Here is a 57,671-nt window from a genome sequence, read left to right as displayed (position 1 = left end):
ATAACGTCTTTTTCATAACCTATTTAAAGTCACTATAACAATCCTAAAGTATTTGTAAAAATTTTCAAATATAGTTCAAAATATTTAAGTTTGATAATTGCTATAAGAGACCGCATTATTGATCTCTATTTGTGTTGTGGCAAAATTACAATTACAGAATACATAATATAAACCAGATAATATAGCGGGAATTTGTTGACTATTTTCACTTTTTGTATTTAGGTTTAAGCCCTCATTTATCACCAATTAGCTGATGACTAAATGAAGTCGGAATCAAGATTGAGTGACTAATAAATAATTAAAAGTATGGATAAAACCGCATCAAACCAGATTTTATCTACCTGGCAACTTCTACATTTTTTGAGGAAAATTTGTCTGGACTAACTTTTCTAATTAGTATAGCGTTTTGATAGCTGACTACTAATAACTGAGAGCTAAATGCTTACTCCTAGATAGATTATTTTTTGTCTATAATTTAAAGTAGATAAGTAAATTAGGTCAGAGGTAATGTTATGACTCCAAATCCTGCGATAATAACAGCCGTGGAGAATTTGGACTACCGTGTTACAGTGGGAGATGTGGTGGCTAAAGCTGGATTAGATGTTAAAGTGGCAGAACAAGGATTATTAGCTTTAGCTACAGATGCTGGTGGTCATTTACAAGTATCAGAAACAGGGGAAATTGCTTATTTATTTCCTAAGAATTTTAGAGGTATTTTAAGGAATAAATTCTGGCGGTTAAGATGGCGAGAATGGTGGGAGAAAGTCTGGCGAGTATTGTTTTATTTGATCCGAATTTCTTTTGGTATTTTGTTGATACTTTCTTTTGTAATTATACTAGCCGCTATTACTATTATTGTGATTTCTCTTAATTCTAGTGGCGATCGAAATGATTCAGGTAGTAGGGGTAACAATTTTGGTGGCGGGATGATGTTTCTCCCTCGGTTTTGGTTTAATTATAATTGGTTTTTGTGGTTTAATTGGGGTTATTACGATCGCCCCTACAGATATCAACGTCAAAGACAAAAATATCATTCTCAAGGTCAAAAAAATGGGATGAATTTTTTTGAAGCTGTGTTTTCTTTTTTGTTTGGAGATGGTAACCCAAATTACAATTTAGATGAGCGACGTTGGCAAGCGATCGCTACTGTGATTAAAAATAATCAAGGGGCGGTAGTTGCTGAACAAATTGCTCCTTATTTAGATGATTTGGGTAAAGGTTATGCTTTGGAATATGAAGAGTATATTTTACCAGTATTAATTCGTTTTAATGGTCGTCCGGAGGTTAGTTCTGAGGGTCAAATTGTTTATCATTTTCCTGAGTTACAAGCAACGGCAAAAGGGTGGAATTCTCAACCTATTTCTGCATTTTTAAAGGAAAAATTTTGGCGGTTTAGTGAGGCAACTTCTGGTCAAATAATGTTAGCAACTGGGTTGGGTGCTGTGAATTTTGTTGGTGCTTTAGTTTTGGGTTCTTTGTTAGAAGATGGTACGGTTGCAGCTCAGTTAGGAGGATTTATTTCTTTTGTTGAAGTTATTTATCCTCTTCTACTGGTTTATGGTGTTGGTTTTTTAGTTTTACCTTTAATTCGTTATTTTTGGGTACAATGGCGTAATGGTAAAGTTGAGGCACGGAATCAACAAAGACAAAAAAGAGTTATTACTTTGAATCATAGCGATCGTCAGTTAAAACAGAAAATTGAATATGCTAAAAAATTTGCTAGTGAAACTATTATTGGTTGCGAAAGTTTAGCATATACAACTGAAAAGAGTATCCTAGAACAGGAAGCTGAACAAGCAGATAAAATTGATGCTGAATGGCAAAAAAGATTAAATCAATCAGATGCTAAGGAATAATTTATGTACTTTATTAAACTGAAAATACCTGTGAATATAGAATTATCATATAAATCTAAGCTGAAAAAAGATTGTTTGAGAATAAGCTAATCAATAAAATCATAGATATACCTACATCAGGAGTATTTTTGTATTTCAACAGCTTTAATTAAACCAATCTAACTCTTTTATTTTTAGTAAAATCTAGGTTTTTGAGATTTATTTACTTAACAGTAGAAGTAGAATTTATTGACTTAAGTAGGTAGGCACGAAAAAAACTAACTATGTAACAAAAAGTAAAGTGGCTCTAAAAGTTCTTCCCTTATGCCTTTTGGCCTTTGTCTCCTGCCTTCATCTAACAATAAATTTTAACGTCTACCTACTTAGATTTAGAAAATAATGTCTAAACTTTAATTTTAACGTACATCAATTCTTGCTAAATTTGCACCCTGGTAATAGTACAACAAAATCTGCTGGTAATTATATCCGTTCCGAGCTAAATTATAAGCTCCCCATTGACTCATTCCTACAGCATGACCAAAACCTTTTCCAGTAATTTTGAAACTGCTGGGAATTTGTTGGCCTTCATCCTTATTAGGACTAACTATAAATCTGGTACTTTTTAATCCCAGAGCTGCTGTAATATCTGTACCTTGAAGAGTCTTAACTCCTGCATCCCCTAAAACTTTTATCGTAATCACACTATTGTGAGGAGTAGTAGTCTGAGGTGTCATAGATATAATATTTCCTACACCTGATATTCGCTGTTTCAATTCTGCTTGAGTAAATGACTCTGTCCATTCATAAACTGGGGCATCTTGATCGAAGTCAGGAACTGCACGGAGGTAAGGAAGTGGATTTGACCACACATCTTCTACATTTTCTGTGTGGCCTCCAGAGGATGAATGGAATAAAGCTAAAATAATTTGACCATTGTAGGTAAGCACTTGACCTTTAGTGGCATCAACAGCAGCATAAGTACCTGGAGACTCTGTTTTAATTCCTTGATATACTTGCCATAGTTGGTCATTGCCTAAGTCGTAGAAATTATTACTATTTTCTTGACGCTTATTCAAAGCATAGGAGCGGGCCGCAACTGCTTGGGCTTTTAAAGCTGCTTGAGGCCAGTTGCCATTCATTTCTGCTCCAATAACACTATATAGATATTGTTCTATATCAATGTAATTGATCGCTGTAACTCCTGATTTGCTAGGGATAATGTGAGTACGTCCACGATACCACTGATCGCCTATCCATACATAACCTTCTCCTTTGGGTTCGATCCACATTTGACCAGATACCCAGTTTGCCAAAGCAACTTTTCCTGATTTTAATTCGGCGACAAAACCTTTAGTTGGCTGTAGTTCCCCAATAGCTCTACCAGCACCATCTCTAATGGTAGCATTTGTGGAACTTCCTACTTTAACTTCTTTTGCCCCTTCTTGAATGGCAATTCGCAAGACTAAGGAAGCTTGGGCAGGGGCGATCGCTAGTAACCAGAATAGAATAGATGTCCAAAAGTAGTGTTTTAGTGGTTTAATGGAACGATTAATAACTGAAATAAATAGCAATCCAGAACTCATCAGATTTTAGATTTTATATTTAACTTTAAGGTTAACTAATGTAGGCAAAAGCCAGAATAAATCTCACAGGGTAAAATTAGAAAATAATTATCACTGTGGATATACTTATCATATTTTTTTAGTTTATTGAGGAAGTTTGAAGTTTTGCAGGTAACTTTTCTAGGAACTAGCTCTGGTGTCCCGACGCGGTCGCGTAATGTTTCGAGTGTTGCTTTACGCTTGCCTCAACGGGGTGAATTATGGTTGTTTGACTGTGGGGAAGGAACTCAACATCAGTTTCTCCGCAGTGAACTTAAGGTCAGTCAACTGACTCGTATTTTTATTACTCATATGCACGGCGACCATATTTTCGGTCTGATGGGGTTATTAGCTAGTTGTGGTTTGGGGGGCAATGTGAAAAGTATTGATTTATATGGCCCCCCTGCTCTGGAGGATTACTTGCAAGGTTGTATTCGATATTCTCAAACTCGTTTGGCTTATCCTATGAAGGTTTACCAATCTAGACCTGGTGTAATTTATGAGGATGATGAATATATTGTTAGCTGTGGTTATTTAAAACATCGGGTTCCTGCTGTTGGTTATCGGGTAACAGAAAAGGACCGACCGGGACATTTTGATGTGGAAAAGGCTAAGGCTTTGGGTATTCCTCCTGGTCCTATATATGGCAAGTTAAAACGGGGTGAGTGGATTACTTTGTCTGATGGACGGAGAATTAGTGGGGCTGATTTATGTGGATCCCCTCAGATTGGCCGGAAGTTTGTTTATTGTACTGATACTGTTTTTTGTGATGGGGCGGTGGAACTGGCACAGGATGCAGATTTACTTGTTCACGAGGCTACTTTTTCTCATCGGGATGCTGATATGGCTTTTCAAAGATTACATTCTACTTCGACTATGGCTGCACAGGTAGCTTTGGCCGCAGGTGCTAAACGTTTGATGATGACTCATTTTAGTCCTAGATATGCTCCTGGGAATCCGATTTTGTTGGATGATTTGCTACAGGAGGCCCGTGCTATTTTTCCTAATACTGATATGGCTTATGATTTTTTGAGTTATGAAATTCCTAGATTTGATGAGGTTTCTTAGTTATAGCAGAAGGAAGAAGAAAGAAAAAAGAAGGCTTTAGTTATCTAGGAGAGAAGGGTTCGTGCGACCTGAAAAGGCCACTTGAATTGGGACTCCTAGTTCCCTGGAGATTTCCACCTCCGGTCCTCACGGAAAAGACTCCCTTAGAGTCCGGTCACTTTTAAAGTAAGTAATGAAATAGAAGGAATGCAGGCCCCGAAAGTAGCCGAAGCTGCTAGGAATTAAGCGGTTAGGAGCAAAAGAGGGAAAGAGAAGGAAGGATGAACATAGACTAAGTTGTTGATTAAACTGCGTCATCTCTAAATCAGCCAAATTATTCCTGACAGGCTGAAGCCAAAAGGCATAGAGGAAGGTCTGAACGCTCAACGCTCGCTCAGGCGTGGAAACATAAATCCTCTCGCAGAATAGACAACCATCCTAACCAACTCAGAAACTTTAAGTGACACAACAGGGTAAGCCCTACAGGGTCTTAGGAAAGGTCGATAATCCTAAGTAGGTCGGAGGTAACGAAGACGGAACTCCCTGGAGGGTAAAAGATGAGAGAAAAAGCAAAGGCTGACTTGTAATGAGCTAGATAGGGGTTCAAAATTTGCCCCTGACCGAAAGGAAAGCAGACTTCTCTTGGGTCTTACACGAAAGAGACAATGAACAAAGAAACCCAACGGAGATAAAAGTTAAGATGTCAAGCGCAAGCCTGATAAATGGAGTCAACGGACAGTTTACGGATTGGAGCCAGATTAACTGGAAGAAAACCCGTAAAATTGTTAGGAATTTAAGACAAAGAATCTTTCGTGCCCGAAAGCTTGGTCAGTGGAAGCAATTGAGAAGATTGCAGAAACTGTTAATAAGGAGCAGGTCAAACTTATTGCTAAGTGTCAGACAAATTACTCAGGTTAACACCGGAAAGCAAACAGCAGGAATAGATAAGGAGGTCATCAATACTCCTGCACAGCGAGTAAAACTTGTTAATGAATGGGAAATGCCAAAGGCAATGCCCACCAAACGAGTTTATATTCCCAAAACCAATGGCAAGAAACGTCCTTTAGGAATCCCAACCATAAGGGATAGAGTCGCACAAGCAATAGTTAAGAACTCACTAGAACCTGAATGGGAAGCCGTGTTTGAGGCCAACTCGTATGGATTCAGACCCGGAAGAAGCTGTCATGATGCCATCGAACAATGTTTTATTAAACTAAGACATGGGGACAGATGCGTCAATCACAAATGGGTTCTAGATACTGATATCAAAGGATTCTTCGACAACATTGCTCATGAGGCCATCAACAATCTGATAGGTTCAGCACCATGTAGTGAACTCACCAGAGGATGGCTAAAAGCTGGATTCATCTATCAGGATCAATTCACCCCGGCCGAAACAGGTACGCCTCAAGGTGGTGTGATAAGTCCGTTATTAGCAAATATCGGATTGCACGGGTTAGAAACATACATCAAAGAGATTAACCCAAAGCTAGGCATCATCAGGTACGCCGACGATTTTGTTGTCACCTCCAAAGACAAGGAATCACTTGAGACCGTACTTATCCAGATACAGCAATGGTTAATACAAAGAGGATTGGAAATCAACGCCGAGAAGACCAGGATAGTAGATATTGAAGACGGATTCAACTTTCTGGGGTTCAATCTACGTCAGTATAACGGTAAATTGTTAATTAAACCTCAGAAAGACAAAGTGTTGGCATTTTGCCAAAAGATAGGTCAAATCCTATCTAGCATGAAAACCAGCACCCAAGAAGAAGTCATCAAGAAGTTAAACCCCCTTCTCAGAGGTTTTGCCAACTATTATAGAGGAACAGTTAGTAAAGAAACCTTTAGCTACATCAAGAACAGGGTGTGGAAATACCTCTGGCGTTGGGCTACAAGAAGGCATCCCAACAAAGGTAAAAGATGGGTTAAAGACCGTTATTTCCAATGGTGTCAAGGGAACAATTGGACATTTAAGTGCCAAGGAGCTGGGCGGAAAGGAAAGGAAAAATCTTACATCCTTTACGACATCAGTAAAACTCCAATCATTAGGCATATTAAAGTTAAAGGCACAGCCAGCCCAGATGACTCCACCCTCCGAGATTATTGGGATAATCGAAACACCAAAAACGGTAAATTAACATGGGCAAAAGGTTCCAAATACGAACAAGTAGCCAAATTCCAAAACTGGAAATGCCCCGTTTGTGGAGATAACCTATTTAACGGAGAAGAAATCGAAACCCATCATATCAAACCTGTGAAGGAAGGTGGCTCTAATGACAAAGAGAATCTAATCCACTTGCACAAAGCGTGCCATAAACAGGTTCACTCAAAAATCCAAGTTAAAGGCTTGAAGTAAGGCTTGAGCCGTGTGATGGGAAACTGTCACGCACGGTTCTTAGGGGAGGAGAGGAAGGTGACTTCCGAACCTTACCCGCTATTAATGGATAATGGATAATTACAAGAAGGTTAAAACCGTTACGGAATTGAATATAAGGAAGTATTATTTCTTTTTTCCCCTTAAAATGGGGAGGCTTTAAACCAGAATTATTTAATTATTAATTATTAATTATTAATTATTAATTATTAATTATTAATTATTCGGTAAATATTGAAAAAAAGGGAAAAATGATAGATATAGTTATCTAAAATGAATTAGAGCAGCTATTTTTCAGCCTTAGTTATTGCGATGTTCGACAAGAAATTCTGTTGTTTTTCCGTTTTGTCGGATAGGCTTCTTAATGGTGTCCCATCGACCTTCCCAAGCAGGTACTGCTGTGCGATTTAAGAACGCAGGTTTTTTTTCTTTGGCATGATCCTCATCTTGGATATTTTCCTGATCTTGGATATTTTCATTTTTCCTTTTTTCCTGGATTTTTTCATATGTGAAATTGCTATTAATATTATCCCATTCTTCAACGAGTTGGTCCTTACCTTTGTTAAATTGCCTAACAAAACCACTAACACTCGGAAGTAGAGTTTCTCTAAACTCTTCCCAATCATAGGAATTGCCATAATTGAAATATTCATTGAACATATAAATACGCCCTAAAAATTTTAGGTTATTATTCAAAATATATTCAACGTCATCACTTTTAAGTTTCTCTAAGCTTTTTTTTAGCTCCAGTTTTATATTAGTATCGTTTATACTGAATATCACATCTCCAAGAGATCCCTTAAACCATAGCGGAGTCAAATCTTTCAATGCATAGTGAAAGTGCAGAAACTCTGGATTTGCTACACATGATTTCAGCACATCCGCATCTATCTCACCTTGCATAGCCATTATCATTTCTTGAAGTTCTCCTTGTTTTTCCTCGCTTAAAACTCCCAGCGCTCCTGAAATTAACTTATGTATAGTTACATACATGGCACTTTTAAGTTGCGAAGGATCATTACTAATTTCTTTTGTGTCTTGGACTGTATTACTTTTCATTCCTGAGTCTTCAAATAAGATATTTTCTATCCATTCAGGGGTCTTCGATTTGTTCCAGAACAATTGTGCCTCTGATATCGGCTCCTTTATTTTTGTCGTCAACAGCTTGGCTTTGAATTTATCTAATTCTTCGATCTTTTCTCCCTCGCTTCTATAATTCAAAGCTTTCTCAAGTATTTCTCGAATACTGACCAACCAAAACCAATATCTATGCCATATTGGGATATTGTTATCTTGTCGTTGCTCTAGATAATCATCATTTAGATATCGTTGCTTCCAGTTGTCATCGAGATGTTTATATTGTGTTTTAATAGATTCTATCTTCTTATTTCTCCATCTGTTTAGAAAATCATCTTTGGATGAAGCGATCACCCTAAACCAGGCTTTTGGTTCTTTTATATACATTGAATACCATACGTAGGTGTTCAAGCTCATTGGATGATTGAGTTGGGAACTGGGCAATCCACCATGCTTCTTGCTTGGACTCAACATTACGCCCTGTAAATGTTCTTGTACTTTTTCATTATCGAGAGTGTTGATTTTTTTCCTCTGAGCAATAACACGTTCCAGATTAGTGTCTTCATCCCAATTATGAAAATTTAATTCCTTCAAAAGGCCTGTTTGTAATATGTATTTAATTCTTGTTTCCTTTATTTCTTCTTTTATTTCTATGAAATATTTGATGTTTGTTTGTGTCTCTAAAAATCCCTTTATACTTTCAACACATTTTCCCAGCGTGGGTTCCTCTCTGACAAGTTGATCCAGTGTAGCCATGAGAGTAGCTTTAAATTGGTTAGCCTCCTTAGCATTGTCAAACGTTAAAATAGGTGAGACGAGTTCGAGCGTGTAATCTGCATCTGTTTCTATTTTCCAATCATTTCCTTTGTGTTTGATTGTGCAGACCTCAATATGAGTGAAGCTTAGAATTTCACTATCATGAGTGCAAAATTCAACTTCGATGCCAAATGTTTCGTTAATTTGTTCAATTCGTTCTCCAACTTTACCCATTGTCTTACTCCTTTCTTGATTGAATAATACCATTTTGAAAAAAGAATGTTACGAATAATAAGCACCATAAAAAGACTTTCAGATAAAGTCTGTTTCACGAAAAAGGTAATTTATATTATGTCCGGATGATTAAGTATAATAAAAATGTTCTACTCTAAATGTTGAAGAAATATCTCACATTTTTACTCTGTTTCCAGTGTTCCCTGTTGAATTTACACCTACCATCTAATACCTACCACCTACCACCTACCACCTACCACCTACCACCTAAAAATTTTATTATCACTAATTAAGCGGACATGATATTACAACATCAAAAATGGTATTAAATCTATCCATTCTGCATTCTAAATTCTAAATTCTAAATTAGAATAAATACCCTAAATATTTGTAGCAAACATTTATCAATTTGGTATAACTTTAGCAGTTTCAATGTTTACTAGAACCAAGCGTCTACAGGTATCAGAACTTCATTGTCTTTTAAGGATGAAGCCGTTTTCCCAGTTGTCGGCGATTTCGGTGTTGCCAATACCTGGGGCATCAAATCACGATCGCCTTGTGGTTCTGATGCCTCCAACTCCAATGGCACACTTATTTCTTTAGCTTCCAAGGTTTCTTCCTGTACTTTTTCAACGTTATGCTCATTTGGGGTAGGCTCTGGGACTGTCATTTGCTGCACCTTCCGATCCAACAACCGATCGAACTCATCAAACCTCATCTCCAATGCCAAATCCACAGTCCCCTGATCAAAATCAGTCGTATGAGCCATATTTTTGCCCATTTGGTCAAAAACAGCATGGGAACGGGACATTGGCACAGGTTCTGGCTCCGCTTGTTGCTGAGGTGGGGTAGGAGTAGCCGCTTGTCCTTGATCAAAAATATCGTGGGGATGGGATGTAGGTGCTGGTGCTGCTTCTAGTTTTGCTGGTGGTGAAGTGGGAACTACCTGCTTTTGTTCAGCATCGTAGGTTTTCTCCCCATTCAGAATCGCTTGTAAATCCTCAGCAAAGGCTTGTGCATCAGATAATTCTTCCTTAGAAAGGTTTTCCTCAACCCTGGTAGATTGTTTTACGGGACGAGTAGATTTTAACGGCATTTCTGAAGGAGAAACAACAGTTGCTTTAACTGGCTGTACTTCCGTTAGGTTCGAGGTAACTTCTTCATTGACCTGAACTGACTGTACCTCTATTGGTTTCGGAGTAACTTCTTGTTCAACTACAGGTTGTACAGGAGTTTCTGATTGGGGAGTTATTGACTTACTAACAGGCGTAACTTCTTTATCTACCTCAAAAGCTTCTACTTCAAAAGGCAAACTTTCATCTTCTAACTCTGAAGCAAAAGATTTAGAATTAGAAAATGACCTCACCTCTGGGGTGGCTGTGGGAAGATCATCAGTATCGTGCTGTAGTTGAATCGCTTCCCCAAAATCGAAGGCTCGTACTTCCACTTCAAAAGGCAAACTTTCATCTTCTAACTCTGAAGCAAAGGATTTAGAATTAGAAAATGACCTCACCTCTGGGGTGGCTGATGGGAAAGCATCACCATCGTACTGTAGTTGAATCACCTTACCAAAATCAAACGCTCGTGCTTCTTCCCGTGTGCGTTTCCGTTTCTTGGGCGAGGGTTGGTGAGATTTTTGTTCAGAGGTTTTATTGACCAGAATTCCTTGTCCTAGAGCAAATAGACGATTATTTGGTTGTTTGTTATTGTTTTTCATTGTTAATTACCTAATTTTTAAATGATTCAGTGATTAAATGGGCGTTGTTGTTCATTAGAATCAGGAATATCAGATAAGCTCAATTTTTGACTATTTTCTGGTCTAAAATGAATCTCGATACGACGAAGAAAGTTAACCAGGCAACTAATTAAGGAAATGAAATTTATGCCAGTGCGGAATAATAAAGCATTCAATCTAAAGTAAAATTCTGCTAAGGTATTGGAATCCAATTTGTTCTCTAATAATTTAGAAGTTGGAGAAATAGTAGGAGTTGCAACTTTTATATCAGTTGCTGGAGTTGCAGCATTGGCAGTGTTTGAAATTAAATTATATTCTACTAACTCCTGAACTTCTGAAACTTCTGAGTTCCTGAGTTCCTGGTCAAACTCCTGAACTTCTGAAACTTCTGAGTTCCTGAGTTCCTGGTCAAACTCCTGAACTTCTGAAACTTCTGAGTTCCTGAGTTCCTGGTCAAACTCCTGAACTTCTGAAACTTCTGAACTCCTGAACTCCTGGTCAAATTCCTGAACTTCTGAAACTTCTGAACTCCTGAACTCCTGGTCAAATTCCTGAACTTCTGAAACTTCTGAACTCCTGAACTCCTCTTCCAAAGCACAGTCAAATTCATCGAAGAGTTGTTGTAATTCTAAATCGTCTTGTTTTTGGGAAACAGAATTATACTGATTAACTTGTTCCTCTTGGTCTAAAGTCTGGTCAAATTCATCAAAAAGTTTTTCTAGTTCAATTGTACCGAAATCAAAGGTAGTAGCATACGCCATATTTTTGCCCATCTGATCGAAAATAGCATGGGGGTTATGGCGATCGCTTTTCAATTCTACTTGAGGAGATATTGATGTAGGATTTGTTTCTACTTGATTGTTATTAAGTTCGGCCAGAAGAGCAGGAATATCTTCTTTTTCCAGAGGCTCGAATTTTGTCTCACTTTCAGGTCTTAAAGTAGCAGCTTCAGATAAGGAATTTTCACTTTCTTGAGTTATATCTGCTGAAATTTCCGAGTGAGAAACCACCTTTTCTGCTACAGGAGATAACTCTGGTTCAGAAACTTCAACCTCCAATTTATCAACTTCCCACTTTTCTTCTGGGATAGAAACTGCTGTTTTTGGGGGTGTAGAAATTGGGAAAACTTCATTATTATATTGCAGTTCAATAGGTTCACCTGTGTCAAAAATTTGAGATTTAACCCAACTACGTTTTGATTTTGGTTTTTGTTTTTTGGGTTGAGGCTTTTGTCCTAAGAGTTCTTGTTCCAGTGCTAATAGTCGATTATTACTGGGAGAAAGTAAGCGATCGCCTATTTTATTATTCTGTTTGGCCTTGAAATTTTGCCCCCTAGATGTTGTTTTTTGGGCCTTTTTCCTGCTATATCGTCTTAAAAGTTCTTGTTCTAATTCTAGTAGTCGATTATTGGTGTGCCGTTTTTTACGGGAATTAGGCAATTCAGTTAATTTTGCCCTCCTATCCCCATTACTAGCTATAACAGTTTCGTCTTTCTTCAGATTGGCCATATCCCGCCTACATTGACCCATCTTAGCCAATCGCTTCTTTTCCAGCAACTCTTGTTCGAGTGCTAGTAAGCGATTGTTACTGGGTGGTCGGTAATTAGGCATTTTTTTTGTTAGGATTTCTGGGAAGTTCTAGGGAGTTCAGGAGTTCAGGAGTTAGAATTGAGAATAGATTTTGAATTAGGCATTTTTTTTGTTAGGAGTTATGGGAAGTTCTAGGGAGTTTAGGAGTTCAGGAGTTAGAATTGAGAATAGATTTTGAATAACGAATTAGCAATCTACTGACTTCTTCAAGCTGGGACATTAAGGAAGTGCTATCTCCATAGTTAAGGTCTTTGACAAGAATTAGATAATAACGACACTCTTCTAAAGAACCTTGTGCAATATTGAAAAACCTTAACTTATCGGGGCTTGTCCTTTTTTTAAATCCTTCTGCTATATTAGCAGGAACAGAAACTGCTGCACGTCTCAATTGGGAAGTTAATCCATACATTTCTGATTTAGGAAAATTACTTCTAAAATGATAAATATTTAAAACAAGCTGTTCAGCAATTAACAATGAACAATTAATAATTAATAGTTACCCCTTCTTAAAACGGATAGGATTGACTAAAAGGAATTTTTTTGATTTATCCCCTATCCAAGGGGAGGCTTCAGACCTGAATTATTGAATGAATAATTAATTGACCATCAACTCTTAATTATTAATTATTAACTATTAATTATTAATTATTCGGTGAGCTTTTTGCCAAACAATCAAATCTTGAAAACTTTTCGCCGGTTCTCTATTCATATTTCCATTCCTTAAAGTTCTAAACTCCTAAATTTCCCTGAATTTCCTTGAACTCCCCTCAACTCCTGAACTTCTGAACTTCTGAACTCCTGAACTCCTGAACTTCCCTGAACTCCTGAACTCCTGAACTCCTGAACTCCTGAACTTCCTTGAACTCCTGAACTTCCCTGAACTCCTCTAATTCTTCAAATTCATTGTAACAATGGCATAAGGATCGAGAGCTACTTTTAGTTGGTTTGATACTCCTTGAATTTGGTCTTCATCTACTTGAATTTGCAATTCATTTTGATTTGCCGATACTATCTCTACAGGTTGGTCATTGATGACAGCTACAGGAAAATCATCTAGGGAAGAGGCGATCGCTAAATTATCGCCTTCAAGGGTTAAAATGGCTTTACCGGGAACAGATTTTGCAAAACTCACCTTAGAAACTCTGGGAGCCTGCTTTCTCCGGCGAGACTGATTAATTAGGTCAGCTAGGTTCTTATAGTCTATTTTTTGGTCGGTTACTTGTTCTAAATCGACTTTATGGTCTTCTACAGTTCGTCGTAAGTCTTCTGCTGATGTAATACCTAGTTTTTTGAGTTCTTTCCATGCTGGTTCTGGTAAATTAGTTTCTTCGATAGAAATATCATCATGAGTAAGGGGTTCTTTGGTGACTTCTCGAATTTGGTGGTCTCGAATAGAACCGAGTTGTAGTGACACTTTAGATGCTCCTGTTTCTCCAGGTTTTGCGGTGGTAAAGCGTACTTTATCCCCGTCGTATTCTGGAAAGATTTGCAAGTCCAGGGCGACATCTTTAACAGTGTAGGTCAATTTTCGATTCAATCTCTTGACAGAAAGGGTGTCCTGTGCTTTATCCAACTCAAAGATTAGGGAGTTGAGGAAAGATTCTAAATTCCAGGGACGGTTGCTTTTGGTAACCATTGTTTTAAGGTGTTTGGAGGAGTTTAGTGATTTAGCCCCCTAAATCCCCCAAGTTTGGGGGACTTTGAAATCTTGTTCCCTCCACAATTGGAGGGCTAGGGGGGCAAGGACTTTCAATTCTTGTTCCCTCCACAATTGGAGGGCTAAGGGGGCAAGGACTTTGAAATCTTGTTCCCCCCAGCATTGGGGGGCTAGGGGGGCTGAGAGCGAATTGCCTAATCTCTGCTAAAACTTTCGGCAAATCATTCATCACCTGTTCATTTTTGAATCTCAGCACTTTACAGCCATATTCTGCTAATTTAGAAGTCCTTGCATCATCGTATTCAGTCTGGCTAGCGTGAATTTCTCCATCAACTTCCACAGCCAATTTACAAGAAGGACAATAGAAATCTAGAATAAAATTGCCTATAGGATGCTGACAGCGAAAGCGTAATCCTTCAAGTTGCTTATTGCGTAGTGCTGACCACAAACGAGCTTCTGCTGGTGTCAGATTGTTTCTGAGTTTCCGTGCAGCTTGTTCTATTTCTGGAGTTGTGCCACGAATTCTGTAGTTATTCTTCACTTTCTGCAATGCTCTCTTTCAATTCTTGACCAAATCTTGATGTTCTGGACTATTTAATCCCTCCTGTAAAGTTGATAAGACTTGAGCCAAATCTCCTGTGATTAAAGCTGCTTGAGCTAACCATAATCCGGGGAAATATTCACTACAAATAATACCTTGTTCATTGGTTTGAAGTTTAATATATTTACCTTCTCTTAAGCGAAACCAATCAACTTCTTTGTCATAAACACGCCAGACTAAATATTCTTGAACTTGATTACGTCGGTAGGCTTTTAATTTATCATGTAAATCAATAGAAGCAGTGCTAGCTGCAATTTCTACGATTAATTCTGGCGCACCTTCTACATAGCCATCTTCGCTAATGGTTGATTGTCCATTTTCAGTAATTCTGAGTAAAGCATCAGGTTGAAGTTCATTTTCGGCATCAAGTCTAACCGTGCAATTATCCCCTACTTCAACTCCTGGTGTGGCTGACCAATATGTGCCTAACTAAGTCATAATAAGAGCATGGGGTTCTGCGTATTGAGTAAATCTTAAGGGTGATGCCATATAAACAATTCCTTCGATTAATTCGGCTTTTTTGACATGAGGCATCTGTTCATAACGTTGTTCAAATTCAATGCGCGTTAGTTGATCCCCATTTTCAAGAGGTGGAATTGTTTTTGTTGGTGTTAGAGTGGTTTGAGACATGGTAATTACCTTATGTAGTTTTTGTAGGTTGGGTTGAGGGACAAAACCCAACAAAACTCAATCAATATAATAGTTAGTGTTGGGTTTCACTTTGTTCTACCCAACCTACTTTTTACACCAATGCCCCCTAAATCCCCCAATCCTGGGGGACTTTCAAATCCATCTCCCCCCAAAGTTGGGGGGCTGGGGGGCAAAAAACAGTAGAAATTTGGCAAATATAACTTTTCAGACATCCTCTTACTCCCCATCGAGTTCCACCGTTAGTCTCATGCGATGAAATACTGGCATAATTGTAGTCTCGGTACTTTGGGTAGGTGCATTACTCTTAAGAGTTGTTGTTCCATCGTCTTCCACTAAAACCTTAATTTCCACTGGCATATCAACCTTTACTTTCTCAATAATCATGGCTTGATTGGAAAAGGGATCTTCAAGGGGTTCGCCGTAGTCAACGAGTTGTTGTACCATGTCGGCGAACGGGATGAGAATTTCGTTATCTTCTGATTCTCTAGTTTCTATGGGGTTAGGTTCGTTGTCCATTATTCACTACTTATCTTTGGGTTGGAGGTTGACGGGATAAACAGGAGTTGGTTGATCAAAAATGACTTTCATGCCGTTCAGGAGGACAGGTTCGCTGGATAAGGCAGTGGTAAAGCTAGATTGACTAGGAGGGAAAAGACTTTTTGATGATGAAAGCGTTGATGATGCTGTTGGAAGTGCTTGGGGGGTATAAATGTGGAGTTGCCCGGCTCCTTGTGCATATATCTGGCTAACAACATTTACTCCGGTTATGTCATGTTTTGTAACTTTGTCGTCTTTCAGAGAATTAAAATTGCTATTTGTCTTAATAAGCAAAGCACTATGCGAGTCATAAGCCTTGCTTCCGTCGTTGAAATGTATTTCTCTTCCTGTATTTTCAGTTGTTTTCTTATTAAGGCTTGTGAGGCCATCACAGTTAAAAACATAACCACCGTTGCGAACAACAATTGCATCTAAATCAATAGACATTCCGCAGGATGGTATCAACTGAATATCAACAATGCCATCGCTTGTACCCTTTTGATACTCTCTTGATTTTTTCAGACGTTTTTGATCATGATCGAGGCAAAGTTCTAGCCCAAATCTAATCCCTTTCATATCAAATATGGAAGTTCCAGCAAAGTAAGAATCAGATAATTCATTTCTCTCCTGATTAACTGTTAACGGATAAATAACTCGTTCTAATACAAGACCCTTACCAGTTATGTTATTTGCTTGGATAAAATCTATGCCTGATTTTAATTCTTTCATAACTACACGTGCGTAATTATGTGCGTCCTCAAATTTTTCAAATCCTCCCTGTTGAACCAAGGTGAAATTGTAAATCTCCTTATCTTTACTTTCGTCAATTTCCTCCCGTTTACGTTTTTTTCCAGTAATAGTTGGAGAAGAAAATCCGACAATTGAACCAAATACAAATATCCAGTCTTGCCACTTTTTATCCTTAACTAGTTTCTGTAAATCTTCGACTACCTTGTGGACTTTGGGCATTGCATAAGCACCTCTTGAACCTCGAAAAAAGAACTCTGGAATCATGAATATTTTTAATGTTTGGTTCTGTTTCTGACTATTATTATAGGCAATATCTATAGCTGTTTTCACTAAAGCAACTCTCTGCTTAATATCCATCAAAGCATCTTGAAGTCCCAGATATTTTTGCTTCCAATTCGTCCCATTCCACTCGGCTTTTGGTGCTGTATTTATACAATAGGCAATAAACTGGACATGGTCATAATTCATTGCTTTTTCTCCTCTTTTTGATGTACTTTACTTAATTCGACGATTTAACTCTATAGTGAATTAAGAAATTTATGGTTTTGAATCTGATAGATAGATGTTCTAATTACCCACTCCAATAAAATGAACAACAGCAGGCATAGGAAAATAAACCGCCCGTTCAACTAACCCCAACACCTGCCCATTACTATTGGTTTCCCCCACCTGCTTGAGCAAAACGCGCTGTAACTTAAACTCTGGATACACCCATAACCCCACCGTATCTCCCCTACGTCCCTTAAATTCCACTGAATCACGGGCACAATGGCTAAACTGTTCCTGAAACTCGGAAGATAATAAGGCGGTTAATTGTGCCTCATCCAACAGAGGATAATCAGAAATTTGACCCAACAACTCATTTAAGCGATAGGCACTGAGAATTAAGCCCGTTTTTAACTTACCTGCTTGACGACTACCACCCGTGGGTTCAATTTGAGTCACCGTTTCCATGCGGGCGTGATTGGTGCGTCCAGGTTCCAGGGCATAGTAATATTTACAATCAAGGCTGGTATGCCGGATCTGGTTCTGAAAATCCCCTTCCCAGATTTTATGCCAGTAGGGACGGAAGCGATCGACATCATTGAGGGGAATAACTTCTCCAGTACCTTCTATGCGGTCAAAACAGTATTCCCCGACCAAAGTGATAAGCTGGGACATACTGGTTCCTAAGCGTTTTTTCCGGTTGGTGTTACGGGATTTTGCCTCCCATACCAGCACCGCACAAACCAAATATTCCTCATTGGGTTCCAGACTGCGCAACCGTTGGGGGGATAATTTAGGGACAACGGACAAAGAACCAGAGGTAATATGCTCTAGGCGATATTTCTCCTCAATCAACACCTCTAAGGTATTGGGATCTTTGACTATAATTTGTAAGATGCCCTTCGTAATCCGGCGTGGGGTTTCCACCTCTAGGGGAAAAGCGATGGTTTGGTCTTGGCTGTACAATAAACGAGAGCGACCTTGCATCATTAAGGTTTTTTGCTCGGTAAACTCTAGTTTGACCGATTCAACTCGATCATAATCAAGGGTAGGATCGGGCGCAGAAAGCCCAATACTTAAACCTGACACCAGAGCATTTACTTCTTTGTTTCCGTCTGTTTCCATTACGGAAAAAGCGTCATACCGATGTCTCCCAAAGCGACTACTGTCTCGAAAACTTCCATCACGGAAACTTCTATCCCGAGAACTTCTATCCCGAAAACTTCGATCGGGAAAATTTCTCCTTACCCCCCGAAAACCTCTGGTGACATCCATCAAGCCATTGGTAATTAGCCCCATGCGTTTACGCTCAGGGATATTGCGATCCATCAACATTCGGCGCATCTCGCGAGTCATCACCTTGTCCATTAAAGGCATCAGAGAAGGTAAACAACTGGCGAGGGAAACGGGAACCGACATTTGTTCCACATATTGAGTAGAGGTTGGGGAAACTCCTTTTGCTGTGGAAAGAGATTGTGGTAAAGTTCCGGGGATGAGTTGTTGCTCTAAACTTAGCAAAGAGTTGTTACTGTCTTGAACTCTGCCATTGCCCACCACCGCAAAAGCACTGGCAGCCTGGGCAGTTTGGGGTGTCGCTGCACTTGCAGTTAGTTGTTGCAGTAAACTACCAAATAGTTGAGCAGCCTGGGGGTTAGATGAAAGCTTTTGAGCCACCAGGGGATTATTGAAGATTGTTTGTAACTTGGAGGGGTCAGAGAGAATTGCGGCGGGAGAACCATCAGTCCCCGCGAAGATATCTACAAGACTCGGTATCGCTGTACTGATAATTTTACCGGAGCCAGGAATAATTTTGTCAGCAACTTTTCCGATCGCAGGAGCAGCCACGTTAAGTAAAGGAGCAGCTACGGGTTTGATAACGTCCAAGACAGGAGCAGCGACAGTTTTCACAACGTCTAGTACAGGAGCAGCTATTGCTTTGACAGCATTGAATAGTCCTCCCAAAAACATGGCGGAACTAACGGGCTGGACTTCTTTATAGGCAAAGGGAACTGTATCAACGGGGTGGTTTTTCATAACGGTTTCTTGGCTAAAGGATATTACGGGTAAATCATGATTTCCATAACTAATGAAAGGGATTTTCACAATTTCAGATATAGCGGGTCCTTCTTGCTGCTGATTACGGAAGCTGATAATTTGGATATAGCGATTTTGGCGGTTAAATTGCTGATTCGGGACTTCTAAAATCGTTCTCCCTAAGCTACTTTCGCTCAGAGGACCAATTAAAGGAGAGGTGAACTTAGGATTACTCAAGACCTTAAAACCCTCGGAACGCTGCAATTCCTCTTTGCCTATGGCGTATGTATAAAACCGATTAGTCCCAATATCTACCTGAAATTGGCTCTTTGCCCCATCATTGTCTTGAAATCGCAGAATTGCTAGTGCCATTGTTCATTGCTCCCCCTGGAGATGTTACTGTCCAGCAGCAGGAGGCTGTTGTTGTGGCTGTGGCTGAGTTGTCCCACCTTGAGGAACTTGCCCTTCTCCTAAATCAAAAATTTGGGTAAAGTTATCTAGTTTGAAATAATCTGACTTGAACTGAATTTCGACAAATCCTGTCATTTTAGTTGACAAGTCTGTACTCGTTTGGCTCTGAGAAGCAGCAACACTAACCTGAGAAGTCTGCTTGATGCGTTGTTTTGTATGGGATATGCTGAAAATACCGACATCGAAGGATGTCCTTTTAGTGTCTATATCTGTAGAGTGGACCTTTTCTTTGGCTTGCTGTTTAGTTTGTGTTCTTTCAGCAGCTTTTATTTTAAATTCCACACTGGCTCGAATCGTTCCTTTTTCAACTACTAAGCGAGATATTCCCATTAATAAAGTTTCCCGTAGCAGGGTTCGACGCTCTTTGGCCATTGCCAGTTTAGTATCTAAGATCTTGGCTTTGATTACATCGTCATCTACGTCCTCTCCATCCTTATCCTTAATGGTAGGGAGAGCTTGACCTGAGGATGGGGAATCAGAATCAGGGAAACCAGAATCAGGGAATGACATTTGGAATTGGTCATTATCTTGAACCAAACGGTACATTGCTGATTCGTCATCAATCTCATTGACAAATGAAGAAGCGTCTCTTGTCGCTTCCCTTAGCAATTCTCGATAGGCTTCCATTTGCCGTTCATTGGCATCCAAATTGGCATTAAAAACTCCTGTTAAAAGGTCTCGCACAAACCCAGGAAAGTCAACATCATGCACTGCATCAGCTAGCATACCTCCAGCTTGGTCGATTCGCTCGTTTCTTATTTCCTTCAAGGCATCTGCAGCAGCAAACCCTGTGGCTAGTCCACTTGGTTGCGCTAAATTTCGGTATTCTTCATCGACCAAATTTTTATAAATCTGTAATTGCTCCCCCCGCTCCATACCTCGAAAAGACTGGGACTTGGAGAGGATAGAACGGGCTTTTGCCCTGGCTTGATTTTTTAACTCTTCATTACTCGGCATTTAATTAACTCCTTAGGTTGAATTTTCGTTAGCTTAACTGCTTAGGGAATGAGGCACTCCTGTAACTCCTCTAACTGTTTACCAGTCATCGAAATCATCATCGTTATCGAAATCATCATTGAAATCATCATCAAAATTATCCTCATCCTCGAAATCATCATTCATATCACCGAAGTCTCCTCTCCTGTTGCCATTGCGATAACTACCATTCGTCTCTTGCAAAGAAGCCTGAGCAATAATCCATGATTCTGCTGCTTGGAGAAAGGCTTTGAACTCTTGTTCTCTGACAGTTGCTTCGTGAAAATCAGCAATCCACTTATATACCTTATCCCCTTCCACTGCCAAAGTGCGCGTCACATAAGTCTGGACGGTAATACCCAAATCTTCCTTGGCTATCCTTTCAATCACGTCCCAAAGATTCCTGCGCCGACCCCCAAAATGGTTAATAATTTCCTCTGTCTTCAGTATTTTGATCGCTTCTTGCAAATGGGCATAGTCTTCAGTCACTTGTAAGTGAGACATTCCTGTCATGTAGTCGGTCAAATTGTACTGAAGATTTCTCACAGCTTGGTAAAGTTGCGATCGCGAAGGTTGATTGTCTCCCCTTCTCATTCCTTCTGACCTTCTGATATATTCGGTCACTTCCGACATTAGAGTATGCCAATAGCGAGAGAAAGCTTCATTGGGCATCATGCTAGAAAGGAGTTGACCATTACCTCGATTCAGTATCCGTTTGTAGAGCATTGCCCGTTCTTCTGGTGTCGAGCGCTCATGTCGCAGTTTGTGGAAGCGATATAGTCCTGCTGCTGCCTCGCCTTCGGGAATATCGAGCGAACCATTTGCCCAACGTAACACTAGGGCATTAGTGACATCAAAGACATGCATCCTTTCACCGATGTAGTAAACGTAATCCAGTACACCAGCAGCCTTAATATTAGCGGGTATTATCCCTTGCTCCTCATTAGAATCAAAGGCATGAACGGAAAAATCCCAGTCAGAATGATCATCCTTTGTCCGAGCAACATCTATGGGATCGTCCGTCACAGTTCTACGCTTTAGTGCCGCACTATAAGCTAAGGCAAAGTATTCGTCGTATGTACTTTTCTGGAATTCTGCTTCAGACTTAATATTCAAACCAAGATTGACCAAGTAATCAATCATCCCTTGTTTGATGTCAGAGGTAAAATTATGCTCCTCTATTTCACCTTTTTTAATATACTCATCCAAGTAATGGGGAAGGTCTCCCTGTTTGTAAATGACATCGAGAATATCTTCGACAGCATGTTCGACTTTGCCGTCTCGGATGGGAATTCCCCGCTTTAGTGCTAGTTCATCAAGGTTATGCCATTTTCTTTCCCCAGGTTGAATTTGTATATGTTTAGCATTGAGTACCTCTGTTAGCAGCCTAGCTAAAAAATATTTTCTGGGTTCCTGCTCAACAGAGCGCTGAACAGCGTGATAAAGTCCTTTCACATCTTTAGTATCAACTACTTCTTGATCTAAGATTTGTTGGATTAAAGCGGCATAAATATCTACTTTTGAAAGCAGTACGCGCGTTGTATCATCTAGAATACTGTTATTGAGATGGTCTGAAAGGGTTTCAATATATCCTGTTATACCTTTCTGACTGATTATTTGTTTAGAATCAGGATACTTTTTGTTAAAATGTTCTGAAGTTTTTGTCAATGCTTTGATCGCCAAAGGATCGAGTCTAGCTTTCAATTCGCTAATAGTGAGTATTCTGTCAATCCCGGTCATCGGTTTAATCCCTCCATTTTCAGTCGTGTGTTCCTGGTAAAATTTGCTGTGTTAAAAGTTGTTTTATTCAGGAGTTGATAATCCAAAGTGCTTACTAATTTCTGGCCAGTTATCGTACTGCTCTCCTTCTTTAGTTTTCTTAATATTTCGCAATTCATTGAGTTCCTCTTCTAGTTCGGGTGCAATGCTCAATGCCAGATCTCGCTTAATTTCTTGCTGTGATAAAGCTCGGCTATAGATACGAAAATGAGCTAATTTACCCTGATAACTTCCCTTGTCTTCTTCTTCGGCTCCCTCAGGAATTTCTGCAAAAATACCTAATTGAACAATCTCTACTTCTGGAATCGGCAACGTTTTTCCCATCTCACTATGCCAGAGTTGTCCATTGAGATAAATCTTCATTTCTCCTTTATTGGCATCTTTAGTAAATGTCCAGTAAGACCATTGGCCTTTAACATCTGAAGGTGAAGCTTGCTTGAAAATTATATTACTAGCATTTTCGGCATTATCACCACACTCAAAATAAACCATATAATCAATCCCAGGTAGATAAATGGTTAAAGTCCTCAGAAGATTATTTTCAGAGTCTTTGGTGCAAATAACTGTTGAATAATTGGGCAAACTATCTCCACCATTTGCCCAAAAACTAAGAGTAATTTCTGCCCCAACGGGAATCGCTTTATTGTGTAAGTCTATTCCATCTTCTTTTCCTTCAAGCTGTAAGCACTTTCCCATAAACTCGTCATCAACTACTTGTGGGTTGCCATGAACAGTGCTATTTCTCTCGTTACCAGAAGTATCTATTACTTTCCCATCTTTGATTTCATCAAGCTTGAGGTAAAGTTGTAAACTGCCATCATCATTACTCATACTTTTCTCCTGAAATTAAAAACCTAATAGAAACGATTCAGACAAAATTTTGTAGAGATAGACAATCTTTGTTTAACCTCCTTTACCCAAAAGCTTGTATTCCAATAATCGCAAGGCATCAATCAGGTTCAACTTGCCAAATCCTGCTTTCCGATGCTTAAATCGACTGTCAATCCGATCAGCTGTATGCTTAAGCAAATACTTAACCTGACTATCTGATAAATGCTTACCCCCCTTTTCTAAAGCATAAGATTTCAACATAGCCACAGCCCCTGCTACAAATGGTGAAGCGTGAGAAGTTCCTGTGGAAAAAGCATAATCATGATTCAAATAGGTACTGTAAATATTTGTCCCTGGTGCTACCAAGTCCACTTGTTTCCCATAGGTAGAAAAATTGGCCATGTTACCCAACTCGTCCACCGCTCCTACAGCAATTACATAGGGAAGCGCTCCTGGATAGTAGAGTTGTTCTTGTCCATCATTTCCCGACGCAGCAACAATAGTTACTCCTCGACGTTGGGCATAATCTACCACCTCTTGATGTGGTAATCCACCGCCAGTATGTTGAATTCCCAGACTCATATTAATTATATTAGCTCCCTGGTCTATCGCCCACTTGATTCCTGAATTAATATTGTCCACCAAACCAGCACCCACTCGCTTATTCCCCCGCTTCATCGCCCCCAAGACACGCACAGGCAAAATGCGACATTTAGGTACAACTCCCATAGGCATTCCCTCACCCTTGGCAGCAATAATACCAGCTACATGAGTTCCATGTCCCACCTCATCCTCTGGGTCATCATCATAGCCAAGGTAATCCCCCACAAACTTACTACCTCCGTCAATAATATTGACAAAATCGTATCCTGGCAGTAGAGTATGCTTAAATTCAGGGTGGTATAAGTCAACCCCCGTGTCCAGAATTGCCACAGTAATTTCAGGGTTGCCTTGGGTAAATAGTTCCTGTGCATCATCCAAGTGGATTGTATCGCGCGATCGCCTATCAGTAACCACACTCATTTGAGTAGGCAAGAATTCCGGTAAATCTGCTTGAGCAATAGTACCAACTTGTACTTCTTCTACAAGAGATTGACTAGATAGTTCTTGAATTAGCTCAGGAATTATCTCTTGGTTACGCTGCAAAATCAGGCGATAAATGCGATTAAGACCAGTAGCTAACTCAGCAGCATCCCAATTATCACCACTTGGAGAATATTCTTGTGTTACCCAAATAGGTATTTGGTACTTAGCAAAAATAAGATCAATTTCTGGATGCAGATTCGTTTTCGCCGTTGCCTTTTGATTTAGTATATTTGGCCAATGAGGAAATCTCACACCAGAAATTGCTTGTTTTAACTTTAGTTTAATATGTTGTTTCATCTAGAAAATGACCATTTTGACTACTTTATGGCTTTGGCAAAAATGGCATTTCACTTTTTGTTCTAGAATATCATTCTCCATTATGGAAAACCGGAAAAGTTGGCGAAATAAACCAGGGTTTGATAATTCTTGTTGTAAAGCCTGAAAAATACTAGAGATGAGGGGTTCAGAAGTTGAAATAACTGGCTATAGGGTCAAGCTAGAAGCCAGAAAAGTTAAGTTTAGCGATGTGGAGAAGATTTACACAAAATCCTGATTATTGGACATAATTTAATATCCTTAGTAGCCGTGTAAAAATAACTTGAACAATTTATAGCGGGTTTTCAAATAGATAGACTACAGTGGCCAAAGCATTCTCCTACTGTCTGCTCCCTACTCCCTACTCCCTACTCCCTACTCCCTACTCCCTACTCCCTACTCCCTACTCCCTACTCCCTACTCCCTACTCCCGCGCACCAACAGAATTTTGTAGTCTACTTAAATGAAAAGCGCTGTAATTTTGGGTCAGCAAAGTCGTGGATTCCTACTTCTACTGGTTGTCCATTCACACACCATTCACTACCAGAGTTCTGAAAATCTCCAATTCATTCTTTTTTCTTGGTATCAACGGAAATGACTGGTTGATTTTCAGATTGGAAATATTTAACTTGTTGAGCAATATCTAAAAACTGAGCATCCCGATCTGGGTGAGACTGGCGAGCGCCAGTCTTACGATTTGATTGTCGGCTCTAACCAAGAGACTCCAGTCAATTATAAACACTTTTAGGGCTGATTCTGTGTCCCTCTTGATTCAATCCTGCTGCTCATTTAGCTACACTTTTTGAGGTCCATTTCAGAGGAGATTCTGGGTCTCCTAAAGTTGCGGGTTCAATCAGTAATTCCAAATCTGTTCACAGAGTTGGGTCTTTTTCTTCTAGTAGTTTACGGCCACCACCAAATTCACGAATTCGATCACTGTAGTCCGATCTTGTTGTTCCATCTGATTTACAGAGATTATCCATACCCCCATGAATTGTTGTGCGGCATAGTCCAGTTGCTTTGGCCACCAAGGTGATACCTCCCCAACCCAGGCTTTGAGCTTCAATGGCTGCCCATATACGTCGTGTTTTTTCGTTTAAGTAAGGCCACAACAATTCATACTTGTCTTGAATAGTTTTGACTACAGAGTGATCAGACATATTACCCAACAATAAACGTGATACTTTGATTATTTAGCTTTGGGAGTAATTTGTTCAAGTTATTTTTACACGGCTCCTTAGTCTAAGAATGTTAATTTTTATTAAAGCTGAGGTTTATTGTTTCCATGTCAATTTGATAAACGTTTCATAACTTTCACTAATGCTTGTCACCAGTCTCAAAACAAAAGAAGTTTAGATAATCAAAGTCGCGCAACATACTCACATAAATCAATAGATGATTTTCAAGTGGGGCAAAAGGGGAGAGTTGATGGACTTCAAGTTACTATTATTCCAGAATTATAGATGTGAACAAAGGACTTCTAAGAGACGAAGAGGGAATTGCCTTTACAGCGCTTTTCATTTAAGTAGACTACAAAATTCTGTTGGTGCGCGGGAGTAGGGAGTAGGGAGTAGGGAGTAGGGAGTAGGGAGTAGGGAGTAGGGAGCAGACAGTAGGAGAATGCTTTGGCCACTGTAGTCTATCTATTTGAAAACCGCTATAAGTGGGAAAAGTATCAAATTGTAGACCAATATTAAAAATTATTGTCACAAAAACTGTCACAAATAGCCTTTTTTCCCTCTTGTAATAACAATTATCCCTTCAAAGCCAAGTCATGGGTAAAACTGTAAAAGCCAGACTAGGATAGGCTTTGAGTAGTGGGGGTGGTGGGACTTGAACCCACACGACTGTTAAGGTCAACGGATTTTAAGTCCGTAGCGTCTACCATTCCGCCACACCCCCGTTTTTATGTCGAGTGTTGAACTTACTGCATTTGCATAAAAAGTTCATTCCTTTATTTAATCACAATGTTCAAATTTTTGGCAAGTCTTTTGAAAAAAAATTTGAAATTTCTTGTAAACGTCACTAATATATTAAACAGAATACGATTAACTATTGCAACTTCTAAATAAATATTGTTTATGAACTTAGAACTAGACGGGAACCTGGTAATCCTAATTATTTATGCAGTCCTAGCAGGAACTTACCTTTTGGTAATGCCAGCTATAGTCTATGCTTACTTGAATATGCGTTGGTATGTTGTTAGTTCCTTTGAACGAGGCTTTATGTATTTCTTGATGTTCTTCTTCTTCCCTGGTATGTTAGTTTTGTCCCCATTTTTGAACTTTCGCCCCAGACGGCGACAAATTGAAGGTTAATGCGACGAATTGAGGCCATTGGAATAAGTGTCGGTATTTTTGCTGCTGGTGGTATCCTTTACTTGATATTTCAGGTAGTAGGAGTAAATGGTGTAGATGCTGGTATCTGGACACAAGCTGTATTGGTCGGTGGCTTGGTTGCCTGGCTACTAACTTATTTGTTTCGGGTTAGTAATAGTAATATGACCTATAACCAACAGTTAAAGGATTATGAGGAAGCAGTAATCCAAAAGCGTCTGGAAGAAATGACTCCAGAGGAGTTGGCTCAGTTGCAGGCAGAAGTGGAGCAAGAAAGAGCAGCCAAGAATAAGCAGGATTAAGGAAGTCAGAAGTCAGTAGGGGCGATTCGCGAATCGCCCCTACAGAAGTCAGAAGTTAACCCACCCCTAAACCCTCCCAGGAGGGGAAGTAGGGTACTTGAGCAAGCCTCCAAAAAAATTTGGCCTTAAAAGGGGGGTGGCGCGACCCAATTATTTTGATAAATTATTTATCCAATATTGAAAATTAAAAATGATTTCAGTTTCTCATCGCTTTGAATCTCTACGCAATTCGGAAAATGGTCGCCAGTGTGCTTTTATTCCTTTTATTACGGCAGGCGATCCAGATTTGGAAACTACGGCCAAAGCTTTGGAGGTATTGGATAATAATGGGGCCGATCTGATTGAGCTGGGTGTGCCTTATTCTGACCCTTTGGCTGACGGTCCAGTAATTCAGGCTGCTGCTACTCGCTCTTTGGGGCGGGGGACTACTTTGGAGTCGGTGTTGGAGGTGGTGCAGACGACGAGCAAGAAGTTGCGATCGCCGATTATTTTGTTTACTTACTATAATCCGATTTTGTCTCGAGGGGTGGAGAGCTTCCTGAAAAAAGTTTATGATGCTGGTGCTAGGGGTTTGGTTGTGCCGGATCTGCCGTTGGAAGAGGCGGATATTTTGTTAAAACCTGCTGGGGATATAGGGGTTGAGTTGACGTTGTTGGTGGCTCCTACTAGCCCAAAAGAGAGAATAGAGGCGATCGCTCGTCAGTCTCAAGGATTTATTTATCTGGTGAGTGTGACTGGGGTAACGGGAATGCGTAATCAGGTACAGACGGGGGTGGAAGATTTGTTGGTAGAAATGCGAGGGGTGACAGATAAACCTATTGGTGTTGGTTTTGGTATTTCTCAACCGGAACACGCTGTGCAAGTAAAAAAGTGGGGGAGTGATGCGGTTATTGTTGGTAGTGCGGTGGTGAAGCGTTTGGCAGAGGGGACGCCGGATGAGGGTTTGGAGGCGATCGGGCAGTTTTGTCGAAGTTTGAAGGGTGCTATTAGTTGAGTGGGCGATCGCTGAAGTTAGCTCTAAGGCGTGAAACCTCACGCTGTATACAATAGCATCAGCAATGGTATAGCAGTCAAATGAGAGGGCGTGGACATATCGAGAGCTGAAAACTCAGACAGCACAAGATTTTTCCTTCTTCCTTCTCTCAAAAATCTTGCTCCAGTTTCAAATAAATCGTAAAATTAAGAAATAATTATAAATTTCCGGTTGTGTTATTTGACATCCTCCCTGGCCTAAAGGCGCGGGGATTCCTACCGAGCCGTAGCTCTTCAGCGAGTTGATGTCTCACAGGCTGCTGCTGCCTTGGCGCTAGTCTTACGCTTGCCTTCACGTCCATTTATAGTCTCGGAATGCCCTCCCGCGACTTATCAAAAATTCTTATGGGTGTTTATTTGTGCTTTCAAGTTTGAACTGCTCATTGACCTGAAAGCTTCCCTTGTTCTGCTCTCAACTGAAGGAGTTTCGACCTAATCTTCTTTTCTACAGTATTTATGAGACAAGGCGGGTTTTTCAACCAATTTTACTATAACATAAAAAGTCATAATATGAAAAGTCGCCCGCTTATGGGCGAGGCTTTAAACCCAATTTTATGGTAAGCCGTTGTCCGGTAGTAGAGAAAAATAAAATTATGAATTATCGTCCAATCATTCTAGGAATTGTCGGTGATAGCGCTGCGGGTAAAACTACTTTGACTAGAGGAATTGCTCAAGTCTTAGGGCCAGAAAATGTGACTGTGATTTGTACAGATGACTACCATCGCTATGATCGAAAACAAAGGGCGGAAGTAGGTATTACAGCCCTACACCCAGATTGTAACCATCTTGATATAATGCAGCAACATTTGACTCTGCTGCGTACTGGACAAGCAATTCTTAAGCCCATTTATAATCACTCCACGGGGAATTTTGACCCGCCAGAGTATATTAAGCCTAACAAGTTTGTGATTGTTGAGGGACTATTGGGTTATTCGACTAGGGGGGCGAGAGATTGTTACGATGTGAAGGTGTACCTTGCACCACCAGAGGATTTAAGGGCGAAGTGGAAAGTAAAACGGGATACTATGAAGAGGGGATATAGTGAAGAACAGGTTCTCAAAGAGATGGAAAAACGGGAACCAGATTCGGAGGCTTTTATTCGCCCCCAGAGAAAATGGGCAGATGTGGTAGTTACTTTCTATCCTCCTTCAAATGATGAAAATAGCTCTCAACTTCATGTACGCTTGGTGCTTAGGCCAACTATTCCTCACCCAGATTTTCTAGAGATTATTGGCCAAGGTAGCCCTAGTTTTCAGCCAGCAGTGCGCTTGGGGTTAGACCGGGATATGGGTAAACCAGTGGATGTTTTGGAAATTGATAGTCATGCGACTAAGGAACAGGTAAATGAGTTAGAGATGATTTTATGTCAGGATACCCCTTACTTAAGGGATTTTTGTTCGCCGAAAGGAGATCCAGATCTTGGTAAGTTAGTTGGTACCACTGGGGAACTGCTTCAGAGTTATCCTTTGGCTTTGACTCAGTTACTTGTTGCTTATCATATGATTAAGGCTACTAATATTTATCAGTAATATTTAGTTTTTAACTGTCGTATTCTTGTCATATTTTTTATCACTAAAGTTGGGCTGGATCGGTAGATTAAGTATCAGTAAATATCGAAATAGAAACTATGCTGAACAAAATTTCCGCCGAAGATTTTTATGACAATTATGCTATCAAATATTATGATGATTTTGTGTTTAAGGGTAAGTGTAATGCACAGCATTTGAATGAAGCTTTCAAAATATTCGATTGACACAATTATCATCAAGACAGGATTTTAGATATAGGTTGTGGAACAGGGTTTCTAAGTGGATGATTGCAGGGAAATTTTGAATATATAGGGATTGATATTTCAGCTAATATGCTAGATTATGCAGCCCAAAAAGGAGGCTACAAAAATACGGAATTCTCTTTTCTCTTGCTCCATTGGATATGACTCTGAGACCTTCCCATTGCACCTTACAGGAAGCTCCGAAGAGAGAACTCCGTTCCGCTGTCGCGAACGACCGCTTTTTATCCCCTTAAAAGAGGAGGGTTTAGACCAAAATTTTTCGGTAAAAAATACAAGTCTTGTGGAGAAGTTCTATGGAAGGTTTATATTGTGGTCTAAGAATTAAAACTTTTGTCAGTCTAGTTATATTTTGAAATAGAAATTATGCTGAACAAAATTTCCGCCGAAGAATTTTATGATAAATTTGCTGATAACTATGATGATGCGATCGAAGACTCTAAGTCTAAAGTACAGTATGTAAATGAAGCGCTTAAAATGTTCCAACAACGCAATTACCATCAAGGCAGTGTTTTAGATATAGGTTGTGGCACAGGTTTTCTAAGTGAATTATTGCAGGGAGATTTTGAATATACAAGGATTGATATTTCAGCTAAGATGCTAGAATATGCAGCTAAAAGAGGTTATAAAACTATTCATAAACCGATAGAAACTGCTTTAGCTGAAATTGATTCTCAGTCGTATGATTTTGTTTTTTGTTTGGGTTCATTGTATTTTGTTGAAGATGCTGCAACAGCAATTAAGCATATTTATCGCATTGCTCGTAAAAATATTATAATCAGCTTAGATGAGGCAACTGAGGAATTTATTAAAAACGTTGTTGTGCCAGTTTACGACCATTCAAAAATAGTAATTGAAAATGCTATTGAAGATTATTTTATATTAGGTTGGACTTCTCCAACTACAGGTATTCCTATCCGAACTCGGATGATTTATATTGAGCAAAAAAACTAAGGTAATGGTTTAATTAAGGTTTGACATTTAATATAGCCTATTTATCATACTATATAGGATGGTAAATATAAATAAATTTTGAACTATAAATTATGGTAAATAAAATTTCTGCTGAAGAATTTTACGATGAACTTGCTGCTAACTATGACGATGTGTTAAAAGACCCTAAGTGTAATGTACAACACATCCATGAGGCAGCTAAAATATTCCATAAATATAATTACCATCAAGGTAGTATTTTAGATATTGGTTGTGGCACAGGTTTTCTAAGTGAGTTATTACAGGGAAATTTTGAATATACAGGTATTGATATTTCTAGTAAAATTCTAGATTATGCAGCTAAAAGAGTTTATAAAACTATCCACAAATCAATTGAAAAAGCTTTACCTGAAATTGAGACAAATTCCTACGATTTTATTTTTTGTCTGGGTTCATTATTATTTGTTGAAGATTCTCAAACAGCAATCGAGCATATTACTCGAATAGCTCGTCAAGCTATTTTGATTAGTATTGATGAGACAACGGAGGAATTTATTAAAAACGTTGTTGTGCCAGTTTACGACCATTCAAAAATTACAATTGAAAATGCTATTGAAGATTATTTTATATTAGGTTGGACTTCTCCAACTACAGGTATTCCTATCAGAACTCGGATGATTTATATTGAACAAAAAAACTAAAGTAATTTCAGTTATCAGTTAGCCTCCTAACGGAGTGCGGGATAGTAAAAATAAATCAATTTTGAACTATAAATTATGGTAAATAAAATTTCTGCTGAAGAATTTTATGATGATTTTGCTGCCAACTATGATGATGTAGTCAAAGACCCCAAATGTAATGCACAACACATGAGGCAGCTAAAATATTCCATCAATATAATTACCATCAAGGTAGTATTTTAGATATTGGTTGTGGTACAGGTTTTTTGAGTCAATTATTGCAGGGAAATTTTGAATATACAGGTATTGATATTTCGGCTAAGATGCTGGAATATGCAACTAAAAGAGGTTATCAAACTATTCATAAACCAATAGAAACGGCTTTACCTGAAATTGATACTCAATCCTATGATTTTGTTTTTTGTTGAAGTTCATTGCATTGTGTCGAAGATGCTCAAACAACAATTGAACATCTTTATCGAATTGCTCGTCAAGCTATTTTAATTAGTATTGATGAAGCGACAGAGCAATATATTAAAAATTTTGTTGTGCCAGTTTACGAGCATTCAAAAATGGTAATTGACAATGCTATGGAAGATTATTTTATATTAGGTTGGACTTCTCCAACTACAGGTATTCCTATCAGAACTCGGATGATTTTTATTGAACAAAAAAGCTAAAGTAATAGTTGAATATTTAATAATATTTAAGGTTCAACGCTCGCCTATTTATTATACTATTACTATGCTGGATGATAGAGCTAAGTCAATTTTGGATTGTAAGTTATGGTAAACAAAATTTCTGCTACAGAATTTTATGACGATTTGGCGGCAAAGTATGATGATGATTGGCTCAATAATAGTCAGTATAATGTACAACATGTAAATGAAGCAGTTAAAATATTCCAACGACACGATTATCGTCAAGGGAGTATTTTAGATATTGCTTGTGGAACAGGAGCTATTAGTGAATTATTACAGGGAAATTTTGAATATACAGGTATCGATCTTTCTACTCAGATGCTGGAATATGCAGCTAAAAGGGGCTTTGAAGAAGGAGACAGGAGACAGGAGACAGGAGACAGGAGACAGGAGGAAAATTACATGGGGATAGTCAACGAAGGGCCGCTCCGCGTCTACGCTCCCCCAAGTAATTTTGAACACCCCCGTTGACGGTGGGGTATTAAACCCACAAAGAAAATGATAAAACTATCAACAAGTGAATTGAAACAGCTTTACCGGAAATTGAGACAAATTCCTACGATTTTGTTTTTTGCCTCAGTGCATTACTGCTAATTGAAGATGCTAAAACGGCGATCAAGCAGATGGAGCGCATTGCTCGTCAAGCTATTTTAGTTAGTATTGATGAGACAACAGAGGAATTTATTAAAAATTTTGCTGTGCCAGTTTATGACCATTCAAAAATTACAATTGAAAATGCAACTGAAGATTATTTTATAGCAGGTTGGATTTCTAAAACTACAGGAATTCCTATCCGTACTCGCATGATTTATATTGAAAAAAACAATTAAATTTAATTATAGATTAAGTAGTGATTTTTTAGTTTACCTCCTGACAATTAAAAGGATGTACTGAACTAATATCACTACTTCTAAAAGACTATATTTTTTTTAAAATACAAAAGGTATGATTGAAGTGGGAGCAGGTATCATTTCACTACCTCTAAAATCTAGTAGTTGTACAATAATTAAATAGGCGATCGCCAAAGCGATAGAAATAGCTCCAGTAATAATAGCCACAATTTTTCCACGATCCATAATTTTCTACTCCTGAACTTATTTCATAATTAAAAAAATTAGCTTTTTGTTGGTTGGGTGGAGGAACGTTCTTCGTAGCTTATCTGCAGGATAAACTTAACAAACTCGTTTTGTCTGTTGGGTTGCGCTACCGCTTAACCCAACCTACAGTATTATAACTGACTCCTGAGTTCTAACTTCTAACTTCTAACTTTTGACTTTTGACTTTTGATTTCTAATCCAGAACGTCTACGCAAAACCTCAACCAAAGTGAGAAAATCTTCTGGCAAAGGAGCGATCGCCTCCACTAACTCTTCAGAAACAGGATGTTGTAACTCTAGTCGCCAAGCATGAAGCGCTTGACCAGTTAAATTCACTCCTACCGAACGACCTTTTCCATAAATAGTATCCCCCACAATAGGATACCCTATTTTAGCACTATGAACCCGAATTTGATGAGTCCTGCCAGTCTCTAACCGAAACAACATCATAGAAAAATTTCCCAAACGTTCCTTAACTTCCCAATGAGTAACGGCGACTTTTCCGCCTCTTTCCACTGGTGTCACTGCCATCTTTTTGCGGTCTACCCGATGACGACCAATAGGTAAATCTATTTTACCACTATCTGTTTTCGGACTACCATAAACTACTCCTAAATATTCCCTTCTAGCAGTTTTCGCCTGTAATTGTGCCTGCAAATGTTGATACGCTTGGTCTGTTTTTGCGACCATTATTGCTCCAGTCGTATCCTTATCTAAGCGATGCACAATACCCGGTCGTTGCACTCCACCAATACCCGCCAAAGAATCACAATGAGCTAAAAGTGCATTCACCAAAGTACCATCAGAATGTCCGGGAGCTGGATGTACGACTAAACCTGCTGGTTTGTTGATAATTAATAAAGCATCATCTTCGTAGAGAATATCCAGAGGAATATCATTAGCTTCTATTTCTAAAGGTACTGGTGGGGGAATAGTTAAAATAATCCGATCGTCATGCTGTACTATTACTTTTTTAGAGGTGCAGAGTTGGTCATTTATTTTCACATTACCTTGGGATATTAACTTTTGAATATGCGATCGCGATAGGTCAGGTATTTGCTCAGATATCCAGATATCCAAACGCTGATTTATTTGCTTGACAAATTCACCCTTACTCTTTACCTCTAAAATTATTGAACTTTCATCAGCCATAAGTTGTACAAATTGTTAGTGGGATAAAAACCCGATTAAACCTAAACTTAAGTATAAAATAACAAAATATCAAATATAGCACTACGCAAATAGGGAGCGGACATTTTTAACGAAGTCAGAAGTCAGAAGTCAGAAGTCAGAAGTTATTTTTGGAGCGGGACTTAAATTCCCGTTACAAAAATATTTCGCCTTAAAAGGCGGGGTTGAGCGACCCATATTATTTTGATAAATGATCAAAGTTAGTCAGGGATTACTTCTGACTTCTGTACGTCGCCAATCCGACGGCTCCCCTATCTGACTTACGCGTAGCGCTATAGGTTGGCCAAGATAGCTACTGAATTAGAGAATGAAACATACTCTTTCTGTTTTAGTTGAAGACGAAGCGGGAGTTTTGACCCGCATTGCTGGTTTATTTGCCCGTCGTGGTTTTAATATTGAAAGTCTGGCAGTTGGCCCAGCAGAACAATCTGGTGTTTCTCGAATTACAATGGTGGTGCCTGGGGACGACCATGTGATCGAACAGTTGACCAAACAACTATATAAGTTGATTAATGTTTTGAAAGTACAAGATATTACAGCTATTCCCTGTGTGGAACGAGAGTTAATGTTACTCAAGATTAATGCTACTACAAATATGCGATCGGAAGTGGTTGAAATTGCAAATATTTTTCGGGCGCGGGTAGTAGACTTAGGTGACGACTCATTAACTATTGAAGTAGTAGGAGACCCAGGAAAAATGGTTGCCATTGTCCAAATGCTTGCTAAATATGGTATCCGTGAAATTGCTAGGACAGGCAAAATCGCTTTAACTCGTGAGTCTGGAGTTAATACTGAGTTCCTAAAATTGAGAGCTTTGGAAGTAAAAATGTAAGTATTTTCTAGGATGTTAATAAGGAAAGGGTTAATCCTATAGGAGAGGGAATGGTAATTTAAGCTTTTCTCTCAGTTTCAAGACTATGACTTGTTTTTTAAAAACCTAATTTTTCTTGATCTTTTACTGATTTAAATTTTATCCTAATCCTAGTTGTTTTCAATTAAATATCCTACCTTAAGTAATTACTCCTTTTTTGAGTGCAACCTCATTAGAAGTAATTACTTTTTTTTATTAATATTTTTTTGTGTTAATTAAATAGAACGACTAACAATATCCTTAAGGATATCCGACGGTAATATCGCTAAAAATACGATTTTTAGCTTAAAAAAAATTAAGGAAAGTGTTTTTACTTAAGACAAAAATACTAACTTTTTGATATTGCAAAATTGCTCCCGGAACTCTACAAATTTCCATGTAGCTCTAGATAGAAAATTAAATAATTTATTGTTCTTAAGACACAAAACAAGTAGTTAAATTATTTCAATTAATGATGAATTTAAACTACATAATTTTGCTGATTTTTCGAGCAATATTTAATTACTAAAAACTTGAGTTGACAAGGGAAATAATCCCTATTTTTCAATTACTGTCCTTTAAATTTACAACAAAACAAACTATGGCTACTACACTTCCTTCCGCCCAAGACCAATATATGCTCGAATTGATCAACAGAGGTCGCCAAGACCCTGCTGCAGAAGCAGATCACTATAATATTGATCTAAATGAAGGACTCGCACAAGATACAATCTCCACTGATGCCAAACAACCTCTAGCATTTAGTCTCAACCTCAATACTGCTGCTAACGAACACAGTCAATGGATGCTAGATAACAACGAATTTAGCCACACAGGAGAAAATGGTACACAATTCTGGGAACGTATGACGAATGCGGGGTACCAATGGTTTGGTGCTGGGGAAAATATCAGTTTTGATTCACCACTAGCTTCCGGTATTTCCGACTTCACCGGTCTTGTGGAGGAAAACCACAAAGATCTATTCATAAGTCCAGGTCATCGTGAAAATCTTATGAATGCTAGCTTTGAGGCAATCGGAATTTCTTCATTACAAGCAACGACGTATACTTGGAACGGGACAACTTACACTGATGTAGTGATGACTACCCAAAAGTTTGGCCGTAATAACGATGGTCCATTGATCACAGGTGTTGCCTACACTGATGCAGTTACTGACGACGACTTCTATACAGTCGGTGAAGGAATAGGCGGCATAACAGTTACAGCAGTTGATACTGCCAATAGTGCTAATACTTTCACAACTACTACTTGGGATGCAGGTGGTTATAGTTTAGATGTAAGTCCAAATGCGACTTACGATGTTACCTTCTCTGGGGATCTCGATGGGGATGGTCAGGCAGATGATACAGCTACTTATCAAGTTACTGTTGGTTCCGAAAACGTCAAACAAGATGTGGTTAGCGACAATTTACCTCCATCTACTCCCACCAATAATCCTCCCACAGCAGTACAAATAGATAACGATACTATTGAGGAAAATAGTGGCAATAATACAGTGGTGGGTAATTTAACTACTTCTGACCCTGATGCTGGGGATACTCATACTTATCAATTGTTAGATAATGCTAATGGTCGTTTTGCTCTGGATGGAGACCAAATAGTAGTTGCTGATGGTTCAGGGTTGGACTTTGAAAGTAATCAGACTCATAATATTACTGTGCAAACTACTGATGAGGCAGGTGAAAGTTTCAACCAACAGTTAACTATTAATGTAAGTAATGTGGATGAGACTCCCACCAACAGTGCTCCCACAGCAATACAAATAGATAACAATACCATTGCTGAAAATAGTAACAATAATATAGTGGTGGGTAATTTAACTACTTCTGACCCTGATGCTGGGGATACTCACACCTATGAATTGTTAGATGATGCTAATGGTCGTTTTGGTTTAGATGGAGACCAAATAGTCGTTGCTGATGGTTCTGGGTTGGATTTTGAAAGTGATGCGAATCATAATATTACTGTGCGAACTACTGATGCTGGGGGTGAAAGTTTCGAGCAACAGTTAACTATTAATGTAAGTAATGTGGATGAGACTCCCACTGAACCAGATAACTTCAATACTATCTATGGAAGTGACAACAACGATAATCTACGTGGCACAGTAGATAATGATGCGATCTACGGTGAAGGTGGCAATGATTTAATTATTGGACGGAAAGGTGACGATCTGCTCAATGGCGACAGTGGAAATGACGAAATTAATGGTGGTTCTGGTAACGATATCCTCAATGGTGGTTCTGGTAACGATATCCTCAATGGTGGTTCTGGTATGGATACTCTTACAGGAGTAGACATAACTTCTGCTCAACCTGGTTATAATGAGATAGATATTTTGCGGGGCAATGCTGATGCCGATCTATTTATCTTAGGCGATAGTAGTCAAGTTTACTACACTGGAAATGGTATAAACGATTATGCTAGGATTGATACTTTCAATAGTGGTCAAGGCGATCGAATTCAACTATCTGGAAGTAGTGGTGACTATACATTAGAAGAAAATGTTCCTGGATTGCCAAAAGGAACTGCTATTTACAATAATGATGATTTGATTGGTATTGTCAATAATGTTGTAGATATGGATTTGAATAGCAGTGATTTTTCTTTTGTATAAATCTCTAGTTTGGTCTAAATTGATTTGGTTGGTAGTGGTGCATTTCATGATTTTGGTAAAGGTATGGTGAGCATTTTAGCCACCATCCACCACTACTATAGCAAGGAATACCAAAACGTTCTTTGCTCTAAATACCAGGTAAGTCTACCAGTTCTTCCAATTTGCCACTTCATTTGTCAGTATTCAACTGGACATGATATTAGTCTACTCGACCCTCAAGCAAATGATTTTTGTGCGAAAAGATAAAATTTTTTTCACTATTTTCCCTTCTACCTTGAAGCCAATAAGTAATCATTTCTCCTCTACCTCTAACCGCAATATTTCCCCGTGGTTCTAATAAATATTTATCTTTTAAAAGTTGATAAGTAGCTTCAGTAACTTGAATTTTTCCAGGTATTCCACTTGCTTCCATTCGAGATGCCACATTAACTGTATCACCCCACAAATCATAAATAAACTTTTTAGTACCAATTACTCCTGCTACAACAGTTCCAGTATTAACACCAATCCGAATTTGGAAAGGTTTTCCCAAGTCATTTAAAAATTTAGTAATGGCCTGCTGCATATCTATTGCCATTTCAGCGATCGCTTCTGCATGATCGTCTCTAGCTGCGGGTAGACCACCAACGACCATATAAGAATCCCCAATAGTTTTAATTTTTTCTAAATCATGTTGTTCAGTCAATTGATCGAAAGCTGAGAAAATTCGATTGAGCAGATCAACTAATTGATTAGGAGATATCCGAGCTGAAAAACCAGTAAAATCGACAATATCAGCAAACAAAATAGTTACATTTTCAAACCGTTTAGCAATTGGATGTTGATTTTGTTTTAATTTTTCAGCAATCTTCGCAGGCAAAATATTCAACAATAAACGGTCAGATTTTTCTTGTTCTAATCGTAGTGCACCCTCTACATACTTACGTTTTGTAATATCTTGAATTGTACCTTCATAATAAAGTATTTCTCCCTCAAAATTACGAACTACACGAGCATTTTCAGAAATCCAGATTATAGTACCATCAACACGATAAGCTTCTGATTCAAAGGATGATATAGAACCATCTTTGTCAAGGGCAGCAATAAACTCAGAGCGACGATTTGGATTAACATAAAGTTGTTGGGCAATGTCAGTCATTTGATTTTTCAACTCTGCTTCCGAGGAACAACCATACATCTTCGCTAAAGCTGGATTTGCACTAATGAAATATCCTTCTGGGGAAGTTTGAAATATACCTTCTGCAGTATTTTCAAAAATGCTACGATATTTTTCTTCAGCTCGCTGTAGTGCATCTAGCACCCGTTTGCGTTCTGTAATATTACGCGCTACCCAAATCACAGAGTTATCTGGTAATGGTGAAATGTTAGCAGTAAACCAAATTTCATTAGGATTAGGAAGAGGAGAATAGGGATAGGGAGGCAAATCAGAAGATTTGTAATTAGGAACTTTGCATGAAATTCCCCATAGAGAGTTAGGCTTTTGAATATTGCCGTTCTGTGGATTTACAAGCAGACTATATTCTAAATTAACAGTTTCATGTGTATTCAGCACCCGCTGAATATTAATCATAAATAGGTTTGCTTGTTGAGGAGGCAAAACTTCATAAACACTTTTACCAATCAATTCATTGATGGGACTATATAACACTTCTGAATTAGTAGATAAGATTTTGACATATCTACCTTTAGCATCGAAGACAGTAATTACATCAGTCATTGCCTCAAACAAAACCCGCAGTTCCGCTTCTGATTTTCGTAAGGCGGTTTCTACTCGTTGACGCTCTGTAACTTCCATCATTAACAAACGATTTGATTCTTTGAGAGCAGCAGTACGTTCCTCCACTTTTGTTTCTAACTCCTGATTAGCTCTTTGCAATGCTTCTTGTGCTTGTTTACGTTCTGTAATATCTTCAACAGTTCCTTCGTAACGAATTAAATTACCATCTCGGTCTCGTACAGCTCTGGCATTTTCAGAAGTCCAGATCAGACTACTATCTCGGCGATAAACTTGTGACTGAAAGTTAACTACAACATCATGCTCCCGTAGTATTTGCATAAGTTGATAGCGGCTTTCTTGATTACCGTAAAGTCGATGTTGTAAGGAAGTAAGGTTAGTCATCATCTCTTCAGGAGATTCATAGCCATAAATTCTAGCTAATGCGGGGTTAACACTTATGAAGTAGCCATCGGGAGTTGCTTGGAAAATTCCCTCGACGGCATTTTCAAAGATGGTACGATATTTCTCTTCTGCTTGTTTGAGTGCTGCTTCTGCATCTTTGCGTTCGGTAATATCAATACCTACAGCAAAAGCAGCTTTACCTTCAGCATATTTTTGGGAAACAATTAAATAATTCCGAGCAACACCATTAGCATAAGCAGATACTTCTCGACAGTCATCCCGAGCGTGACTGGCAAAAAATTGGCGCATAAATTCACTAAATTCTTCGCTGGCCTTCAGAAAGCCAATATTTTGGCCAATAAAAGCTTCTTTTGGTAAATTGTAAGTTTGTGCTAAGTGTTTATTAACTCCCAAGTAATGTAAATCTGAGCTGATCCAAGAGACAATTCCTGGAACTGCTTCTAAAATAGCTCCTAACTGTTCTTTAGTTGCTCCAAGGTCATTTTCTGCTTGTCTGCGTTCGGTAATATCAATACCTACCACAAAAGCAGCTTGATTTCGATCATATTTGCGAGCAACAATTAAGTGATTTTTGGTTTGATTTTGGTAATTTGAAATAATCTCAGAAGTTATTTCTTGCTGAGAACTTGCAAAAAATTCTTTAATTAAGGTATTAAATTCAGAGCTTTGATCTATAAAACCAATATCTTTACCGACAAAATCTGTTCTCGAACGTTTAAAGATATCAGCTAATTGTTGATTTACTTCAATATAGGTTAAGTCTGAATTAATCCATGAAACCATTCCTGGAACTGCTTCTAATACTGTTTCTAGTTTTTCTTTAGCTGCTAAAAGATTTTGTTCTGCTTGTTTGCGTTCGGTAATATCAATACCTACCACAAATGCAGCTTGATTTTGATTGTATTTTTCTGCTACAATCAAATAATTTCGAGGTTCTCCATGAATTTGTGATACTATTTCACCTGTGATTTCAGACTCAGAACTAGCAAAAAATTTATCAACAAATTTATTGAATTCAGAACTTATGCCTAAAAAACCAATGTTTTTACCCATAAATTCTTTTCTGGGCATACTAAAAATATCAGCTAACTTTTGATTAACTTCTATATAACATAAATCCGAACTAATCCAAGATACTGTACCTGGTACTGCTGCTAATACTGTTTGTAACTGTTCTTTAGCATTTATTAGGTCATTTTCTGCTTGTTTGCGTTCTGTAATATCAATACCTACCACAAAAGCAGCTTGGTTTTTGTTGTACTTTTCTGCGACAACCAAATAGTTGCGAGGTTGTCCATGAACTATTGATGTAATTTCACGACTTGTTTCTAAATTTGAACTTTCAAAAAATTCTTGTAGAAAGTCATTAAACTCAGAACTTGCGCCTAAAAAACCAATATTTTTACCCGCAAATTCTTCTCTGGGCATACCAAACATCTCAGCTAACTGCTGATTGACTTCTATGTAGTGTAAATCCGAACTCACCCAAGATACTGTACCAGGTACTGCTGCCAAAACTGTTTGTAATTGCTCTTGAGCTGCTTTCAGAGCTGTTTCTGCTTGCTGGTGTTTAACAATTTCTTGCACTAACCGATCGTTTGATTCTTTGAGTGCTGCAGTGCGGTCTTCAATGATCATATTTAACTCTTGCTCATTTAAAATGCAACTTGAATTTGCTGTTTTTAGTTCACTAACACTTTGGCGCAGAGCAATCAATTCCTGAATCAATTCCTTTTTAGTTTTATCTTGGTCATTCATAATTTTCAAAGTTTATGATGATCTGGGAGTATATTAATTTGTATTTAATCGTGCACTTATTTATACAAAGTTATCTTGATTCCTATTTAATTTGTGCGCAATAAATATAATCATTTTGCTATTCAAAATGTTATACATTATTATCAATTAATACTAACTGTTGATAACAAATATTAATTATTCTCTCTCTCCTACCATAATAGTAGTTTTAATTTTGGTCGGGTGGACTTGAAGAATTTGAGAATATTAAAAATTTTTTCCTTTAAATCCTCCTATTTTCTGCTTTCAAAGCATCTATTCTAAAAATTAATTAAATTGAGAAAGGCGACAATTTAACAATTGTTTATATTTAGATGAATCATTTTTAGATGCCAGGGGGCTATCTACCAATCTATTCATCGATCTAGTAGACATTTCCTGATATAATTTGTATCAATTATGATGTTTTTTTCCTGGTTTGATATCTCTGTATTCCTTATTTTGAGAAGGTTACAGATGGAGATGCCCTATGATAGCCAAAAAACTGATGATATTGTAACACTCTCATATCTTAATGTCAAAATTTGGCCATGGATCTGAAATAAATTGTTACTTTATCAAATAACCAATTAATTAAATTTGATATATAGTAATCTTAGATGTAGTTATATAGACAATATTCTGGCAATAAGCAAAAACTCTATAATAGATAAAAATATCAGAATTATTTTGAGGTATCTACTACTACTTAGATTAGTAGAAATCTACTTCATATTGGGATGATCGGCGAGTTAAAACCTTGTAGTCAACAACACCAATTATTGTAAAATTTTTCATAGTAGTGAGATGTAATTTTATTCAATTTCCTACTTTTTCAGCAATTTCACTTTCAAAAATATTTAACACAACCACCTTGAGGAAATATTAGGGGAGATGGGGAGTGTGGAGAGTGTGGGAACCCACCCCTAATATCAAGTCTCGTTAATTAGAGATAATAAAAATGTGTTCTCTGATAAATTTCTTCCTATTCCCTATTCCCTGTTCCCTGTTCCCTGTTCCCTATTTCCTATTCCCTATTCCCTGTTCCCTGTTCCCTGTTCCCTATTCCCTAAAATTTTTTTTTATTGTGGGTGTTTAAAGAGACATGATATAACCCCTCCCAGGAGGGGAATGTGGGAATATCAAGAAAGATTTGGCAATGGCGCTCAGATAAAACATTTTTTTATACCGAACCCGAGCGGATTTGATCTTAGCGGAGAAGTTTTGGATATATGCACTCTAGAGAAAATCTTCTTTTGATATCAAGTCTGCCTCAGTATTTAATTAGGACTTATACCATGTCCGGTTGATTACTTATAAATAAACTACGGAGGAGTCAGGAGGGAACAAAGAAGAATAAAGAGGAGTAGAAGCAGAAAGTTTTTTGTTTGCTGGCGCACAACGCACGTTAACGCGGAGCGCGGAACAGAGTTCTATCGCGCTCTTCTCCGGACATGATATCATATCTCTTTTCACCAACGCCGAACTTTTTATAGTACTGCAATACAGTCAATTTCTACAAGTACATCTTTGGGTAAGCGAGCAACTTCAACACAGGCGCGGGCAGGGGCATTTTCGGGGTTGAAGTATTTAGCGTAGATGGTGTTTACGGTGGCAAAGTCGTTCATGTCTTTGAGGAACACGGTTGTTTTGACAACATTTGACCAAGATGCACCTGATGTGGTAAGTATAGCTTCTAGGTTTGCCATAACTTGTTCTGTTTGTTTGCTTACATCGTCGGTGTAGACTATTTGGTTGGTTTTAGTGTCGATCGCTATTTGACCTGAGACGAAAATCATTTGACCTGTGGCAGCGATCGCTTGATTATATGGGCCAACTGGTTCGGGAGCTTTATCAGTTTTGATTATTTTACGGGTTGTCATATTTTGTTTTTTTGTTGGTTGATTATGGCTTGGTGTTGATGGCTAATAATTTTCAGCTTGATACATTTCACCATTTAGCATTATTGCATAAGTAAAGTCTATTTTTTCAACTTTAATGTAGTTATATCATGTCTGCTTAATTAGTGATAGAAAACTTTCTTCTTCTGTTCCTTCTTTTTTCCTCCTGACTTTTGACTCCTGAGGAGGTCATCCTCCGTCATTATTTATAAGTATTCAACCGGACATGATATTACTGCCATAATCTTGTTATTTTTCATCTATTTTTTGACCACAATGGGGACAAATTATAGATTTTTTATTTTGATTTGAAGCCCGTTTTTTTTCTATTTCTTCAGTAAAACCAGAAGCAACTATACCTGCTGGTAAAGCAAATATACCAACTCCTATTAATGCAACGATCGCCCCTAAAAATCTACCTAAAGGAGTAATAGGATAAACATCTCCATAACCTACAGTAGTTAAAGTGATAATTCCCCACCACATAGCAGCAGGAATATGAGGAAAATTATCTGGTTGAGCTTCATGTTCAGCGAAGTAAATTAAACTGGCAGAAGTTACTAATAAAACTAAAGCAATAAATAAAGTAATAACTATCTCTTCTTGTTTTGACTTGATAACTTTACCAAATAATTTTACTGTGCTTGAATATCTACTAATTTTGAATAACCTAAATATTCTAAACAAGCGAAACGAGCGAGTAAATATTAGATTTGGCCAAAATAAAGGTAAGTAAAATGGAAGAATTGCGATTAAATCAATAATTGCTAAAGGTTTAACCATAAATCGTATTCTTCCCCATACTGGATGTTTATATCTAGGAGCAACATTGGATGACCAAACCCGTAAAATATATTCTATGGTAAATATAATTACTGATATTAGTTCAAAGTTATCTAACCAGATTTGGTATGGTTGATAAATCTCTTCTACTGTGGAGATAATTACAACTAGAATACTCAGAAAAATCAATGTGATGATGCAGATTTTGAAGGTTTTGCTGTAAATATCTCCGGGATTATCTAGCTCAATAATTTGAAATATTCGACGTTTGATTTTGTCAAGCATTTTTCTAGATAAGTTTTGGAGTTATAGCAATTCCCAAAAAGCGTGAGGTACAAAATTTTAGGCTTGAGGGAACAGGGAACAGGGAACAGGGAACAGGGAATAAAAAGACAAAAAGATAACTGTACCTCATGACTTTGGGAAACGTTATCTTTTCATTTTTTGCAGAGAATTATATAGTCATCTAATCCATAGTTTGAGTTATGATTTAATCCAAGATATTGACGTTTAAGTGGGCTTATATATTTTTGAGGAGGTAATTTTTCATTAGCATACTTCAAAAAGTCTTTATGATATTCTCTGATTCCTGTTGAAGTAACATATTTATACCACTCCAGTTTTAACCCTAATTCCTCAACAAACTTTTCAACTAATTTCTTTTCTTGGACTGCATCTTCTTTGCGCTGCATATTATAAATGTTAAATATTTTATTTATTTGAACAATTAACATTACATAACCATCACTACTCAAACTTTCCTGAAAGATTTTTCGATAAACCTCGAAAGACTTCTTCTTTTCTGCTTGCTCGGCAAATAAACAATGAGAAATAACTATAAAATCAAAGAAACCTCGTGGCAAAATTTTCGATTGTTCGTTGTATGTAAAAATATCAGTTGTATCAAATCGAAAATAAAGATTAGTTGGCATTCTTTGTTGTTCTATATATTGTCGCCAAAATTGAAGACTTCGATATTGAAATTGAGCTTGTTTTTCTAGGGAATAATAAGATATGTGCATCGGAGGGTTGAGTAAAAAGCCACTACTACTTTGCAGGAATAAAGCTAACCCATAGGCTACTGTTCCCGGACCAGCAGCAATATCTAATATATTCATTTTTGTTGGTAATAATCCACTTTTGTAGACAAAATACCAAGCCAAATAATTACAATAAACATTATTTAAAAAATATTTCATAAAATAGACATGAGGAGTTAAGCTGAAGCCATAATCTGGATCGGCTCCACGCTTTAACCACTCTATATCTCTGTTAGCTTTTTCTAATTCTAGTTTTCGTTTTTTTTCAGGTATTCTTTTTATTTCGGTTTGAATATACTCTGCCAAACTTGATTCAAAATCGTCAAATATCCGTTCATTTATTCCAGTACATTGCCATAAATTTTCATCTTTTTCAATTAACTGAAAACTTTTCGTGACAAATTCAATAAATTTTGGTTCTGGGGTCAATACATAGTCATCAAGTCGTCTAATTACTGGCTCGTCAAAATCAATCTTTAATTCTAACTCATCTAATTTATAAACAGCTTTTCTCAGATGCTCGGTTAAACTATTGATTTCTCTATCTTTGTCATTTAAAGCTGTCTGAAACTTCAGCCTATCCCAATACAAATTTTCTAGAGGCGATCGTTTAGCTGTTGAATTTTCAATAGCTTTGAATATATGATTAGCTTGAGAATTTTTGCCTTGTTTTAGGGTAAATAAAAACTTGAGAGAACGCCAAAAATTTGTGATGTGATTATTCATTAGTTAATTCTGCCTGAAATTATTTTATTCCTCAATTATTTAGTTTTCGTATTAACTTGAGCAGAGAAATTCTGATAATTTATCCCTAGTGCCACTACAGGGAAGTTAAAAGTCAATCATTTTTGATTTGTAATTGTTTTAGGGTTTTGTAACTGGTCAGTTATTTCTGCCATCCTGCACTAGATTAAACTGTTGATTTATCTATCTTTACCATGTAAAGATGCCTGAAATTTCAGCCTATCCCGATACAACTTTTCTAGAGGCTATCATTTAGCTGTTGAATTTTCAATAGCTTTGAATATATGATTATCTTGATGATTTTTGCCTTGTTTTAGGGCAAACCAAAACTTGAAATAAAACCAAAAATTTGCATTCTAATTATTCATAAGTAAATCCTGCTTGACCTTCTTTAATTTCTACATCACTCAGTATTTCTACTAACTGAGATTTGAAGTTTTGATAATTTTTATTTTCATTATTGTACCACCAACTATACTTTTTTTTCATATCTATAGCCTCATTACGAGTGCTTGCTATGAGCGATCGCTTATGACTAGCATGAAACTCTTGAATTACAACTCTATCTACAAAATTTAGTTGTCTAATAAAATTTTCTTGTTCTTCTGGTAAAGTCGGCAGTAAAGGAGTAATAGTAATAGAAAGTTTAGGCAAATAACCTGTTAAATCATTAATTGTTGTTTTGATTTTTTTCATAGCATTAAGCCTAGCTTTAATACTAGGAGTTTGAGGCTCAAAATCTTTTCTTATTTTCTCACTACCAGTGGGAATACTCATATTAATTCTGAGATGTTTAAATCGCTGTAAAATATCAATATCTCTAGTTATCATTGGGCTACGAGTTTGGATAACTAAAATTGGTTTATATTCCAACATTACTTCTAATAATCTGCGGGTTAGTTGAGTTTTGGATTCTATCGGTTGATAAGGGTCTGTCACACTACTCATATAAATACTAGGAGCTTTAGAAGGATTTTTCTTCTCCCATTTCAATAATTCTTTCTCTAAAACTTCCGCAGCATTTTCTTTAATCAAAACCCATTTTCCCCATTCATCTCTCATTTTTTCATTAGGGCTAAAAGCTGCAGCATAACAATAGCTACAACCATATTGACAACCGCGATATGGATTTAAAGTAAAGTCATAAGCTTTAATAAAACCACTAGCTTTATTCAATATCGATTTAGCGTTTTGTGCGTAAACATCAGCACTGCCAAATTTTTCACTAACTACTAATATCATGTTCGGTTGAATACTTAATAAATAACTGTTGTGAGGAGTCAGGAGTCAGGTAGGGGAGCCGTCGGATTGGCGACGTACAGGAGTCAGGAGGGAAGAAAGGAGGAATACATAGGAAATATTAGAGAATAGTATTGATAATTTCAGGATTTCTTTGGTACTGTCAGTGCTATCAGTCCTTAAATTTTATGATAACTGACCCGTCCGTTAGCGTAGCTCCCCCGGAGGGGGAACATGATATAATATATTAAATGATGAAAATGTTTTTTTTATTACCAAAATTCCAGATTAATTCAGTATTTTCAAGGCTAAAATTTTCATAAATAAAATCAACAAATTTTCTGTTGAAAAGGATCTAAATTTTAATTTAATTAGAACAAAACTATTCCAGAAAAGAGGCAGTAGGCAGTAGGGGAAAAGAATTGATAAATTCTGTGTGATAATTGATTTGATTTTTTATTATAGGAGATGTCTATTTTAAATTCCCAGCTCTGTTGTTGTAAGCATTTCCTACGGAATGCTGCGCAAACAGCATTCAGCTATGAGTTATGAACTTATATCATGTCCGGATAATAGCGCGATAGAACTCCGTTCCGCTTACGCGATCAAAAAACTTTCTCTTTCTTCTTCTTTCTACCCTCCTGACTCCTGAGTTCCCCTCCTGGGAAGGGCGAGGGGTGGGTTGACTCCTGACTCCTTCATCTTTTATAGATTAATAATTTTCTTGATTTCTGATGCTTTTCTCGTCGCCTCAGCAACTTTTAGGGTATACAAACTTGCTTCTGGAGTTACATATAAAGGAGTTCCCTCCAGTAAATGTTCAATTACCATTTTTGTATCTTTAGCAAATAAACCTCGTCGCGCCCCCACTTCTATAGTTTCTGTTTTTTCTCCCTGCAATAGTTGACCTTGTTGAGGAGTAAAAATTAATGTGCCTGCTTCGCCGTAAATACTAAAAATGTTTTCTGAGAGCCAAAATGTTTCACCTTTGCCATAGACGCTTTCCCCAATAACACCATTGCTAAATTTTAACTGGGCAGTACACAAACAAGCATTATAAAGGTCTGCTTCAGTGTACCAAAACTGACTTTGGCAATTGACATTATCAACTTGACCAAATAGATCGATAAACCTATGCAAACGAGAAAGCGCTCCCATCAAAGGAAAGCCAAATAATGAAGTTTGATAAGTCCATTTTACAGGTGCTGGCTGTTTAGAATTGATTGTAATGTAACGAGCGTAGAAGACTTTACCAATAGCTGATAAAGATTGTTTAATAGCATTATGAAGACCGCCAAGAAGCTCAATATGTTCGACGTGCAATAGCTTATTTTTCTTAGCTGCTAGAGAAATTAATGATTCCGCTTCATTTGAGTCTAGGGAAAGAGGATACTCCACAATGATGTGTTTATCATTTTCTAGGGCTGCACGAACAATTGATCCATGGTCTCTATTAATAGTAGAAACGATAACTAGATCCAAATCTTCTCGTTTTACCAACTGTTGCCAAGAAGCTGTATTCTGAACTTGGAAGGTTTGACTAAATTCCTCAGTTTTTTCTGGGGTATGACCTGCTACCGCAACTAGGAGCGATCGCTCATCTGCTTTCAATGCCTCAGCTCTAGTCTTAGCAGCATGACCAGTACCAACAATACCCACTCTGATCGGGATAGTGGGGCATAAAGAGGAAGAGAGATTTGTCTGGATCATAGTTAAAATACAAAATCAAAAACTTATATTTTAGATTGTATATGCCAATGGTCGTACTATACTTCAATATTTTTTAACATCTGTCTCAGGGTTATTGTCCAACCAGGTATAAGTAATCAGAATTAAATTAGAATTATTTATAACAAATTCTATAGTAATTTTTTGCCTAATTTGTTTTACAACATTGATTTTTTCCCTTAATATCAAAGATGGAAATAAAACAAGTACAAATAATTTGGCTAATCAAGCCTTGTAATTTGTATAAGTTTAAATTATATATAGACAAAACTAGCTGAAGAGGAAAAATAAATGGCCACTTACAAAGTTACTCTAGTTACACCAGATGGTGAAAAAGTAATTGAATGTCCTGATGATGAGATCATTCTTGATATTGCTGAAGATCAAGGATTAGATTTACCCTATTCCTGTCGCGCTGGTGCTTGCTCCTCCTGTGCTGGTAAAATTGAATCAGGTACAGTAGATCAAGACGATCAGTCATTTTTAGATGATGACCAGATAGAACAAGGATATGTACTAACCTGTGTGGCCAAACCAACGTCTGATTGTACTATTAAAACTAACGTGGAAGAAGAGCTATAAGTAGTAGAACAGAGCAAATTAATTAATTTTTTTTGGTAATAGTTGATGATCTTTCGACTATCAGCTAATACCCTTAAATTAAGGACCTTGTGTGAGGTAATTAATCAGCTAGCTTAAGCTCCAAGTAATTTTGGGGTTTTGCTTGTTTGGGTAATTGACCTCTACTAATTCTAATGTGAATCCCAAAAAATGGGTATCAGCGATCGAGATGAAATTATCAATACCGATCGCCGTCTTTCTAGTATATATTTGTATTAGCATCTCTCCATATCAGTGAAAGGAGTGCGTAGCATTCTAGTAGGAGAGAAAAATCAATCAACGAAGTGCTGACTTCAACCATCACGAGTCAGCTCTATCACCTTGAACATGAGTACGACTCTATCTCACAACTAATGAAGCCTTCTTTTCTGTTGGATAGAGGCGAAACTATTGAATATTAAGGAGTGCAACATGGCAAGCTATAAAGTAAAGCTGAAAACTCCAGATGGAGAGCAAGAAATTGATTGTCCTGAAGACAAGTATATTCTTGATGAAGCAGAAGAGCAGGGACTTGACTTACCTTACTCTTGTCGTGCTGGTGCTTGTTCTACCTGTGCTGGTAAAATAGTAGAGGGTACAGTAGATCAAGGCGATCAGTCATTTTTAGATGACGATCAGATGGCCGCAGGGTATGTTTTAACTTGCGTAGCTTATCCCACATCTGATTGCACAATTGAAACCCACCAAGAAGAAGCACTTTACTAAAGTTAGCAACTTCGAGTCAATCAAAAATCAAAAAAATTGTCTAATTAATTATTGAGAGGAAAATTATATGCCTACCTACAAAGTTACTCTAGTAAATGAAGCAGAGGGAATCAACCAAACTATTGATTGTGCCGATGATACCTATATCCTTGACGCTGCTGAAGAAGCAGGTCTTGACCTACCTTACTCCTGTCGTGCTGGTGCTTGTTCTAGTTGTGCAGGTAAAGTAGAAGGTAATGCAGATGATGTAATAGATCAAAGTGATGGCTCCTTCTTGGATGACGATCAGATCGCAGAAGGATATGTACTAACTTGTGTTGCTTACCCTAAAAAAGACTGCACCGTTACGACTCACCAAGAAGAGGCACTTGTGTAGTTGAGAGAGTGTTTGTCAAATAAATATTAGACAGCGTAGTGGCGCGTCAAGCTTAAAATGGTATTGACATGGAGAAACAGGTGTTAAGAGTCTTGGCGTGCCACAGTTTCAACAACAGGATAAAGATGCTTCAATTTAATTGGTGCATCTTGGGTTGTCAAATGCCAAATTACTTGACTAGCTGTGCGATTTTGTTCCCGATGACTTTTTCCCATAAGCTCTAGTATTTTTCAACAAACCTAAAACCTAAAACCTACAACCTACAACCTTCCTCAAGTCCAAGCACGGAAAAAAGTATTTTCTTGCCAAACACTGGCTGTTTTTTGTTCGATCGCTCCCATGTCCTGTTGAGTTAACTGTTGAAACGTTTGGGCGACTCTAACATTAGACTGCAACATTTCCACAGACTCTGTAGCTACGATACAACAATGTACACCCTCTAAGGACAATACATATCCCATCGCTTCCTCCATATTCAATACCCCCGGTCGGAGTAATTTACCGTAAGCTGGTATTTTCATTCCAATAACACCCACATTTTTTTGTTGCGCAACAGGTAACACAGTAGGAGCAAATGGTCGTGGATGATGTTTGTCAGCAGCATTAATAGAAACCAGAGTCGTGTCAAATGGATAGCGACGTAGTCCCTCAGCAATAATATCAGGTTCGTGATGACCTGTAATTCCTGAAAATTTGACTATACCTTGTTCTTTTGCTTCTTCCATTGCTTTGATAGCACCTTGGGAACTGAATATTTCATCTAAAGTTTCTGTAAATGAAACATGGTGTAACTGCCACGAGTCGAGATAATCTGTATTTAACCGTTTTAGCGATCGCTCTAACTCTCTCCATGCTCCGTCGCGGTCGCGTCTTCCGGTTTTACTTACCAAAAATATATCTTTTCGATAAGCGGGTAAGACTTTTCCTAAATGTTCTTCACTTGCACCATAACTAGCAGCAGTATCAAAATATCTAATTCCTAGAGACAGAGCAGCTTCAATTATTGCAACTGACTCTTTTTCCTGTCCGCTTTTATTGAGGGGTGTTCTTCCTGCTCCACCTAAACCTAACAATGGTACTTTTACACCCGTTTTACCTAATACTCGTTCTGGCATTGTGGATGTGGTGGGTAGTTTTTCAGCAGATGCTACTTTGGTTTGAGTCTGTTTATTGATGGCAGCACCACCGATGATGCCACCCGTAACCGCAAGACTGGTTATTATTAAGTTACGTCGAGTCGTTTTTTTTTCATAGTTATCGATAGGTTTTTTTGACGTTATAACAACTCTAAAAAATTATGTTTTTTGTGATAGCATATTTCATCTTAGTAAGGTACAACTGTGACATACAAGGCTCCTGTGTTACAGTTTTTATCATTAGACATCTCCAGAAAATAAATAACGGGACTTAAAGCATTGTATAAAACTAGCTTAATCCTGAAAATTAACCATAAAAAATCTTTTTTATACCTTTTTCCTGAAAATCTATATTCCTGTTGCCTGTTGCCTCTAAGAGCAAGAAGCCCATTCTTTTTCGGAGATGCCTATTAATATTTGTATTTCATATACTTGGAATTTACTGTATATTATACCAAGCGTGAAAAAAGAATGTTACGAATAGTAAGAAGAATAAAAAGAAAAATGCAGGATATGCCCTTTGACAAAAACGATGATTTCCGATCTAAAAAACGCTTTAAATACTATTCATTCTGACTCCTGACTCCTGAGGACTGACTCCTAAGAAATATCCTAGCTATTTGTAGCAAACATTTATCAAATTGGTATTACTTACTTATTTTGGGTTAGCAAATATCAATTACAGGACTTACGCAAGTGAACTCAGAAACCGGGTTTCTCGTAGATGTTTACTGTCAAAAACAATGATTTACCCTAGAAACCGGGTTTCTTGGTGCTGAATATACTCTTGCAAAAAAAATTACGATCCACCACTACCTAGAAATCTTCTCTTGGGTAAGTGCAACAGCATCTATTTTAGTAGGTTCCTTGTTTCTATCTCTTCTTAAGAGAATATTAACGGCCTTAAAGGTTATAGCTTCCTTCATTCCATATATATAATCTCCAGTCTCTTCATTCTGACCAATAACGTGTTTCCATTGTGACGGTGCTACTACTAAAGATTCACCTAATGATTCCCATTTATCATCTTTGAAAAAGAAAAGCTCGACCTCAACCTGCTGATTTTTTTCCTGAACTCGCATACGGTATTCTCTTTGAGAATTAGGTTGACTATCCAAGGTGACATAGGGAAATTTAGAACCATCGCGCTCTTCTGGTTGTACGCCAGGAGTAAAATCTGGATCTATATGCAGTCTTATGAATCCAGGGATAGTAGGTTCTTTAGGACGTATCCAAGCCCTAAGTTCAGGATTTTCCCTAACCTGACTGAAACTTTTTGGACAGGGAGAAGCATCTTCTGTGAGAATAATTTTAACATCTTGACCAACCTTCCCATTCCAACAGAAGGGTGAATTCTCGGCATATTCTAAGCCTAAAATATAAGTATTTCTCGGCTTTGTTGCATCTTCTGGAAAAATCCCTCTCCAATACAAATTAATCGCACCATTACTTGGATCGAGAGGACTTATTCCTAATTTGGCTAACTTCAGTGATGCAATTTGAAAATCACCATCTGAAATTAAATAACCTGAATCAATACGAAGTTTTGAACGTAGTCGCCAATTTCCTTGACTATCAAAGTCATCTTTTAATAAAACTGTCTCATTTGAACTAAATTTAAAATCAAAAATAAAGGTTTTTTCAGAGAAAATTGCTATACTTACTACCATGCTTGCTACCAGAATAAGAACCAGTAAATAATTTTTAATTTTCATTGATTTAGTAAATTAATTTGTGGTCAGTTAATAATACTACTAATTAATCACAAAAATCAAGGAATAACAAAAACAAGACTTACACACCAACCACTAAATCTAAAAATCCCACTCCATAAATAAGTCTGTTACTGGTAATGTAAAACCTGGTAAAATATCTTCTCCATCTAAATTATCAGCAACTTGTAATAATTTATCTGGTTGTGGTTTATGGTAGATTAAAATTGATTTTTCATCAGGATTAATTACCCAAACTAACCGACAGTTATTTTCAAAGTATTCAACAATTTTTTGATGTAGTTCCTCAAATGTATTATTGGGAGAAATTACTTCTACTGCTAAATCGGGAGCGCCCTGAAAATAACCTTTAGGTAATCGCTTTAATCCTAATAAACGGTCTTTGGAAACAAAAGAAATATCTGGAGAACGTTTATTACCAGATTTGAAAGTAAAGGCTGTACTAGAATCGCAAGTTACACCTAATTTTTTAGGACGAGCATATAATTCTATTACACCACATAAATAAGCGGTAATATTACCATGCTCCATTCCCGAATTTCCCATATCAACAACTTCTCCATTAATTAATTCATAATGACTGCCATCTTCTGATAAAGCCTGAAACTCTTGGTCAGTTAATATCTTATTTTCGGTTGCTAGATTCATAAATTTATTCTGCTATTTTGTGATATTTTTTTGTGATAATTTAATTAAGTAATTTAATAATTTATCAAATTAGCCCAATTACATTTTAGATCATATCAAATCTGCTTGCTATGGTTCCCGTTTGCGTAGTATAAACTAGGAGAAAATTGGAGTATATAGAATTTATACTGTCAGTAGGGGCAAACTGCCGTTTACCTCTACAATATTGATTCTTATTACTAAATGCCAAATAATACTAAATAAAAGCGGATTTGGTATCATAGCAATTTGAAAAAAGAATGTTACAAATAATAAGCAACATGAAAATAATTTGTAGGAAATATATATTGGACTAAAAAGATAAATTACTACATAAAAAATGGTATCAAACCTATTTATTCTGACTCCTGACTCCTGTCTCCTGACTCCTAAGCAGTAACCTAAATATTTGTAGCGAAGATTTATAAAACTGGTATTACACTCTATTTTTAGTCAATAGCAAATGTTTAAACTTTCCCTCAAACAAATTACAATTACTTTTCTTGTAGTATTTCTCAATCCATTAATAGCACTTAGTCAGGAAATTGCTACAACAATTTGTCCCTCTGAATTAAGTAATCGGATTGATGCTGTAGTTAACCGCCCAATTTTTAATCGTTCTCGGTGGGGAATTTTAGTTGAAACTTTATCGGAAAAAACAACAGTTTATAACCGAGATGCTGAATATTATTTCATTCCTGCTTCTACGGCTAAACTATTAACAACTGCAGCAGTATTACAAAAACTTCGCCCTCAATTTAGAATTAGAACTTCAGTTTATGGTGATGGGAATGGCAATATATATATTGTGGGTAGAGGCGACCCTAGTTTAACAGAAACTCAACTGCAAAGTTTGGCTCAACAATTAAAGGAACAAGGGATAGAAACTATTAATCAATTAATTGCTGATGATAGTTATTTTGAAGGAATAGGAGTTAATCCTAATTGGGAATGGGAAGATGTTCAGGCTGGTTATGGCGCACCAATTAATAGTTTAATTCTGAATCAAAATGCTATAGATTTGGTTTTGTCGCCTCAAAATTTAGGTCAACCTTTACAAGTTACTTTTGTTAATTCTGTTGAAGCTCAAAAATGGCAGATTGAAAATAATTCGGTGACTGTAGGGAAGAATGAAAAAGAATTTTTAGAAGTAGGAAGAGATTTTATTCAGCCAATAATTCGGATATCTGGGCAATTACGAGTTGGCTCGGCATCGGAACCTGTTTATGTGGCGGTTGTAGAACCTATGGATAATTTTTTAAATAAATTTCGTGAAGTTTTAGCAACAACAGGAATTAAGGTTTCTCAAGTAGTAAAAAAATCACAGATTGCCTCTAATATTAATTTGACTGAATTAGCTTTTGTGGAGTCTCCAACATTAGGGGAATTAGTAGAGGAAGTTAATAGAAAGAGTAATAATGTTTATGCAGAATCTTTGTTACGGCAAATGGGAGTTAGGAGTAGATTAATTCCTAGGAAAAAATCTAATAATCAGACTTTAGCAAAAAGTTTGGAGGAGGTAAAAGTAATTTTAACTAGGTTAGGAGTAACTCCCAATAGTTTTGTTTTAAATGATGGCTCTGGTTTGTCTCGTCATAATTTAGTTAGTCCGGAAGCTTTGGTACAAACTCTCAGAATAATGGCTAATTCTCCTTGGGCAAATATTTATAGAAATTCTTTACCTGTGGCTGGTGTAAATGGTACATTGAGTAGACGTTTTAGAAATAGTTTTGCTGAGGGAAATGTACAAGCAAAAACAGGAACAATTAGTGGAGTTTCTGGTTTAGCAGGATATATTCAACCTGCTAATTTTGAGCCTTTAATATTTAGTATTATTGTCAATCAGTCTGACTTAGAAACCAAAGATTTGAGAAGTGCTATTGATGAAATTGTTTTGCTCTTAACTCAGTTAAAATCTTGTGGTTAGAAGAAGGAAGAAGGAAGAAGAAATAAAAAGGAAAAAGTGGATGGGGATAGTCTTCGACAAGCCGCTCCGCGTCTACAAACCCCAACTAATTGTAAACACCATGTAGACAGTGGGGTATTAAACCCAAAAGAAAAAGATAATTTTTGGAGTAGTTAAAAATTATTAAAGTAGCACTCAGCAATCAGCAATCAGCTTCTCAAGGTGTATAATGGGGGTTTTAATCCCCCATAAAAGGCACACCACGCGCTTTTTCAAATATAGTGGGGGACTTAAACCCTTGAATTTTCAGCTGATAGCTAAATGCTGTTTGCGGAGCATTCCGGAACGGAAAAGCTGATAGCTAGTTAAATTATATTAATTCACATTAATATACAGCAGATTCCACTTTGGTACACAGATCGCGGGCAAGATGCCCGCACTATAAACATTTAATTGTTAATTTCTGTACTTCTTATGCGAGGAATCTGCTGTAATACCAATAGTAAAGTTTTTCCCTGAATCTATCCCACTATAGCGCTGTGCGCAGGGAACAGGCAACAGGGAACAGGGAACAGGGGGAATAAATTGCCGTTTGCGCAAGCATTCCGTAGGAATCATATAAGACTTCTAGCTCTTTTGCCCCTACTACAATTTGTAAATATACCAGCGCTCATTGCTATATTTTTTTTTACAGGTTTATTTGTTTAACAGGACTTACGCAAAGACACCATATATAGTGCATAATAATTTTGGCGCTCTTCACTATAATTGTGTGCGATCGCTTCAGTCTTAATTCAAAAAAACTTCAGCTATTCAAGTTAAACAAGTTTTATTTTAATTGAAGGATATTTCAATTCTGAGACCAGTTGAAGAAGGAGACAGCTATACTGGAGACAGGAGGAAAATTACATGGGGATAGTCAACGAAGGGCCGCTCCGCGTCTACGCTCCCCCAAGTAATTTTGAACACCCCCGTTGACGGTGGGGTATTAAACCCACAAAGAAAATGATAATCTGATAACAATTCATGCTTAACTTGATAAATAGTTTTTCCTATTTTCACAGCTAACCTCTTTAAAAAATTCCACACCAACATCGCACAAGCAATATGATTTTTTTGAATTTTACCCAGAGGACCCAATCCAAAACTTTAGACCTGTTAATTGCTTAATTTCTCTGTGGAATTATTCAATTTTCCATCTG

49 protein-coding genes, 1 tRNA gene and 3 pseudogenes are annotated in these 57,671 nt (G+C 37.6%); 22 read left to right on the top strand and 31 right to left on the bottom strand.

The window, feature by feature from the left end; translation table 11 throughout:
• Nucleotides 1-512: 512 nt before the first annotated feature.
• Nucleotides 513-1,856, top strand: coding sequence for a hypothetical protein (locus F6K18_RS05570; protein ID WP_287519377.1), 1,344 nt, complete (start codon nt 513-515; stop codon nt 1,854-1,856).
• A gap of 395 nt (nt 1,857-2,251) precedes the next feature.
• Here the strand turns inward: F6K18_RS05570 and F6K18_RS05565 are convergent, their stop codons facing one another.
• Nucleotides 2,252-3,418 (bottom strand): SpoIID/LytB domain-containing protein, encoded by a 1,167-nt coding sequence (locus F6K18_RS05565; protein ID WP_287519376.1) that lies wholly within the window; start codon nt 3,416-3,418, stop codon nt 2,252-2,254.
• Nucleotides 3,419-3,562: 144 nt separating this feature from the next.
• Here F6K18_RS05565 and F6K18_RS05560 point away from each other — a divergent pair, with 144 nt between their 5' ends.
• Both F6K18_RS05560 and ltrA read left to right on the top strand, forming a co-directional pair.
• Entirely contained in the window at nt 3,563-4,504 is a 942-nt protein-coding gene (locus tag F6K18_RS05560) for a ribonuclease Z (protein ID WP_287519603.1), read from the top strand.
• Between the two features lie 679 nt (nt 4,505-5,183).
• Entirely contained in the window at nt 5,184-6,845 is a 1,662-nt protein-coding gene (ltrA, locus tag F6K18_RS05555) for a group II intron reverse transcriptase/maturase (RefSeq protein WP_287519375.1), read from the top strand.
• A gap of 318 nt (nt 6,846-7,163) precedes the next feature.
• On the opposite strand, the gene F6K18_RS05550 is transcribed toward ltrA, so the two are convergent.
• The 15 genes and pseudogenes from F6K18_RS05550 to F6K18_RS05480 form a co-directional block, all read right to left on the bottom strand.
• A complete protein-coding gene (locus F6K18_RS05550; protein ID WP_287519374.1) occupies nt 7,164-8,930 on the bottom strand; it encodes a hypothetical protein in 1,767 nt (588 codons plus the stop codon).
• Nucleotides 8,931-9,369: 439 nt separating this feature from the next.
• Nucleotides 9,370-10,647 (bottom strand): hypothetical protein, encoded by a 1,278-nt coding sequence (locus F6K18_RS05545; RefSeq protein WP_287519373.1) that lies wholly within the window; start codon nt 10,645-10,647, stop codon nt 9,370-9,372.
• A gap of 26 nt (nt 10,648-10,673) precedes the next feature.
• Nucleotides 10,674-12,275 (bottom strand): hypothetical protein, encoded by a 1,602-nt coding sequence (locus tag F6K18_RS05540; RefSeq protein WP_287519372.1) that lies wholly within the window; start codon nt 12,273-12,275, stop codon nt 10,674-10,676.
• 127 nt (nt 12,276-12,402) lie between these two features.
• A complete protein-coding gene (locus F6K18_RS05535) occupies nt 12,403-12,729 on the bottom strand; it encodes a four helix bundle protein (RefSeq protein ID WP_287519370.1) in 327 nt (108 codons plus the stop codon).
• Between the two features lie 411 nt (nt 12,730-13,140).
• A complete protein-coding gene (locus F6K18_RS05530; protein ID WP_287519368.1) occupies nt 13,141-13,890 on the bottom strand; it encodes a hypothetical protein in 750 nt (249 codons plus the stop codon).
• Between the two features lie 31 nt (nt 13,891-13,921).
• On the bottom strand, nt 13,922-14,452 hold the full coding sequence (locus F6K18_RS05525; protein ID WP_287519367.1) for an endonuclease domain-containing protein: 531 nt from the start codon (nt 14,450-14,452) through the stop codon (nt 13,922-13,924).
• An 18-nt stretch (nt 14,453-14,470) separates the two neighbouring features.
• Nucleotides 14,471-15,142, bottom strand: a pseudogene (locus F6K18_RS05520) (Uma2 family endonuclease).
• Nucleotides 15,143-15,379: 237 nt separating this feature from the next.
• Complete coding sequence (locus tag F6K18_RS05515; protein ID WP_287519365.1) at nt 15,380-15,679, bottom strand: hypothetical protein; 300 nt, start codon at nt 15,677-15,679, stop codon at nt 15,380-15,382.
• Between the two features lie 6 nt (nt 15,680-15,685).
• A complete protein-coding gene (locus F6K18_RS05510; protein WP_287519363.1) occupies nt 15,686-16,918 on the bottom strand; it encodes a hypothetical protein in 1,233 nt (410 codons plus the stop codon).
• A gap of 99 nt (nt 16,919-17,017) precedes the next feature.
• Nucleotides 17,018-19,342, bottom strand: coding sequence for a hypothetical protein (locus tag F6K18_RS05505; protein ID WP_287519361.1), 2,325 nt, complete (start codon nt 19,340-19,342; stop codon nt 17,018-17,020).
• Nucleotides 19,343-19,366: 24 nt separating this feature from the next.
• Nucleotides 19,367-20,398 carry a hypothetical protein gene (locus F6K18_RS05500; RefSeq protein ID WP_287519360.1) on the bottom strand — a complete coding sequence of 344 codons (1,032 nt, stop codon included), beginning with the start codon at nt 20,396-20,398 and terminating at the stop codon, nt 19,367-19,369.
• Between the two features lie 78 nt (nt 20,399-20,476).
• Complete coding sequence (locus F6K18_RS05495) at nt 20,477-22,156, bottom strand: hypothetical protein (RefSeq protein ID WP_287519359.1); 1,680 nt, start codon at nt 22,154-22,156, stop codon at nt 20,477-20,479.
• Between the two features lie 63 nt (nt 22,157-22,219).
• Nucleotides 22,220-23,026, bottom strand: coding sequence for a LamG domain-containing protein (locus F6K18_RS05490; RefSeq protein ID WP_287519358.1), 807 nt, complete (start codon nt 23,024-23,026; stop codon nt 22,220-22,222).
• 72 nt (nt 23,027-23,098) lie between these two features.
• Nucleotides 23,099-24,409 carry a S8 family serine peptidase gene (locus F6K18_RS05485; RefSeq protein WP_287519357.1) on the bottom strand — a complete coding sequence of 437 codons (1,311 nt, stop codon included), beginning with the start codon at nt 24,407-24,409 and terminating at the stop codon, nt 23,099-23,101.
• Nucleotides 24,410-24,903: 494 nt separating this feature from the next.
• Nucleotides 24,904-25,587: pseudogene (locus tag F6K18_RS05480) on the bottom strand (ISAzo13 family transposase); the annotation flags it as partial.
• A gap of 117 nt (nt 25,588-25,704) precedes the next feature.
• On the opposite strand from F6K18_RS05480, the gene F6K18_RS05475 reads away from it, so the two are divergent.
• Nucleotides 25,705-25,890 (top strand): hypothetical protein, encoded by a 186-nt coding sequence (locus F6K18_RS05475; RefSeq protein WP_287519355.1) that lies wholly within the window; start codon nt 25,705-25,707, stop codon nt 25,888-25,890.
• Between the two features lie 355 nt (nt 25,891-26,245).
• Here F6K18_RS05475 and F6K18_RS05470 read toward each other — a convergent pair.
• Nucleotides 26,246-26,329: transfer RNA gene (locus F6K18_RS05470), tRNA-Leu, on the bottom strand.
• Nucleotides 26,330-26,508: 179 nt separating this feature from the next.
• Between F6K18_RS05470 and ndhL the strand changes: the two genes are divergently transcribed.
• The 12 genes from ndhL to F6K18_RS05410 all read left to right on the top strand — a co-directional run bounded on the left by ndhL (nt 26,509) and on the right by F6K18_RS05410 (nt 33,030).
• The gene (gene ndhL / locus F6K18_RS05465) at nt 26,509-26,745 is read left to right on the top strand and encodes an NAD(P)H-quinone oxidoreductase subunit L (protein WP_287273225.1); all 237 of its coding nucleotides are present in this window, start codon (nt 26,509-26,511) and stop codon (nt 26,743-26,745) included.
• Entirely contained in the window at nt 26,745-27,065 is a 321-nt protein-coding gene (locus F6K18_RS05460) for a DUF3007 family protein (RefSeq protein ID WP_287519353.1), read from the top strand. The genes ndhL and F6K18_RS05460 overlap by 1 nt, the downstream gene beginning before the upstream one ends.
• 190 nt (nt 27,066-27,255) lie before the next feature.
• Complete coding sequence (gene trpA / locus F6K18_RS05455) at nt 27,256-28,059, top strand: tryptophan synthase subunit alpha (protein ID WP_287519352.1); 804 nt, start codon at nt 27,256-27,258, stop codon at nt 28,057-28,059.
• Between the two features lie 631 nt (nt 28,060-28,690).
• A complete protein-coding gene (locus tag F6K18_RS05450) occupies nt 28,691-29,626 on the top strand; it encodes a phosphoribulokinase (protein WP_287519350.1) in 936 nt (311 codons plus the stop codon).
• 98 nt (nt 29,627-29,724) lie between these two features.
• Complete coding sequence (locus F6K18_RS05445) at nt 29,725-29,850, top strand: hypothetical protein (protein ID WP_287519349.1); 126 nt, start codon at nt 29,725-29,727, stop codon at nt 29,848-29,850.
• 402 nt (nt 29,851-30,252) lie between these two features.
• Nucleotides 30,253-30,840: a class I SAM-dependent methyltransferase gene (locus F6K18_RS05440; RefSeq protein WP_287273220.1), complete on the top strand. Its 588-nt coding sequence runs from the start codon at nt 30,253-30,255 to the stop codon at nt 30,838-30,840.
• Between the two features lie 92 nt (nt 30,841-30,932).
• Nucleotides 30,933-31,520, top strand: coding sequence for a class I SAM-dependent methyltransferase (locus tag F6K18_RS05435; RefSeq protein ID WP_287519347.1), 588 nt, complete (start codon nt 30,933-30,935; stop codon nt 31,518-31,520).
• A 75-nt stretch (nt 31,521-31,595) separates the two neighbouring features.
• Nucleotides 31,596-31,742 (top strand): hypothetical protein, encoded by a 147-nt coding sequence (locus F6K18_RS05430; protein ID WP_192901307.1) that lies wholly within the window; start codon nt 31,596-31,598, stop codon nt 31,740-31,742.
• 23 nt (nt 31,743-31,765) lie between these two features.
• Nucleotides 31,766-31,927 (top strand): class I SAM-dependent methyltransferase, encoded by a 162-nt coding sequence (locus tag F6K18_RS05425; RefSeq protein WP_287519346.1) that lies wholly within the window; start codon nt 31,766-31,768, stop codon nt 31,925-31,927.
• A gap of 6 nt (nt 31,928-31,933) precedes the next feature.
• Nucleotides 31,934-32,179, top strand: a complete 246-nt coding sequence (locus F6K18_RS05420; protein WP_287519345.1) for a hypothetical protein — start codon at nt 31,934-31,936, stop codon at nt 32,177-32,179.
• A gap of 105 nt (nt 32,180-32,284) precedes the next feature.
• A complete protein-coding gene (locus F6K18_RS05415) occupies nt 32,285-32,671 on the top strand; it encodes a class I SAM-dependent methyltransferase (protein ID WP_287519343.1) in 387 nt (128 codons plus the stop codon).
• Between the two features lie 152 nt (nt 32,672-32,823).
• Complete coding sequence (locus tag F6K18_RS05410) at nt 32,824-33,030, top strand: hypothetical protein (protein WP_287519342.1); 207 nt, start codon at nt 32,824-32,826, stop codon at nt 33,028-33,030.
• A gap of 99 nt (nt 33,031-33,129) precedes the next feature.
• Here the strand turns inward: F6K18_RS05410 and F6K18_RS05405 are convergent, their stop codons facing one another.
• Together F6K18_RS05405 and F6K18_RS05400 are read right to left on the bottom strand one after the other, a co-directional pair.
• Nucleotides 33,130-33,276: a hypothetical protein gene (locus F6K18_RS05405; protein WP_287519341.1), complete on the bottom strand. Its 147-nt coding sequence runs from the start codon at nt 33,274-33,276 to the stop codon at nt 33,130-33,132.
• 179 nt (nt 33,277-33,455) lie between these two features.
• Nucleotides 33,456-34,448, bottom strand: coding sequence for an RluA family pseudouridine synthase (locus F6K18_RS05400; RefSeq protein ID WP_287519340.1), 993 nt, complete (start codon nt 34,446-34,448; stop codon nt 33,456-33,458).
• Nucleotides 34,449-34,794: 346 nt separating this feature from the next.
• Between F6K18_RS05400 and ilvN the strand changes: the two genes are divergently transcribed.
• The gene (gene ilvN / locus F6K18_RS05395; RefSeq protein ID WP_124147476.1) at nt 34,795-35,319 is read left to right on the top strand and encodes an acetolactate synthase small subunit; all 525 of its coding nucleotides are present in this window, start codon (nt 34,795-34,797) and stop codon (nt 35,317-35,319) included.
• Nucleotides 35,320-35,938: 619 nt separating this feature from the next.
• Nucleotides 35,939-37,975, top strand: a complete 2,037-nt coding sequence (locus tag F6K18_RS05390) for a cadherin domain-containing protein (protein WP_287519339.1) — start codon at nt 35,939-35,941, stop codon at nt 37,973-37,975.
• A gap of 199 nt (nt 37,976-38,174) precedes the next feature.
• On the opposite strand, the gene F6K18_RS05385 is transcribed toward F6K18_RS05390, so the two are convergent.
• The 6 genes from F6K18_RS05385 to F6K18_RS05360 all read right to left on the bottom strand — a co-directional run bounded on the left by F6K18_RS05385 (nt 38,175) and on the right by F6K18_RS05360 (nt 49,308).
• Nucleotides 38,175-41,873 (bottom strand): adenylate/guanylate cyclase domain-containing protein, encoded by a 3,699-nt coding sequence (locus F6K18_RS05385; protein ID WP_287519337.1) that lies wholly within the window; start codon nt 41,871-41,873, stop codon nt 38,175-38,177.
• A gap of 1,508 nt (nt 41,874-43,381) precedes the next feature.
• Nucleotides 43,382-43,774, bottom strand: a complete 393-nt coding sequence (locus F6K18_RS05380; protein WP_287519336.1) for a RidA family protein — start codon at nt 43,772-43,774, stop codon at nt 43,382-43,384.
• A gap of 267 nt (nt 43,775-44,041) precedes the next feature.
• Nucleotides 44,042-44,860: an ion transporter gene (locus tag F6K18_RS05375; protein WP_287519335.1), complete on the bottom strand. Its 819-nt coding sequence runs from the start codon at nt 44,858-44,860 to the stop codon at nt 44,042-44,044.
• Nucleotides 44,861-45,012: 152 nt separating this feature from the next.
• Nucleotides 45,013-46,341, bottom strand: coding sequence for a photosystem II assembly protein (locus tag F6K18_RS05370; RefSeq protein WP_287519334.1), 1,329 nt, complete (start codon nt 46,339-46,341; stop codon nt 45,013-45,015).
• Nucleotides 46,342-46,719: 378 nt separating this feature from the next.
• On the bottom strand, nt 46,720-47,601 hold the full coding sequence (locus F6K18_RS05365; RefSeq protein WP_287519333.1) for a radical SAM protein: 882 nt from the start codon (nt 47,599-47,601) through the stop codon (nt 46,720-46,722).
• A 702-nt stretch (nt 47,602-48,303) separates the two neighbouring features.
• A complete protein-coding gene (locus tag F6K18_RS05360) occupies nt 48,304-49,308 on the bottom strand; it encodes a Gfo/Idh/MocA family oxidoreductase (protein WP_287519332.1) in 1,005 nt (334 codons plus the stop codon).
• A gap of 309 nt (nt 49,309-49,617) precedes the next feature.
• Between F6K18_RS05360 and F6K18_RS05355 the strand changes: the two genes are divergently transcribed.
• Nucleotides 49,618-49,908, top strand: a complete 291-nt coding sequence (locus F6K18_RS05355) for a 2Fe-2S iron-sulfur cluster-binding protein (protein WP_287519331.1) — start codon at nt 49,618-49,620, stop codon at nt 49,906-49,908.
• Nucleotides 49,909-50,016: 108 nt separating this feature from the next.
• On the opposite strand, the gene F6K18_RS05350 is transcribed toward F6K18_RS05355, so the two are convergent.
• Entirely contained in the window at nt 50,017-50,169 is a 153-nt protein-coding gene (locus F6K18_RS05350; RefSeq protein ID WP_287519330.1) for a hypothetical protein, read from the bottom strand.
• Nucleotides 50,170-50,358: 189 nt separating this feature from the next.
• Here F6K18_RS05350 and F6K18_RS05345 point away from each other — a divergent pair, with 189 nt between their 5' ends.
• Nucleotides 50,359-50,652, top strand: coding sequence for a ferredoxin (locus tag F6K18_RS05345; protein WP_287240281.1), 294 nt, complete (start codon nt 50,359-50,361; stop codon nt 50,650-50,652).
• A gap of 67 nt (nt 50,653-50,719) precedes the next feature.
• The gene (locus F6K18_RS05340; protein WP_287240279.1) at nt 50,720-51,028 is read left to right on the top strand and encodes a 2Fe-2S iron-sulfur cluster-binding protein; all 309 of its coding nucleotides are present in this window, start codon (nt 50,720-50,722) and stop codon (nt 51,026-51,028) included.
• 83 nt (nt 51,029-51,111) lie between these two features.
• Here F6K18_RS05340 and F6K18_RS05335 read toward each other — a convergent pair whose 3' ends face one another.
• From F6K18_RS05335 to F6K18_RS05320, 4 genes are all read right to left on the bottom strand, one after another.
• Nucleotides 51,112-51,243 (bottom strand): hypothetical protein, encoded by a 132-nt coding sequence (locus F6K18_RS05335; RefSeq protein ID WP_287519610.1) that lies wholly within the window; start codon nt 51,241-51,243, stop codon nt 51,112-51,114.
• 57 nt (nt 51,244-51,300) lie between these two features.
• The gene (locus F6K18_RS05330; RefSeq protein ID WP_287273188.1) at nt 51,301-52,143 is read right to left on the bottom strand and encodes an aldo/keto reductase; all 843 of its coding nucleotides are present in this window, start codon (nt 52,141-52,143) and stop codon (nt 51,301-51,303) included.
• Between the two features lie 833 nt (nt 52,144-52,976).
• On the bottom strand, nt 52,977-53,879 hold the full coding sequence (locus tag F6K18_RS05325; RefSeq protein WP_287273186.1) for a hypothetical protein: 903 nt from the start codon (nt 53,877-53,879) through the stop codon (nt 52,977-52,979).
• A 99-nt stretch (nt 53,880-53,978) separates the two neighbouring features.
• The gene (locus F6K18_RS05320) at nt 53,979-54,545 is read right to left on the bottom strand and encodes a Uma2 family endonuclease (RefSeq protein ID WP_287519329.1); all 567 of its coding nucleotides are present in this window, start codon (nt 54,543-54,545) and stop codon (nt 53,979-53,981) included.
• 481 nt (nt 54,546-55,026) lie between these two features.
• Here F6K18_RS05320 and dacB point away from each other — a divergent pair, with 481 nt between their 5' ends.
• Complete coding sequence (gene dacB / locus F6K18_RS05315; RefSeq protein WP_287519327.1) at nt 55,027-56,490, top strand: D-alanyl-D-alanine carboxypeptidase/D-alanyl-D-alanine-endopeptidase; 1,464 nt, start codon at nt 55,027-55,029, stop codon at nt 56,488-56,490.
• A 987-nt stretch (nt 56,491-57,477) separates the two neighbouring features.
• Here the strand turns inward: dacB and F6K18_RS05310 are convergent.
• Nucleotides 57,478-57,671: pseudogene (locus F6K18_RS05310) on the bottom strand (IS701 family transposase); the annotation flags it as partial.

It is taken from the genome of Okeania sp. SIO2C2, from assembly GCF_010692625.1.
GTDB classification, from domain to species: Bacteria; Cyanobacteriota; Cyanobacteriia; order Cyanobacteriales; family Microcoleaceae; genus Okeania; species Okeania hirsuta.
The sequence above is the reverse complement of the archived record's forward strand: the minus strand, read 5'-3'. Positions and strand labels throughout refer to the sequence as shown.

Coding starts and splice junctions, on each gene's coding strand:
- F6K18_RS05570 (WP_287519377.1), top strand. CDS start 513: ATGACTCCAAATCCTGCGATAATAACAGCCGTGGAGAATTTGGACTAC.
- F6K18_RS05565 (WP_287519376.1), bottom strand. CDS start 3,418: ATGAGTTCTGGATTGCTATTTATTTCAGTTATTAATCGTTCCATTAAA.
- ltrA (WP_287519375.1), top strand. CDS start 5,184: ATGTCAAGCGCAAGCCTGATAAATGGAGTCAACGGACAGTTTACGGAT.
- F6K18_RS05550 (WP_287519374.1), bottom strand. CDS start 8,930: ATGGGTAAAGTTGGAGAACGAATTGAACAAATTAACGAAACATTTGGC.
- F6K18_RS05545 (WP_287519373.1), bottom strand. CDS start 10,647: ATGAAAAACAATAACAAACAACCAAATAATCGTCTATTTGCTCTAGGA.
- F6K18_RS05540 (WP_287519372.1), bottom strand. CDS start 12,275: ATGCCTAATTACCGACCACCCAGTAACAATCGCTTACTAGCACTCGAA.
- F6K18_RS05530 (WP_287519368.1), bottom strand. CDS start 13,890: ATGGTTACCAAAAGCAACCGTCCCTGGAATTTAGAATCTTTCCTCAAC.
- F6K18_RS05515 (WP_287519365.1), bottom strand. CDS start 15,679: ATGGACAACGAACCTAACCCCATAGAAACTAGAGAATCAGAAGATAAC.
- F6K18_RS05510 (WP_287519363.1), bottom strand. CDS start 16,918: ATGAATTATGACCATGTCCAGTTTATTGCCTATTGTATAAATACAGCA.
- F6K18_RS05505 (WP_287519361.1), bottom strand. CDS start 19,342: ATGGCACTAGCAATTCTGCGATTTCAAGACAATGATGGGGCAAAGAGC.
- F6K18_RS05500 (WP_287519360.1), bottom strand. CDS start 20,398: ATGCCGAGTAATGAAGAGTTAAAAAATCAAGCCAGGGCAAAAGCCCGT.
- F6K18_RS05495 (WP_287519359.1), bottom strand. CDS start 22,156: ATGACCGGGATTGACAGAATACTCACTATTAGCGAATTGAAAGCTAGA.
- F6K18_RS05490 (WP_287519358.1), bottom strand. CDS start 23,026: ATGAGTAATGATGATGGCAGTTTACAACTTTACCTCAAGCTTGATGAA.
- F6K18_RS05485 (WP_287519357.1), bottom strand. CDS start 24,409: ATGAAACAACATATTAAACTAAAGTTAAAACAAGCAATTTCTGGTGTG.
- ndhL (WP_287273225.1), top strand. CDS start 26,509: ATGAACTTAGAACTAGACGGGAACCTGGTAATCCTAATTATTTATGCA.
- F6K18_RS05460 (WP_287519353.1), top strand. CDS start 26,745: ATGCGACGAATTGAGGCCATTGGAATAAGTGTCGGTATTTTTGCTGCT.
- trpA (WP_287519352.1), top strand. CDS start 27,256: ATGATTTCAGTTTCTCATCGCTTTGAATCTCTACGCAATTCGGAAAAT.
- F6K18_RS05450 (WP_287519350.1), top strand. CDS start 28,691: ATGAATTATCGTCCAATCATTCTAGGAATTGTCGGTGATAGCGCTGCG.
- F6K18_RS05445 (WP_287519349.1), top strand. CDS start 29,725: ATGCTGAACAAAATTTCCGCCGAAGATTTTTATGACAATTATGCTATC.
- F6K18_RS05440 (WP_287273220.1), top strand. CDS start 30,253: ATGCTGAACAAAATTTCCGCCGAAGAATTTTATGATAAATTTGCTGAT.
- F6K18_RS05435 (WP_287519347.1), top strand. CDS start 30,933: ATGGTAAATAAAATTTCTGCTGAAGAATTTTACGATGAACTTGCTGCT.
- F6K18_RS05430 (WP_192901307.1), top strand. CDS start 31,596: ATGGTAAATAAAATTTCTGCTGAAGAATTTTATGATGATTTTGCTGCC.
- F6K18_RS05415 (WP_287519343.1), top strand. CDS start 32,285: ATGGTAAACAAAATTTCTGCTACAGAATTTTATGACGATTTGGCGGCA.
- F6K18_RS05410 (WP_287519342.1), top strand. CDS start 32,824: ATGGAGCGCATTGCTCGTCAAGCTATTTTAGTTAGTATTGATGAGACA.
- F6K18_RS05405 (WP_287519341.1), bottom strand. CDS start 33,276: ATGGATCGTGGAAAAATTGTGGCTATTATTACTGGAGCTATTTCTATC.
- F6K18_RS05400 (WP_287519340.1), bottom strand. CDS start 34,448: ATGGCTGATGAAAGTTCAATAATTTTAGAGGTAAAGAGTAAGGGTGAA.
- ilvN (WP_124147476.1), top strand. CDS start 34,795: ATGAAACATACTCTTTCTGTTTTAGTTGAAGACGAAGCGGGAGTTTTG.
- F6K18_RS05390 (WP_287519339.1), top strand. CDS start 35,939: ATGGCTACTACACTTCCTTCCGCCCAAGACCAATATATGCTCGAATTG.
- F6K18_RS05385 (WP_287519337.1), bottom strand. CDS start 41,873: ATGAATGACCAAGATAAAACTAAAAAGGAATTGATTCAGGAATTGATT.
- F6K18_RS05380 (WP_287519336.1), bottom strand. CDS start 43,774: ATGACAACCCGTAAAATAATCAAAACTGATAAAGCTCCCGAACCAGTT.
- F6K18_RS05375 (WP_287519335.1), bottom strand. CDS start 44,860: ATGCTTGACAAAATCAAACGTCGAATATTTCAAATTATTGAGCTAGAT.
- F6K18_RS05370 (WP_287519334.1), bottom strand. CDS start 46,341: ATGAATAATCACATCACAAATTTTTGGCGTTCTCTCAAGTTTTTATTT.
- F6K18_RS05365 (WP_287519333.1), bottom strand. CDS start 47,601: ATGATATTAGTAGTTAGTGAAAAATTTGGCAGTGCTGATGTTTACGCA.
- F6K18_RS05360 (WP_287519332.1), bottom strand. CDS start 49,308: ATGATCCAGACAAATCTCTCTTCCTCTTTATGCCCCACTATCCCGATC.
- F6K18_RS05355 (WP_287519331.1), top strand. CDS start 49,618: ATGGCCACTTACAAAGTTACTCTAGTTACACCAGATGGTGAAAAAGTA.
- F6K18_RS05350 (WP_287519330.1), bottom strand. CDS start 50,169: ATGCTAATACAAATATATACTAGAAAGACGGCGATCGGTATTGATAAT.
- F6K18_RS05345 (WP_287240281.1), top strand. CDS start 50,359: ATGGCAAGCTATAAAGTAAAGCTGAAAACTCCAGATGGAGAGCAAGAA.
- F6K18_RS05340 (WP_287240279.1), top strand. CDS start 50,720: ATGCCTACCTACAAAGTTACTCTAGTAAATGAAGCAGAGGGAATCAAC.
- F6K18_RS05335 (WP_287519610.1), bottom strand. CDS start 51,243: ATGGGAAAAAGTCATCGGGAACAAAATCGCACAGCTAGTCAAGTAATT.
- F6K18_RS05330 (WP_287273188.1), bottom strand. CDS start 52,143: ATGCCAGAACGAGTATTAGGTAAAACGGGTGTAAAAGTACCATTGTTA.
- F6K18_RS05325 (WP_287273186.1), bottom strand. CDS start 53,879: ATGAAAATTAAAAATTATTTACTGGTTCTTATTCTGGTAGCAAGCATG.
- F6K18_RS05320 (WP_287519329.1), bottom strand. CDS start 54,545: ATGAATCTAGCAACCGAAAATAAGATATTAACTGACCAAGAGTTTCAG.
- dacB (WP_287519327.1), top strand. CDS start 55,027: ATGTTTAAACTTTCCCTCAAACAAATTACAATTACTTTTCTTGTAGTA.